Genomic DNA, 57,671 nt, shown 5'->3' on the forward strand with positions numbered 1-57,671 from the left:
CCTTCTATTCGCTTGTCTTTCAGCAACTTGGCCATCACACTGACGGCATTCAAAACAAAAATGTACTTTTTCATAACTTGTCGAATTTGTGAGTGAAGGTCGTGTCAGAATTTGGCCATTTTCACTACGTAGACTTCCTCCACCACGCTTCGACTCGGTTATTTACTTACTTTAAAATGATTTCTGTGGTGCCTTTCAGGCGCACCACGCCTCCCCCCATACCGACATTCTTCAAGCCGTCGCTCATCTGCCATTGCTGGCATTCAAACATCTGCTCCACCTTCAGCTTCATCAGGGCGCAGACCCTTGCACCTTCGTTAGTTATCTCCTTGTGCCGACAACTGGCGCAGCAGCGCTTCACTTTCACGCCATAGGCGTTACTTGCGCACGTGATTCTAATCTCCTTAGCCATATCCTTATTCTTCTTTAAGTTCTTTGATAGTCTTCTTCAAGTTTCGTATCTCTTTCTTCTGGTCATCCACCAGGGCTTTCAATCCTGTCACCTCAGCCTGAAGCTTCTTCACGGCACTACCATCCTTCAGCGAGTCCAGCATCGCCTTGATTTCCTCCCTGGTCATCTCTTCCAGTCGCTCCAGTCCTACACGAACCATAAAGCCCTCCAGCATACTCTGGGCATCGAAATACATATAGCCTTCGCCGTTGACATCCAGTGAATAACCATTAACCATTGTTCTCAACAGGATTACAAGTCGCTTTTGCTCCTGCTTGTTTTCTACTTTATTACTCATAGCTTTCATGTTTAATAATGTTTGTTACTTCGATACTTTCTGCCTTCTCATCCGGCTCGAACATCGCGGCCAGATCTATCAGCGTTCCAACGTAAATAATTCTTCGTTTCATAACTTTTAATTTTGCTTTTATTTCTGATTGACGATGCAAAGTTCAGCAAAAAATCAATGCAAAGTATGACTTTTTTTTCTATCGTCCAGCGAATCGTCCGACACTCTCAAAATTCGTCCGACAAACCGTCCGACTTCCTGCTTTGAACCCTCACAAAGGCGCTCAAAAACTGCTTAATCAGGTTCTTTCTCCTTAGCGCTTCACTCGCTTTGGGATCATCCGCAAACGTCCAGTCAGGATACTTGCCCTTCACCTTCGCTATCGTGTCATAGATAGTGGTGCGTCCAGGCAGATTGTCGAACTCAGCCTCGCGCATATAGTCAATAAAGTCCTTGGGGGTGTAAAAGAATGGCAGACCTTTCACCACGCTCTCGTTCATTGCCACCATCAGGTATGCATAGTCGCAGGGGTGTCGAAATGCCAGCATCTGTCGCATTTCGCGAATGGCCGAGGCCACGTAGCCGTCCATTGTCAGCTTCTTGTCGCCAGCTTCACATACGTTCAGCACCTCTACCATGGGGCACAGGCTCACCATGCCCATAAACTTCTCAAAAGCTGCGTCGTCGATACGCAATACAACTTGTTTCATTTCTACCAAGTGTTTGTGAGAAGAGCATGATTGCTGCAGCTTTTCACCTCAGAGGACTCTCACTCCACTCGGGTTAATAATATGTTGGTGCTCTTTGGCCGATAGCCAAAAAAGAAGCACCCGCAAGAACGGACTTTCCGTCTTACGGGTGCAAATTTACGATGTTTTCGTGGGGCGGTTCGTTTACCCTATGTAAACCCTACGATAATTTTACTTCGAATTCCAGATCTCAATCATTTTCAGTTTCATGTCCTCGAAAGGTTTCAGGTGCTTCTCCAGCTTTGTGCTGTCCGACATCGCGCGCGAAAGGTCTTTGTCATAATTCGACAAATCAACATGGAAAGTGCGGCCAGCTTCGATAAAGAACTCCTTTTTGGTCAGTTTCGAGCCATCCTTGCCAGTAAACCTGCCCTGCTCGTACATCACGTTCAGCACACGTATCAGGTCTATCTTCTGGCCCTTTGCCGTGCTCAGATAGATAGGACTCTCTGTGTAGGTCTCGTCGCATTCCTCCACCACCTTGTCAGAACCATATTCCGACTCTATCATCGGCTTCATCTCTATGCCCAGCTGCCTACATGTCAGTTCCCTCAGCATCAGCAGCGTCAGTATAGCATCCAGCGCCTTGCGTGGCGTCTGCATATAGTACAGGCGCGAGAGCACCACGTCACGCTTGCCAATGTCATTATACAACTGACCAGGCAACTGACGCAACTTCTCGTCAATATTCCTCAGTCCGCCCCAGAGCAGTCCTTCGTTCGCCAGCCACCACTGCATCCAAAGCCGCTGCATCTCCTCAGACTCCAGCCTATCCGTCCACCACTCAGAGGCTCGCTCTATCAACGCCATGCGACCACATATCGATGTACGCTGCTGCTTCAATGGTTCGTTCAGCAGCCGTACCTCCTTGTCCTGGGCTTTCTCCAGCTGTGCAATAAACTCCGTCCGTGCTTCACGTGTCTCGCGGCTCAGGTCGTGGCAACTGCCCTTCATCCAGAGGTCGAGGTAAATCTTCAGGTCTGCGATGTCAGTCTCGTCGACGTTTGTCATCAGGTGCTTTTTCAGCATGTAGTACGCCTCCTTCTCGGCCAGCACCTGCTGGTGAGGCGACAAGCGCATCATGTCGTCCTTGAGCCACATGCCCCATTCTATCGCCGACGACTGTAGCGGCAGGATTTTGGTCAGCTCCTCTGCCTCCACAGAAACTATCAGATGCCCATGCTCCTTGATTGCAACTTCTTCCACCTGTGCAAACAATATCGGGTCTTCGCTCTGTGCCAGCAGACTTTTCACATCGCCCACACACTCATCAGCCACGCGACCAATCCTCTTACCCCTCGAAAAAGCCATGACGCAATCAGGGTTAAACAGGTTGGTAGGCTCGGCAAACAGCGACACCAACGGTCTTTCGAGGTCAATCTTTTTTAGAAGTTCGCGTGTACGCACATGCATATCCTCCGTGTCCGGCAGCCCTTGTGTTTCGGCCTCCGGATTCGCAGCATAGTGCACGCCCGATATTCTAAAGTGATAAACCTTCATCTTAAAAATGGTGTTTTCAATCGATGTGCAAAGGTACGAATTATTCCCCACACCACATCCTTTTCACATGAAGATTTTTGTGTTAAAAATGGCAAATGCACAAACCCTCAATTTTGTACATAAAAGGTTCTCCTGATCATTTAATCAAAACCCACTTTAGAATATGACACCAAACGAGAATACGAAGCATTCTTTCAACGGGCCATTCTCTTTGTCCTTCGTAATTTTGGAGAGACTTGAATTATAGCGAAGTTCTAATTGGAACTTATCGTCAAAAGTGAAAGCGACACCCCCGACGAAATCAGTACACGTCGACTTATACTCATCGCCCATGCCCAGCAGGAAGTCTTCCTCTATGCCAGCCTTTAACGTCAGGCGGTCGTTGGGCAATGGATGCACATTGACTATCAGCGGGACTCCCAAGGACTTCACCCTCACCTCGCCCTCTTTGTTCTTGTTACTTACAAGAGAGTAAGCAGCCCCCGTTTGGTATTCTGATGTCTTGACACCCTGCACCATATAATTGACTCCCAACGAGACACCTATGACCTCATGGAACCGATATTCCGTCTCGATGCCTAAACCATACTGGAAATTGTATTTTGAATAAACGTCATTGTTGTTTAGGTCCTTGAGGCTATACGGGTTATAAGTCAACATTATTGAGGGAATCACACGGAATCTCCCTACTGCATCCTGCCGCTCATTTGTCTGAGCCTGTATTCCTGCCACAAACAGCAGCAGAAACAACAAATTGATAATTCTTCTCATAGACAATTATAATTAATCACGAATAATTCTCTTCTCCCATGCACGATCTCCATATCTTTTAATAGATAAATCAATGATGATAGAGTCCCCATTATCAGGGATGTCATATTCCACAATCTTTAACGAGTCACCATTTACTAAAGGCTTAATATGAAAATACAAATCTATAATAGATGTGCTGTCAACAACAAAAGTATTAGGCAGTTTTTCATTGATTTGTTTTTCTCGCCATACATTAATATTGAACGGGATTGAATCACCATGATGAAAAACCCTGAATTTGTCTTTACTAATTGTTATGTCAGATTCCACCAAAAAGTTCTGACCAAGAGAGCAATTATTTATACGTGAAGGTCTCATTTGAAAATCCAGCCACATTGGAACCTCAGAAGTTCTAGAAATTCTAATGTCTTCTTTAGCAAGACGCAATGTAGCCCATGAACATGAGTTCAATAACAGTCCAATAAAGAATAAACAAAAATATGCAATTCTATTCATATTATATTATTGTTATAATATATAGTATATGCAAAGATAATACAATAACTTCTTTGTTATATGTTGTATTATTACCTATTCGCATTATTTAACATCCGTTCATACTCAAAAGCTTCATGTTCTAGTGACACGGGGGCAGGTGAGTGACATATGATGTAAGAGGTCTGATGGCTGAAGGATGATGTTGGCTGAAGCAGAAACTCAAACAAACTTGATATCTGTGGTTAATTTACGTGTTCCTCCCTGTCGCAATTCTGGTGTATTGATACGAATATCACAATCAACAACACAAAAGGCTCCAGTGCTTGATCGAATTACATTCTCATCATGCATATCACTCAAATAAATATCTGGAGTTGCATATGTCCAATTATGAGGATTTTTCAGCTCAAATCCCATATGCTGCATATAATCAGAGATTTCCTCGTCAGACACGTGCTTTCCTGCAATAAATGACTGTTCGCAAATAATCTTGAACTCGCCATTAGCATCTCTGCCAAAACCAAGCACAGTCAAACATGTTTCAGGGAAATATGCATTATGAAGTGCAATGCGGTCAAGTGCAAAAATTGGCTTAATAAAATAGTCTAAGCCTATCGATTTAATAAGTGTTGCACCATGATCATAGACTTTTGCTTCGCCTCCTTCGGCTATTTGTTCACCTAAGACGTTGTGCAACGAATCTTCAACGCTGTCTATCCAGCATCCTACAGCTTTAGCCCACTGTTCTATGACAGTTTCCTGCTTCGCTCCTTGTTGGCATTCTCTTTGGTACTCGCTGAGAGTTTTCGCAGCATCTGAATCTGTTCTATCTTCTGCTGCCGCGAGTATGGATGCAATGACATTTGTTTCACCGCCCGCTGCGCAGCCATGCTGTTCTCGCGATGAAAATCGTTGATATACAATCCTTCCACTGATAAACTGTTCTGCATAGCTATTAAGTTTTTGCAGACCTTCAGGCGTAAAGCCCTCACTGATGATGTTACTTACAGAACCCCAAAAATCTGCGTTGTTCATTTTTCAAATCTTTAAATTAACTGTATGTTGTGATAGAACCACGCTGCAAAGGTAGAGATATTTTTTTAAATAACCAAATTAACATCTAAAAAATAAATTAGTGGGGATCACGGGGCGGTTCCATCCTCAAGCTTTCGCATACAAAGAAAGGTCTTGCATCCCAGCTCACGAGAATAATATGCAAAATGTACCAATGTACCATTGTACCATTTGCGTTTTCATTTTCAGCATATAGGGCGGAAAAGTGTGTATTCTATATTATATTATATATAATATTATAATATTATATATAATATAAAGATAAATCTACACTTCTACGGTACAAAATCGATTTTCGTAATGGTACAATGGTACATTGGTACACTACGAAATTTAATTCATATATCTTTACATTTTAACATTTAAAATATTTTTGAAATAAATTTGAAAAAGCCTTGTTTTGCATCTAAATATTTAGTACCTTTGCATTGTCAATGAAGATAAAATTTTGCGCCCCCACGAGAGAAATTTTTCTCGCCCACGGGAGAGATAAAAAAGTCCTTCGAATAGGCGCGGATAACCTTCAGATTTGATAAGGAAGATGGAAGACGAGAGATGGCTGATGTAAGATGGAAGAGGTAAGATGTTGGCGCCACAGCGAACTGAAAAATCTTGACACAACATCCCGTTAGACCAGAACCTTTAACCAAAAACCAATAAACATTCTTGGCGGAGCCAAGCGGCAAAGCCGAGCGAACCATTAAAAATTAAAGATTATGGCACTTAAAGTAAAAGCAAAAGAACAATTTCAGAACATCGGCAAGTATGCTGGTCAGTATCGTTACGTGATGATGCCTGAGCTCTACACCGCTCTGACTCAGGACAAGGTGATTAAGGAGGCGGCCCTCCGCTCAGGTGTGAGCCGAGGCGTGATGCAGGCCTGCTGGGATGCAGCTGGTGAGGTTATCAAGGCATGGGCCACCGAAGGCCACTCTGTAGCGCTGCCTGGACTGGGCACCATGCGCTTCGGACTGCGCGCCAAGAGCGTGGACGACGTGAACAAGGTGAAGGCGGGCCTCATCTCGAGTCGACGCATCATCTTCACGCCTGATGTCGACCTGAAGGACGAGCTGTCGAAGACTGCCGTGCAGATCACCTGCTACGACCGCGAAGGCAAGGAGGTGAAGCGCGTGACCTCGACTGACGAGGGTAACGTGGAGGACCCCGAGAACGAGGGCGGAACCACGAACTCAGGGAACAACGGATCTACGGAGAACGGTGGCAACAGCGGCTCCCAGAACGGCAGCACTAGTGGTGGTGACAACACCGGAGGCAACTCTGGCGGCGAAGGTGGCGACGGGTACAACTAAGGTGAAAGGTGAAAGGTGAAAGGTGAAGGGAGAATAGACCAAGGGGCCCCGAAGGGGTCGAATAACCTAGCATAGGGGCTTGTCCCTATGATTAAAGGGGCCCCAACCTTTAACCAATAACAATTAAAATTTTAATTAGCTATGAAGAAAGAAAGTTGGAAGACAGTTATTCAGATTATCGTATCGATACTGACGGCAGCGCTGACGGCGCTGGGAACGACCTCATGCATGGGAATCATGTAGAGGAAAGAGGAAAGTGGAATGTGGAAAGAGGATAGAACAATCCCCTACCCGTCCGCAACACGAGAACAGAACGAAGGCACCGACTCATAAAAAAATGGGTTGGTGCCTTGATGTTTTTAGAAACGAATTCGCTTATTTTAACAAAGAAAAGGGAATGATTCACTAATATTTTTCTTACCTTTGTGGCAATATAACAGAAACAGACAAACAAATGAAGAAAATCATCATAACAGCTGTATTGTCCATCATCAGCGCGACATCGATAGTAGCACAAGATGCATTGAAACCGACAGAAGGAAAAACGGGATGGCTATGGGAGATCAAAGGTAACGGCATAGCACAGACATGTTATCTGTTTGGTACCTGTCACGGAGGCGGACACAGTTTTTCGCATGAGGATGTGTTGGGCTTTAGCGGCGTGGATGAAGCATTGAAGAATGTGAAGACGGTATATTTCGAGACGGACCTGACGGTGTCGATGCGGTTGGCAGCCAAAGAGATGAGCATAGCACAGTATCTGGGATGCGACAGGGATACGACAAAGGAGGACATGATGCCTGAAAGCGTGACCTACGAGAGTCTCTTCGACAGCGTGGCGCAGTATCAGGAGGTGCATCAGTTCCTGAGTCAGAAGATGGGCGCTGCGGCGTATTGGAAAAAGACGCCGTACTATTGGTTCAATCATCTTTCGGGATACAACCTGGCAAAGGGGTATTATGGCATTCAAGCGGTGGAGGGGGTGCTCGCCACGGAGGCCGTTAAGCGTGGCATAGAGATTGGGCAACTGGAAAGTACGGAGCAACACCAGAAATGGCTGGCACGCCCCAAAACACAGCGACAGCGTCCTAACATCGAACTGAAGTTTCAAGCCACGATGCTTTACATGGGCATACATAATAATGATGACAAGGTTCCGGAGGCTATCAGAGAAATAGCTGAGGGATATCTGAAGAATGATACGTGCGTCATTCATGACGTGCTGGAGAGGCAGGCAAAGGACGCCACAATAGGCAAAGCAGCGTTTCCTCTTGCTGCCATGAACAATGCATGGTGTCCCGTCATCGAGCAGAACATCGCCAAGGGTCCCTGCATGGTTGCCGTAGGTGCCCGTCACCTGCTGGGCAACGACGGACTGATTGCCATGCTGCGCAGGAAGGGATATTCGGTGGAGCCGATACGATAAAGTGTTAAATAATATTTTAAATAGAGAAGAAAAGGCGGAAAAATGGTTTGTTGAAAAAATTTTTATGTAACTTTGCGGTTAAAACCGCATTAATCATAAACTATACATGTTTAGAAAAGGACTTTTAACGGCTGTGATGGCAGTGGTTTGTGCGATGACGGCACAGGCTATTGACGAGTATCAGTATCACAGAGGCACGGCTGTGCTGAAAGGAAAAGTGACGAACAGAAATGCTGGCGAATGGACGACAGTACAGGTAAGGACGTTCAACCACTTCACAGACCATGAGACGGTGGTGAACATCCCCGTGAAGGAGGACGGCAGCTACGAGGCCACCCTCACCCTGCCCCACTCGCAGGGCATCAGCGTGGACAACACGAGCTTTGTGTTTCTGGCCGTAGGCGACACGCTGGAGATGATGATAGACGCGTCGAAGCCGGACTTGGAGGGCGTGACCTTTGGCGGACACGGCAAGAGCACAAACATCAACCGCCTGTGGCCCGAGGTGGGAAAGCACTACTTCGGCAGCACCCAGCTGTATGCAGGAAAACCGGAGAAAGACCAGATACCTGAATGGAAGAAAGGACTGGTGAAGATGATGGACACCATCATTGACGACATCAAGGCCGACAGGCTGCCCGTTCCCGCTGGCACTGGCAGCTTTGAGAAGGAGGTGCTGGGCGCCACAGCACTGTCGCAGCCGCTGATGGAGGTGATGCGCCTGAACTTTGACAACATGCTGAGGTTTGACGCGACGGAATACTACGACTTCCTGGCTGACAGGGAAGAGTGGCTGCTGGACACGCCTGCCATGCTGTTTGCAATAGAATCGCCAGGACATCTGTACAGCTTCGTAACCCTCTGCATGATGGTTGACGTGAGCTGGTCGGCAAGCCGTCTGAGAATGGCCTACCGCATATCTGACTCGCAGGGGCTGAAGGATTATAACAACCAATTCGTGCTGCCACGCAACTACGACGCCACCCTGCACAGACAGATGCTGGCCGAGCGCGAGGACACGCTGATGACCATTGCCGACTACTTCGACATGACGACAAAGGCCACGCTGAAGCGTTTCGGACTGAAGAAGATGGACTTCATGCTGCAGATGGCACTCTGCCGATATGTGTACGACGAAGACCGTCTGGGAGAAAAGAGTCCTGACATCATGGCATCATACATAGCCGCCCTGATACCATACATACAGAACAGGACGGTGGCCAACGGCGTACTGGAGAACTACCGTGAGTTTGTGATCAAGAACGAGGGCAGGTTGGAAGAAGAGGCTTCGCTGTCGCCTGAGGGTGACGCCATCTTCGAACGTATCATAGCACCCTACAGGGGCAACGGCCTCTACGTGCACTTCTGGGGCATGAGCTGCGGACCGTGCAGGGTGATCATGCTGGACGAACGCGAAAAGGTGGAGGAGATGAAAGACAAGCCTGTACGCTTCCTCTATATTGCCGACGAGACGGACCGCCCCATAGAAATGGCGGAGCAGTGGATGAAGGAGAACGACATCAAGGGTGAGCACATCTTTGTGACCCACGAGGAATGGAAGCACCTGGCCACGAAGTTCCAGATCGCCGCCATACCCTTTGCCACAGCAATAGATAAGGACGGCAAGCTGACAAAGATGCAGGAGCTGGACAAACTCCTATTCAGCGAATAAAATAGAAATAGGCAGCAGCCAGGGCGGCGAGCAGCACGAGGCAGACAATAGTCTTCACCATGAAGCTCGCCACCTTTTTAATAATATAAACAGCAAGGATGACGACGAGGAGCGCCGCCAGATAGAAGACCCAGCTGTCGATATTGGCATTCATCATTTGAAGAGTTGTTTGAAGGCGGTGGGTATGGGGGTCTCGAACTCCATAGCCTCGCCAGTGATGGGATGAGAGAAGCAGAGCAGCCAGGCATGCAGGCAGAGACGGTGGAGGGGGTCGTCGCCATTGCCGTATTTCGTATCGCCACAGACGGGATGTCCCATATCGGCTGAGTGCACGCGAATCTGATTCTTACGGCCAGTCTCGAGCTTATACTCCACGAGGGAGTGCTCGGTGGTGCGGTCGAGGACATGGAAATGGGTGATGGCCAGCTTGCCGCCATTATCTACAGGCGAGGAATAGGTGACGTAGGCCTTGTTGTCCTTGAGCCAATTCTGGATGGTGCCCTCGTCCTGTTCCATCTCGCCGCTGACCACAGCCACATAGCGGCGGTCGTAGACAATCTGATGCCAGTTGTGCTCCAGGATCTGCTCGGTGTCGATATCCTTGGCATAGACCATGAGGCCGCTGGTGTCGCGGTCCAGACGGTGCACCACGTGGGCAGTACATTTCTGGCGGGTCTTCTTGAAATAGTCGTCGAGCACGCTCTTCACATTAAGCGACGAGTGTCCTGCAGCCATCGAGAGGATGCCGATGTTCTTCTCGATAACGATGAGCCAGCGGTCTTCATAGACAATCTTCACGTAGCGACTCTTGAACGAGCGCTGGTTGCGCTTGGTCTTGCTCACGGCCACCTTCATGCCAGGCTGCAGCAGGAAGTCGAACTGGCTGACGGTCTTGCCATCAACCTTAATGCCACGACCCTGCAGGGTGTCCTTGACCTTGTTGCGGCTCATGCTGAGATGGGCCAGCAGCCACTCCAGCAGCGGCGCCTGTTCCTCGACGGTGAAGTGATCGTAGTCGCCTTCACGGTTGTATCCTGTGTTCATTCTCATAGTTCACAAACGGTATAAATATAGTTCTTCTGTAATACTTCGGTGGTGGTGAAACGATAACGGTCGGCAACGCTGAGCACCTGCTTCATCTGGTCGTTGATGCCATCGCCAGTAAGTTTCAAGAGGCTCTCCTTCATGGTCCACAGACGCACAAACTCCACCTCAGGATTGGCGGCCTGCTGAATCTGCTGCAACTCGGCATCGCTCATGGCATAACGGGCCACGCTGTCGCGATAGCGCCCCACGCTCTCGACATCGATGCCGATGGGCTGGCGACTGAGCACGCAGACGGCTGCCTCCTTGCAATGGCTCAGGCTGAAATGCAACTCTGGATGACCCACGATAAAGGGCTTGCCGTGAGGGCCGTAGTCGAACACGGGATTGGCAGCGATGCCCTCCTGCTCGAGCAATGCCTGCTTCAACAGCAGGTAGGCAGCCACGCAGAGACGCTGTCCTTGTTCGAACTTATACTTCAAGGCCTGCTGGCGACGCTGGGGGCTGATGGCGTCGAGGGCCTGCTGGAGGTCGAACTTGCCTATTTCGTCGTTAATATACACCATGAGGGTGCAAAATTACTATTTTTTTTTGTAAAATGAAAAAATATTCGTACTTTTGCAGCGAAATAACTAAAGCAATGAAGAAAATATCCATCATACTCGTGGCTTTCTGGCTGATGAGCGTGCAGCAGGTGCTGGCGCAATATACCCGTATGACCAATCTGCCAACCATATATATCGAGACCTTCGACGGCTGGGGTATATGGAGCAAGGAGGACTATAAGCTGTGCAGGATGTACTACGTGGACGAGAACGACCTGGTGACAGCCTACGACTCGGTATCGATTCGCGGACGAGGCAACTCGACGTGGAACATGTCGAAGAAACCCTATAAGATAAAGTTCAACCAAAAGGAGAAGTTCCTGGGCAAGGGCTATGCGAAAGCCAAGAAATGGACGCTGCTGGCCAATGCGGGCGACAAGACGATGATGCGCAACGCCATCACATCGCTGATGGGCGAGTTTACCACGCTGAAGTTCAACCCTGCCGCCAAGTTCGTGGACCTCTATCTGAACTACGAGTATCTGGGCACCTATCAGATTAGCGACCAGGTGGACGTGAGACCTCATCGTGTAAACATCACCGAGCAGCCCTACCCCATCACCGACGATACCGACATCAGCGGCGGATACCTGCTGGAGGTGGACGGATTCAGGGACGGCAACTGCTTCACTTCGAGCACCTTCAGCGCCCCTGTACGCATTCACTATCCTGAGGACGACGAGATAGACAGCAAGCAGACGGCCTATATACGCAGCTTCATCAACAACAAATTCGAGAAGGCACTCATCAGCGCCAACTTCGACGACCCAGAGGTGGGCTACAAGGCTTACGTGGACACCACATCGCTGCTGGACTGGTATCTATGCACAGAGATAAGCGCCAATATCGACGGATTCTACAGCACCTATTTCTATAAGGAGCAGGGCAACGACCACCTGTTCTGGGGACCGCTGTGGGACTATGACATTGCCTATAACAACGACTACCGCGTGCAGAACGACATGGGCCACAGCAGTTCGGTGAACAAGCTGATGGTGGATATTGCCTACACTGGCTCGAAGGCGTGGGTCATCCGCATGTGGAAAGACGACTGGTTTAAGAAGGCGGTATACAGACGATACCAGGAACTGCTGAACCAAGGTCTGGTGGACTATATGCACGCCAAGGTGGACAGCCTGAGCGAGCTGCTGCAGCAGTCGCAGGAACTGAACTACGAGAAATGGGGCATCAACCGCAGGATGTATCACGAGGTGGTACTCTACTCTTCCTACGACCAGTATGTCAGCGACCTGAAGCAGTTTATCACAGAACATTGCCAATACCTGACAGAGGCCTTCTTCAACAGGCTGCCTGATGAACCTATACCGCCCTTTGCACCTGAGAACTTCTACTACCACATAGTGAACGCCAAGACGCAGAAGGCTGCCGACCTGGACGGCGACCTCGTGGTGCAAATGGTCAACAACAACGAAAAGGAGGGTCAGGACTGGGAGATACAAGCCATTGGCAGTCACTTCCGACTGCTGAACAGACTGACAGGCAAGGCGCTGAACGACCCCACAGAGGGTGAGGTTGGGCCTACCACCAATGTTGGCACGCAGCTGAACACCGTGGAGCCTGACGAGCACAGCGAGAGTCAGCAGTGGGACATCATTGCTCAGGGCAACGAGGGACACTTTAACCTGCTGAACGTCTATACACAGCATATCGTGAACCTGAACGGCGGCAGCAGCAACGACTATACCGCCCTGCTGAGCTATACCAACGACGAGAAGAATGCTACCAGCACCAACCGTCTGTGGTACCTCATCAAGAACGGCGAGCTGCCAGAGCCCGTTGACACCATACCCAACGATACCATCCCCAACGACACGATTCCTGTGGATACCATTCCCACAGACACAATTCCCAACGATACGATACCTGACGGCATAGAGCACTTCATGGAGCCCGCAGACTATGCGCTGGCCTACAACCCACAGACCAAGACGCTGCACTTCGGATCGGCAACACCTGAACTGCTGACATTCCCTGTGCGCATCTTCAACACCTCAGGCAGACTGGTGGGCATGTTCCGTGCTGATGAGCAATACTCGATGGAGACTTGTCCAAAGGGTGTATATATCGCCACATGGAACGTGGGAGGCAGGACGCGTAGCGTCAAATTCAAACGGTAAAACAAATAAAACTCTCGCCCATTTGTTTATATCGCAAAAAATTCGTAACTTTGCACCCGCTAAGAAAATAAGAAGAAAAATAAGGAGATGATTACAGTTACGAATCTGGCGATTCAATTTGGAAAAAAGGTTCTCTACAAGGATGTGAACCTGAAGTTTACGAGTGGAAACATTTATGGTATTATCGGTGCCAACGGTGCCGGTAAGTCTACCCTGCTCCGCGCCATCAGCGGCGAGCTGGAGCCTAACAAAGGAACAGTGGAGATGCTGCCTGGCGAGCGTATGAGCGTGCTGGAGCAGGACCACTTTAAATATGACGAATTCACGGTGATGAACACCGTGCTGATGGGTCACCAGCCCCTGTGGCAGAACATGAAGGAGCGCGAAGCCCTCTATGCCAAGGACGAGATGACTGAAGAAGACGGTGTGCGTGCTGCCGAACTGGAGATGGCCTTTGCAGAGATGAACGGCTGGGAGGCTGAGAGCGAGGCTGCACAGCTGCTGCAGAACCTGGGCATCAAGGAAGACCAGCACTACATGCAGATGTCGGACATCAGTAATAATGAAAAGGTACGCGTGATGCTGGCCAAGGCACTCTTCGGACACCCCGACAACCTGCTGCTGGACGAGCCCACCAACGACCTGGACCTCGACACCGTGCAGTGGCTGGAGGAGTATCTGAGCGGACTGGAGCAGTGCGTGCTGGTGGTGAGCCACGACCGTCACTTCCTCGACGCCGTATCAACCCAGACCGTGGATATCGACTTCGGCAAGGTGACGCTGTTCTCTGGTAACTACTCATTCTGGTACGAGTCTTCTCAGCTAGCTCTGCGTCAGGCTCAGAACCAGAAGATGAAGGCTGAGGAGAAGCGCAAGCAGCTGGAGGAATTTATCCGTCGCTTCTCGGCCAACGTAGCCAAGAGTAAGCAGACCACCTCACGTAAGAAGATGCTAGAGAAACTGAATGTTGACGAGATCACACCCTCTACACGTAAATATCCTGGCATCATCTTCCAGATGGAGCGTGAGCCTGGCACACAGATTCTTGAGGTGGAGGGTCTGAAGGCAGTAGATGCTGACGGCACCGTACTGTTCGACAATGTGAGCTTCACTATCGAGAAAGGTCAGAAGACCGTGTTCCTCTCGCATAACCCCAAGGCCATGACGGCCCTCTTCGAGATTATCAACGGCAACCGCGAGGCACAGGCTGGCACCTATAAGTGGGGCGTCACCATCACCACAGCCTACCTGCCACTGGACAATACCGAGTTCTTCCAGAGCGAGATGAACCTGGTGGACTGGCTCAGTCAGTGGGGACCAGGCAACGAGGTAACGATGAAGTCGTTCCTGGGTCGTATGCTCTTCAAGGAGGAGGATGTGCTGAAACACGTCAACGTGCTCAGTGGTGGTGAGAAGATGCGTTGTATGATTGCCCGTATGCAGCTGAAGAATGCCAACTGCCTGATTCTCGACACACCTACCAACCACTTGGATCTGGAGTCTATCCAGGCTTTCAACAACAATCTTATCCAGTTCAAGGGAAATATTTTATTTGCTTCGCACGACCATGAGTTCATCAACACCGTGGCCGATCGTATCATTGAGCTGACGCCTAAAGGTACCATCGACAAGCTGATGAGCTATGATGACTATATCTACGACGAGGCCATCAAGGAGAAGAAAGCTGAGCTGTACGCTTAAAATGAAGAATGATTACACTGTGGCACAATATTTGCATCTATCACTGCAGTACTTTAAAACCACGTAATTATGACAGAAAAAGATATCAAGATTGAAGACGAAGAGACCCTGAACGAGGAAAACGCTCAGGAGACTGACAATACGGCAGATACTGAGGATGTAAAAAATCCTGAGGAAGAAGCCAGTAGTTCGGAGGAGTCAGCAGAAGCCGACATCGACCCGCTGGAGGCTGCCAAGGCTGAGATTGAGTCGCTGAAGACGCAGATGCTCTATAAGAACGCCGAGTTCGACAACTACCGCAAGCGTACGCTGAAAGAGCGTGCCGAGCTGATTCTGAACGGTGGCGAGAAGACCATCACCGCCCTGCTGCCCGTCATCGACGATATGGAGCGTGCCATTGCCAACGGCGAGAAGACTGACGATCCGCAGGTGCTGCGCGAGGGCATGCAGCTCATCTATCAGAAGCTGATGAAGGCACTCGAAGCACAGGGTGTCAGCAAGATCGAGACTGACAATACCGACTTCGACACCAGCTTGCATGAAGCCGTAGCACTGGTGCCTGGTATGGGTGACGATAAGAAAGGCAAGGTCATTGACTGCATGGCTCCTGGCTATAAGTTGAACGACAAAGTAATTCGCTACGCCAAAGTAGCTGTAGGACAATAAAAGTGAAAGTTGAGAATTGAAAGTTGAAAGTTGACAATTAAATGGCACAACAGAAACGAGACTACTACGAGGTACTGGGACTAACTAAGACGGCCTCGGAAGATGACATCAAGAAGGCATACAGAAAGATTGCCATCAAATATCACCCTGACAGAAACCCTGGCGACAAAGAGGCTGAGGAGAAATTCAAGGAGGCCGCAGAGGCCTATAACGTGCTGCACGACCCACAGAAGCGTCAGCAGTACGACCAGTTTGGATTTGCAGGACCTACAGGCGGCGGATTCGGAGGCTTTGACGGCTTTGGTGCCCAGATGAACATGGACGACATCTTCTCGATGTTCGGCGATATCTTTGGAGGACACGGCTTTGGAGGCTTCGGAGGTGGTCGTTCATCACGTCCACAGCAACACAGAGGCAGTGACCTGAGACTGAAGGTGCGCCTCACCCTGCAAGAGATTAACACGGGTGTCACCAAGAAGTTCAAGGTGCGCAAGGATATTGCCTGCAGCCATTGTCACGGCACAGGTGCCGAGGATGGTAGCGGTCGCGAGAGTTGTCCTACGTGTCACGGCTCTGGTGTTATCACCCACACCACACAGAGCATCTTCGGCATGATGCAGACGCAGGGCGTATGTCCCACCTGTCATGGCGAAGGTCAGATTATCAAGAACAAATGTCACGAATGTGGCGGCACTGGCGTCACAAAAGGCGAGGAGGTTGTGGAAATCAACATCCCTGCTGGTGTGGCAGAAGGTATGGTAGTCAACGTACCTGGCAAAGGTAACGCAGGACATCATGGCGGCATAGCAGGAGACATTCAGGTTTATATCGAGGAGGAAGAGAACAATACCTTCGTTCGTGACGGTAACGACCTGATATACAATCTCTTGTTAGACTTCCCTACAGCAGCACTTGGAGGCGAGGTAGACATTCCCACTATCGACGGAAGGACGCTGAAGGTGAAGATTGACAGCGGCACACAACCTGGAAAGACGATGCGTCTGAGGGGCAAGGGCCTGCCCGCAGTACAGGGTTACGGCAGTGGTCATGGCGACCTGGTGGTGAACATCAGCGTGTATGTGCCCAAGACACTGTCGAGCGAAGAGAAGAAAGCCATCGAGGCCTTCAAGGACAGCGACAACTTCAAAGGCGACAAGCTGACAAAGGACAGCATCTTCCAGCGTTTTAAGAACTACTTCAGTTAATTAAGACTGAGAGGCGAGAACTTACAATAAAGGGGTTATGAATTATCAAGAGACCATAGATTATCTGTTTAGCAGGACAACCAGCTACGAGAATCAAGGGGCTACAGGCTACAAGGAAGGTCTGGACACCTCGTACAAGCTCGACGAGCATTTCGGACATCCGCATGAGAGTTTCCGCAGTATTCACGTTGCCGGCACCAACGGCAAAGGATCGGTGGCACACCTCATTGCTGCCGAACTGCAGGTAAGTGGCTATAAGGTAGGTCTCTACACCTCACCCCATCTGATTGATTTCCGCGAGCGGATACGCATCAACGGCACACCCATCGACGAAGATTATGTGGTAAAGTTCGTAGAAGAGGAAAAGGAGTTTTTCGAGCCCCTGAACCCCTCGTTCTTTGAGCTGACCACAGCGATGGCATTCAAATACTTTAAGGAGAAGAATGTGGACATCGCCGTCATTGAGGTGGGGCTGGGAGGCAGACTGGACTGCACCAACATCATCACCCCAATTGTCAGTATCATCACGAATATCTCACTCGACCACACACAGCTGCTGGGCAGCAGTCTGGAGCAGATTGCCTTCGAGAAAGGCGGTATCATCAAGAAAAATGTGCCCGTCATCATTGGTGAGGCAAAACCCGAGACAAGAGCCGTGTTCAGCGCTCTGGCCAGCGAGATGCAGGCACCTATTTATTTTGCAGAGGACGAACAGGAGATTGTTTCGTCAGAATTGAAAGGTGAGTACATCCACTATAAAGCCGCACATTTAGGAGAGTTTGACTGTGAGTTGACAGGTGAATACCAGCCTCGCAACATGAATACGGTGGTGGTGGCCATGCACCGTTTGGTGGAGATGGGCTATCTGGCAGACTGCATCGATGAGAAAAACAATCACCTGATTGCAGAGGAGATGAGCAATGCCTTCAAGAACGTGACGAAGATTACAGGACTCATGGCACGATGGCAGACGGTCAGGGAGAACCCAAGGGTTATTTGCGACACAGGACACAACCCTGGCGCATGGGAATACCTGGGTAAGCAACTGGAGAGTCTAAACTGTCAGAAACTGCGCATCATTTTCGGCATCGTCGAGGATAAAGACATCTATGGTGTGATGGCTCTGCTGCCCAAGAATGCCACCTATTTCTTCACCAAGGGTTCTACCAAAAGAGCATTCCCAGAAACGTCATTAAAGATTTTTGGTGAACAATTTGGGCTGAAAGGCGAATGTTACCCCACAGTGATCGAAGCATACCAAGCTGCGATGCAAGGTGCTACTAGTGAAGACGTTATCTTCATTGGAGGCAGCACTTACATCGTCGCAGATTTTCTCAAAACACGTATTTAGGTGTTTTTAACACCAAATTTTTACCGATTTGTTTGCACAAGTCGGTATTTTTTTGTTACTTTGCAACAAGAATACTTTAACTAAAAACATATTAGTATGGCAAACGTAACAGAAAATGCGAATCTCTGTGGTCTGAAGCGCGAAGACTTCCAGACCACTATCAATGGTAAGAAAACCGATCTTTTCATCCTGCGCAACCGTAAAGGTTACGAAGTAGCAATCTCAAACTATGGCGGTGCTATCTGCGCCATCATGGTGCCCGACAAAGACGGCAAAGTAGGCAACGTGATTCAGGGACATGCCAACATTGAGCAGCTGATGAGCGGCAACGAGCCTTACCTGTCGACACTTATCGGTCGTTGGGGCAACCGTATATGCAAGGGTCAGTTTACACTGAACGGCAAGGAGTATCAGGTGGCCATCAATAATGGTCCCAACCACCTGCACGGCGGTCTGAAGGGCTTCAACGCCAAGGTATGGGATGCCCGTCAGATGGGTCCCCGCTCGCTGGCTCTGCATCGTGTATCTTCTTATGGTGAAGAGGGTTACACTGGCGAGCTCGACGTCACTGTGGAGTTCACCTTCACTGACAACAACGAGCTGGTGCTGGAGTATCTGGCTACCACCAACAAGAAGACCATCGTGAACCTGACACATCACGCCTTCTTCTCTATTGCTGGCACCGCTGATCCCACACCTACGATTGACGACATCATCTGCGAAATCAACTCTGACTTCTATCTGCCCACCGACGACACCGCTATTCCTACTGGTGAGATCCTGAAGGTGGAAGGCACACCATTCGACTTCCGTAAGCCAAAGGCTATCGGCAAGGAGATTGATGCTGATAATGAGCAGATTAAGTTTGGTAACGGATACGACCACAACTATGTACTCAATAAGAAAGAGGAAGGCGAGCTGAGCTTCGCTGCCAAGCTGACAGACCCCAAGAGCGGACGCACACTGGAATGCTGGACCACAGAGCCTGGCATGCAGCTGTATACAGGTAACTACCTGAACGGCTACAAGGGCGCCAACGGATGCACATTCCCACGTCGTTCGGCCGTATGTCTTGAGACTCAGCACTTCCCCGACTCACCCAACCGTCCTTACTTCCCCAGCGTAGTATTGAATCCTGGTGAGCGCTACAAGCAGAAGACAATTTACAAATTCGGCATTGCCGAATAAGAAGTGAATATTGAGATTTGAGGTTTGAGATGAGTCTATAAGACCTATCGGAGCCTCAAATCTCAACTCATAATAACTAAATCATAAAACAAAGAAAAATGTCACAAAAACAAACTCCGAACTATCTGTTCCCATTGATTATTGTGTTCATCGTGTGCTTCCTCATCGGATTCATCACGACCATGAACAACTCGATGATTGCCTTCCTTTCTGAGGCTTTCAACCTGTCTGCCCAGCAAGGCCAGTATGTTAACACAGCATTCTATGGAGCCTATCTGCTGGCTATCCCATTTGCTATGTTGATGAGCAAGATTGGCTATAAAGGAACTTTGTTGCTGGGTCTTGCCGTTGCTGGCATTGGTTTCGTCATCAACTCATTTGGTATCAACTGGGCTATTGGTGCTGGAGCCAACGTTTACATCGTATTCCTGCTGTCTATGTGCATCGTAGCAATGGGTGTGGTGATGTTGCAGAATGTGGCCAATCCTTATGTAATGGTGCTTGGCAAACCTGAGTCTGGTGCTTTCCGCATGACACTGTCACAGGCTCTTAACTCAGTAGCCACCACTGTTGCACCTATTTTTATTACGACAGTCATCATTGCTGGTCAGGTTCCTACGCCTGATGCTGTTCCTGGACCGTTCTTGGGTCTTGGTATCTTCACTCTGATTATCTGCGGCATTCTAGTATTCCTGAAGTTGCCGAAGATTGACGAAGGCAAGCAGGCTGAAGAGGAAAGCGGAGAGAAGAAGGAGTACAAGTCAAGCGTCTTCAAGTATACACATGTATGGCTGGGTGCCCTCGCCATCTTTATGTATATGGGTGTAGAAATTGGTGTTCCCTCTATGCTCCCCTACCGTTTCTCACTGCTCTATCCCGACATGAATCCTGCAGAATGTGCCGCTCTGGCAACAAACTATCTGGCATTCTACTGGGGCGGCATGATGGTTGGACGTTTCATCGGTGCTGGTATCCTGACCAAGTTCGAGCCTCGTAAGTTGCTGACAGCTTGCTTGTGTCTCGGTGCAATCTGCATCGGCCTGTCGCTGATCTTTGCAACTTCGATGATTGGTATCTGGTTGATGCTGGCTGCTGGCCTGTTCCACTCTGTGATGTGGCCTCTCATCTTCAACCTCGGCCTACAGGAGCTTGGTCCTCACACCAAGGCTGCTTCTGGCGTCATCAACACAGGTGTGATTGGCGGTGCTCTGCTGATGCCTGTGATGGGTGCCATCGTTGATGCCGCTGGTGTAATCGTTGCCCTTTGCGCCATGTTCGTGTTCTACGCCTACATCATCTGGTTCTGCAACTGGGGCAGCAAGATTGGCATCAACGTCAAGTAAGACATATTACCTATTACTAATAATAACAAACAAAAAACACTATTGAATTATGATGGACATTGAATTTGTAAGAAGTCGCTTCATCAAGCATTTCGACGGAAAGACAGGAAATGTGTATGCATCTCCTGGTCGTATTAACCTGATTGGTGAGCACACCGACTATAACGGCGGATTTGTATTCCCAGGAGCAGTAGACAAAGGTATTATCGCCGAGATGCGTATCAACGATACAGAAGACACTGTGATGGCATACGCTATCGACCTGAAAGACCGCGTGGACTTCAAGTTGAGCGACCCTGATGGTCCTAAGGCTTCTTGGGCCCGCTATATCTATGGTATCTCTTTGGAGATGAAGAAGTTGGGCGTTCCCGTAAAGGGCTTTAACATTGCCTTCGCTGGCGATGTGCCCCTTGGCGCTGGTATGTCGTCAAGTGCTGCTATGGAGAGCTGTTTCGCCTGTGGTCTGAACGACCTCTTCGGCGACAACAAGGTGTCTCAGTGGGATATGGTGCTGGCTGGTCAGGCTACAGAGCACAACTACTGCGGCGTGAACTGCGGTATCATGGACCAGTTTGCTTCTGTATTCGGCAAGGCAGGCTGTCTGATGCGTCTGGACTGCCGCAGCCGCGAGTTCGAGTACTTCCCATTCAAGCCCGATGGCTACCGTCTGGTATTGCTCGACTCAGTAGTTAAGCACCAGTTGGCTGGCTCACCCTACAACGATCGTCGTAACTCTTGCGAGAACGTGGTGAAGCACATCCAGGCCAAGCACCCCGAGGGCAAGTTCGAGACCCTGCGTGACTGCACATGGGAACAACTGGAGGAAGTAAAGGCCGAGGTAGGCGAAGAGGACTACAAGCGCGCTAAGTTCGTGCTGGGCGAGAAGGACCGCGTACTAGCTGTCTGCGATGCTCTGAACGAAGGCGACTACGAGAAGGTGGGTGAGATGATGTACAAGACTCACGAGGGTCTGTCAAAGGACTACGAGGTGTCTTGCGAGGAGCTCGACTTCCTGAACGACATTGCCAAGGAGTGTGGCGTTACTGGTTCTCGTATCATGGGTGGCGGCTTCGGCGGCTGCACCATCAACCTGGTTCGCAACGATCTCTACAAGCAGTTCATCGAGACTGCCAAGCAGAAGTTCAACGCTAAGTACGGGCATGAGCCAAAGGTCTATGACGTAGTCATCGGCGACGGTTCCCGCAGACTTTGCTAATATTAAAGAGCCCCCTGAGAACTTTTTCAGGGGGCTTAAATTTTACTCTTATGTTTCAAATAGACCGTTCATACATCGACCGCATATCACTCGAATCCATTCAGGGACATATCTGGGACATTCGCACAGACCACAAAGACGACCCTACCCTGCCCAAGATTCAGAACTATAACATCAAAGAAGAAGACTTTGAAGCCTATCTGGAGAAGAAGCAGAAATTCGAAGACTTCAAAGACTCCTGGCGTCGCTATCGCTACATGATTCTGGGTCTGGCATTCGTCGTTCCTGTAGCGCTGTTCAGTCTGCTGGTAAAAGACTCCAACATGGCTGTCTACGCCTATGCCACAGGATTCCTGCTGTGTATGCTCATCTACCTTGTGTACCTTCTATTGGAAGCCATCAAAGCTAAACCGTTTCGTAATAATCCTTACGAAACATTCATCAAGGCGCTGCTTTCCTGGGAAGCAGCCCAACGCGAATAACGTATCCTGAATTCTCTTCATTCCCGCATGCGATACCTCTGGATACTGATAGCCTCGATGTTCCCGCTTTTAGGATATGGTGACGCCCTTAGTCAACGCCGCCAACTCATCATGGGCGAACTGGAGTACTATCTACAAAGACATAATGTGGTGGATGAAGGGTTTGACATGGTGGCACGTTTTGCCAAAGAAGGCGACTCTACCCTGACAGCCTATATGCCTCATGGCAACCTGGTGTTGACTAACGCCTTTGCCATATTGAAACGCAAACGTGAAGGGAAGCAGGTTCTTAAAGACCACAACGGCCGCATCATCATTGGCACATTCCGTAACGACACACTAGTCAGCGGCATCCGCATCGATCCTCAGGGTACCTACGCAGGACAGTTCAATCGTCATTTAGAAGCCTGCGGACACGGCTCCTACCAGAAAGCCGACGGAACCTATTATGAGGGACATTGGGAGGAAGACCGTCAGCACGGATTCGGCTTCTGCGTATCGACAACCAACCTGAGAGCCGGACAATGGAAACGAGGACGTTTCCTGGGCGAACGGATGCAATACACCACTGAACGTATCTATGGCATCGACATCTCACGCTATCAGCACGAGAAAGGCCGCAAGCGTTTCAATATCAACTGGAAGCAGCTGCGTATCACCCATTTGGGACGACGCATCAGCGAGCAACGCATCAATGGTGAGGTGGACTATCCCGTGTCGTTCGTCTATATCAAATCGACAGAAGGCATCTCCATCAACAACCGCTATTTCGATGCCGACTATTTGAGTTGTCACAAATTAGGCATCCCTGTTGGTGCCTATCATTTCTTTTCCACTCGACAAGACCCGTCATCGCAAGCCAGTCACTTCCTGAAGCACACCAGCTTCAGAAAAGGCGACCTGCCGCCGATGCTCGACATAGAACCCAGCGATGCCCTCATCGAACAGATGGGTGGTGCCGAGGTGCTGTTCAAGAATATCCGTATCTGGCTGAAAAGCGTAGAACGAGCCACTGGAGCCCGTCCCCTACTCTACGTCAACCAGCGCTTCGTCAACACCTATCTCGACAAAGCCCCTGACCTGAAGCGCGACTATCACTTTTGGATAGCCCGTTATGGCGAGTATAAGCCTGACATCCACCTGGACCTGTGGCAACTCAGTTCAGACGGTGTGGTGCGAGGCATGCAGGGTACTGTAGACCTGAACGTGTTCAACGGCTATCAGGGACAATGGGAAGAATTCCTACGCGAACAAACGATAAAGTAACTACCACAGATATGAGTGAAACAAAAATCATCAACGACCCCGTATTCGGATTCATCAAGATACCCCGCGGACTGCTTTACGACATTGTGCGCCATCCGCTGTTTCAGCGTCTCAACCGCATTAACCAGTTAGGATTGGCATCAGTGGTCTATCCAGGAGCCCGACACACGCGCTTCCAGCATTCGTTGGGCGCCTTCCATCTGATGAGCGAAGCCATCCTCTCTCTGCAGCAGAAGGGACAGTTTATCTTCGACTCCGAGGCCGAAGCCGTAGAGGCAGCCATCCTTATGCACGATATTGGTCACGGTCCGTTCTCTCATGTACTTGAAAACACGCTGATTTCAGGTATCTCCCACGAAGACATCTCGCTGTTGATGATGGAACAGATCAACCACGATCTAGGCGGACGTCTTAACTTAGCCATCTCCATCTTCAAGGACGAGTATCCCAAGCGTTTCCTCCATCAGCTCATATCCAGCCAGTTGGATATGGATCGTTTGGATTATCTGCGTCGTGATTCGTTCTTCACAGGCGTCACAGAAGGAAACATCGGCTCTGCACGTATCATCAAGATGCTCAATGTTGTTGACGATCGACTGGTTGTTGAACAAAAGGGAATTTACTCTTTGGAGAACTATCTGACTACCAGACGGTTAATGTATTGGCAGGTGTATCTTCACAAGACTGCTGTAGGTTATGAGAAAGTATTGGTCAACATGCTCACTAGAGCTAAGGATTTGGTGAAAAAGTGGAAAGAGGAGAGAGGAAAATGGAAAGAGGAAAATGGAGAGAGGAACGAGAATAGTCCAATCACTAATCATGTGTCGCCCGCTTTGGCCTACTTCCTTGAGAACGATGTCGACGCCCGCTGGTTCTCCGAGCACCCCGAAGCTCTGCAGATGTATGAAGAGCTCGACGACTCCGACATCTGGAGTGCTATGAAAGGCTGGAAGCACTCCAACGACAAAATACTCTCCACGCTGGCCACCGACATGCTCGACCGTAAGATATTCAAGGTAGAGGTGCACGAAGAGCCCATCACCAACGAACGTATCGATGCTTTGCAGACAGAGATAGCTCAGAAAATGGGTATCGACAAGCAGGATGCCCACTATCTGATGAGTGTCAATCCCATCCAAAAAGATATGTATTCCATCGATGATGACTCTATCGACATTTTGTACAAGGATGGTACCATAAAAGACATCTCAGAAGCCTCTGAGATACTGAATGTGGCGTTACTTTCTAAAAAAATACGAAAATATTACCTTTGTTATCAGCGTTTTCAATAAAATTTGTTATCTTTGCACCCTACAAAGCAAAACTGAATCATTTATATGGAGTTTACAGCTAAACAAATTGCCGAATTCATCAACGGCCGAGTGGAAGGAGACGAAAACGCCGCCATCCACACCTTTGCAAAAATAGAAGAGGGACAGCCTGGTGCTATCTCGTTTCTGTCAAACCCCAAATACACACACTTTCTATACGAAACGAAGTCTACCATTGTTCTGATAAATGAAGACTTGGTGTTGGAACAGAAAGTCTCAGCCACTCTCATTCGCGTAAAGAACGCCTATGAGTCTGTGGCTAAGCTGCTCCAGCTCTATGAATCCATGAAGCCCAAGAAGACTGGCATCGACCCACTGGCCTCAGTATCACCAAAGGCTACCATTGGTCAGGATGTCTATATCGGAGCCTTTGCCGTAATCGGCGATGGTGCCGTCATTGGCGATGGCACTCAGGTTTATCCCCACGTGGTTATCGGCGATGGCGTTAAGATGGGCGCCAAATGTCTCATCTATCCCAACGTCACCATCTATCAGGGCTGCCGTTTGGGAAACAATGTTACCATTCACGCTGGTTCGGTGATAGGTGCCGATGGTTTCGGATTCGCTCCTAATGTGGATGGCTACGATAAGATTCCACAGATTGGCATCGTGATTATAGAGGATAACGTGGAAATTGGTGCCAACACTTGTGTTGACCGTTCTACGATGGGTGCCACGGTGATCCACAAGGGTGTGAAACTCGACAACCTCGTTCAGGTAGCCCACAACGTGGAAGTTGGTGAAAACACGGTGATGTCTGCTCAGGTAGGCATCGCAGGTTCCACAAAGGTTGGTTCATGGTGTATGTTTGGTGGTCAGGTTGGTGTGGCAGGCCACATTACCATTGGTGACCACGTCAACCTGGGTGCCCAGTCAGGTGCACCTGGTAGCATCAAGCCTAACCAGACGCTCATCGGAACACCTCCTATGGAGCCTACGCCCTATTTCAAGTCACAAGCCATCTTCCGTCGTCTGCCTGACATGTATAAGGAGCTGAGCGCCCTGAGAAAAGAACTAGAAGAATTAAAAGCAAACAAATAATCAAGTATGAAACAAAAGACTCTGAAAGGCAGCTTCTCGCTTTGCGGCAAGGGCTTGCACACTGGATTAAGCCTCACAGTGACGTTTAATCCTGCCCCAGAGAATCATGGTTATAAGATTCAGCGCATCGACCTTGAAGGTATGCCCATCATCGACGGTGTGGCTGAAAACGTAATAGACACACAGCGCGGCACCGTGCTGGGCAAAGGCGAGGCTCGCGTCTCTACTGTAGAACATGCCCTCTCTGCCCTCTATGCCCTTGGTGTTGACAACTGTCTCATTCAGGTCAACGGTCCTGAGTTCCCCATCCTCGACGGCTCTGCCATCCAGTATGTGGAGAAGATTCAGGAGATTGGCATTGAAGAGCAGAACGCCCCCAAGGACTGGTACGTCATCCGCAAGAAGATTGAGGTGAAGGATGAGGAGACCGGCTCCTGCATCACCATCCTGCCCGACGAGCAGTTCTCGCTTACCACGATGTGCTCGTTTGAATCGAAGTTTATCAACAGCCAGTTTGCCACACTCGACGACATCACCAAGTATGCCACCGACATCGCAGCTGCCCGTACCTTCGTCTTCGTACGCGACATCGAACCCCTCATTCAGGCCAACCTCATCAAGGGCGGCGACCTGGATAATGCCATCGTTATCTACGAACGTCAGACCACTCAGGAGCGCCTCGACATGCTGGCTGACATGCTGCATGTAGAGCATCGTGACGCTACTGACCTGGGCTACATCCAGCACAAGCCCCTGCAATGGGAAAACGAGTGCACACGCCACAAGTTGCTTGACATTATCGGCGATATGGCCCTTATCGGCAAGCCCATCAAGGGTCGCATCATTGCAACCCGTCCCGGACATACTATTAATAATAAGTTCGCGCGTGAGATTCGTAAGGAGATTCGCAAACACGAGATTCAAGCACCTGCTTACGACCCCAACGAAGAGCCTGTAATGGATGTGAACCGTATCCGTGAACTGCTGCCCCACCGCTATCCCATGCAGTTGGTCGACAAGGTCATCGAGATCGGTCCCAACAGCATCGTTGGCGTGAAGAATATCACCTCTAACGAACCCTTCTTCACTGGCCATTTCCCACAAGAGCCTGTGATGCCCGGCGTTCTTCAGATTGAGGCGATGGCGCAATGTGGCGGTCTGCTGGTGCTTAACAGCGTTGAGGAGCCCGAGCGTTGGTCAACCTATTTCATGAAGATCGACGGAGTGAAGTTCCGCCAGAAGGTAGTGCCTGGTGACACCTTGATTTTTAAGGTCGACCTTCTGGGCCCTGTGCGTCATGGTATCTCCAGCATGCACGGCTATGTCTTCGTAGGCGACCACGTAGTATCTGAAGCCACATTCACTGCACAAATAGTAAAGAACAAATAATATATGAATCAAATACATCCATTAGCTGTCGTCGATCCAGAAGCCAAGTTAGGCGACAACAACATTATTGGCCCATTCTGCGTGATTAACAAAGACGTGGTCATTGGCGACAACAACAAATTCCTCAACAACGTGACCATACATGATGGTGCACGCATCGGCTCTAACAATGAGTTCTTCCCAGGTGCAAGCATTGCCACCAAGCCTCAGGACCTGAAGTTCCAGGGCGAGATTACTACCGCAGAGATTGGCGACAACAACAGCATCCGTGAGAATGTGACAATCAGTCGTGGCACAGCATCAAAGGGAAAGACTGTTGTTGGCAACGGCAACCTGCTTATGGAGAATATGCATGTAGCTCACGACTGTGTCATCGGCAACGGTTGTATCATCGGTAATTCTACCAAGTTTGCTGGAGAGGTAGTGGTTCACGACTTTGCTATCATCTCTGCCGAGGTGCTCGTTCACCAGTTCAACAACATCGGCGGATATGTCATGATTCAGGGTGGCACTCGCACCAGTCAGGATGTCCCGCCTTATGCAATGGCAGGTAAAGAGCCTATCCACTTTGCAGGCATCAACCTTATCGGTCTGCGCCGTCGCGGTTTCTCTAACGAGACTATCGAGAAGATTCACGATGCCTATCGCATCATCTATGCCCGTGGCATTCTAAAGGACGGTATCGCCGAGGCTCGCGCAAAATACCCCGACTGCAAAGAGGTAGAGTATATCTGCTCATTCTTTGAGAACTCAAAGCGTGGCGTCATTCGTTGAATAAAACGCTGATAGTCATCACAGGCCCTACGGCCGTGGGTAAAACGGAGTTGTGTCTGGACATTGCCAAAGAGCTTGGCATTCCTATTATCAATGCCGACTCCCGTCAGATTTACCGTGAGCTTAAAATAGGAACAGCCGCACCCACCGAAGCGCAACTTCGGAAGGTGCGGCATTATTTTGTAGGCACTCTCAGCCTCACGGACTACTACAGCGCATCGATGTATGAAGAGCAAGTGATGCAGCTGTTGCCCGAACTTTTCCAATCATCCGAATATGCCCTACTCACTGGCGGCTCTATGATGTATATTGACGCTGTGTGCAACGGCATCGATGATATCCCCACCGTTGACGACCACACTCGCAACACCCTGAAACAGCGGCTGGCCAACGAAGGTCTCGAAGTGCTTTGCGAGGAGCTACGCCGTCTGGACCCTGAGCATTGGGAAATAGTGGACAAAAAGAACCCACGCCGCGTGGTTCATGCGCTGGAAATTTGTCTGATGACAGGCCGCACCTACACTTCGTTTCGCACCAACGCCCACAAGGAGCGCCCATTCCGCATTATCAAGATTGGACTGAATCGCGAGCGCGACGTCATTTACGACCGCATCAACCAACGTGTGGATCAGATGATGTACGACGGTCTGCTTGACGAGGCTCGCAGTCTCTATCATCTACGCCATCTCAACGCCCTCAACACTGTGGGCTATAAAGAGATGTTTACCCATCTCGACGGCACATGGACACTCGACGAAGCCATTGAGCGCCTCAAAGGCAACACGCGCCGCTATGCTCGAAAACAGCTCACCTGGTTCAAACGTGACCCACAGATGCAATGGTTCTCGCCCGACGAAAAACAATCGATTCTTTATCAAATCACCAAACAATGAAATACATCAAACAGATTATAGGTATGACCTGGAAGGGTCTTAAGACAATCATCAGTTGGTACGTCCATCTCTTCAAAGGCCGTCCCTGGTATGTTAAGATTCTCTCTGGCGTCGTCTCGCTTATCGTGGCGATACTGCTCTATCTCGGTGCCGTCGATATCAACTTCTTCGGTCTCTTCGGCAAGTCGCCCAGCATGAGCACTATCCTCAATACGCGCCCTGCTCAGGCTTCTGAGATTTATAGTGCAGATAGCATCATGATTGGAAAGTTCTTCAGCGAGAACCGCACACCTGTAAAGTACGAGGATGTGAACCCCATTTTCTGGACAGCTCTCATCGACACCGAGGACGAGCGTTTCTACCATCACTATGGTGTGGACTTCCAAGCCTTTGGTGCTGCGTTGAAAGACTATGTGGTGCATGGAGATGCCCGTGGTGCTTCGACTATCACGCAGCAGCTGGCCAAGAACCTCTTTCGTGTGCGTACCGAATATTCTACAGGACTGTTGGGAAACATCCCTGGCATCAAGATGCTCATTATGAAGACCAAGGAATGGATTACCGCCACCAAGCTCGAGATGAACTTCAGCAAGGAGGAAATCCTTACTATGTATGCCAACACGGTGGACTTCGGCTCCAACTCGTTCGGTATCAAAACAGCCTGCAAGACCTATTTCGGCACTACACCCCAACAGCTCACCACCGATCAGGCCGCTATCCTCGTGGGAATGCTTAAAGCCACCACTTATTACAACCCACGCCTCAACCCTGAAAACAGCCTCAACCGCCGCAATGTGGTATTGGGCAATCTGCTTAGCCATAACCACATTTCTCAGGCTGAATACGACTCGCTCTCGGTACTGCCCATCACCCTCGACTATAGCGTAGAAAACGCCTACGATGGCCAAGCCACCTATTTCCGCGAGGCCCTGAAAGACTATCTCAGCGACTGGTGCCACGAAAATGGTTACGATCTCTATACTGACGGTCTGAAGATTTACACAACACTTGACACTCGCATGCAGAAATATGCCGAGCAGGCCGCGTGGGAAAATATGGAGCAGCTACAGAAGAAATTCAACACCCATTGGGGCAACATGAATCCATGGCGCGACGAGCATTATCAGGAGATTCCAAACTTCATCGAGAATATTGCCAAGCGACAGTCTGTCTATAAGTATCTGGATAAGAAGTTCGAAGGTAACCAAGACTCCATCAACTATTATCTCAACCTGCCCCACCCTGTCAAGCTGTTCAGCTACGACGGCATCTACGAGACAGAGATGTCAACCCTTGACTCCATCCGTTATATGGAACACTTCATGCATTGCGGTCTGGTGGCCATCGAGCCTAAGACGGGTTATGTGAAAGCCTGGGTGGGCGACCTCGACTTCGACACTTGGAAATACGACAAAGTGACCGCCATGCGCCAGCCAGGCTCCACCTTCAAACTCTTTGTCTATACCGAAGCCATGAACCAAGGTCTCACACCATGCGACCGCCGCATGGATGCCTTCTTCAGCATGAAGGTGTGGGACGAGGAGAAGCAGAAAGAGGTGCTGTGGGCACCATCTAACGCCAACGGCTATTTCTACGACAGTAACGTCACACTCAAGTCAGCGTTTGCCCAGAGTCTTAACTCAGTGGCTGTGCGCATTGGACAGGAAGTGGGAATCGACCGCATTATCAGGACTGCCCATAAAATGGGCATCAAGAGTCCGCTTAACGATGCCCCCTCATTGGCTCTCGGTGCCAGCGATGTTAACCTGTTGGAACTTGTCAACTCCTATGCCACCGTCGTCAACGATGGCCACAGCCACGAGGCTATTCTCGTGACCCGCATCCTCGACCGCGACGGCAACGAGATATATAACGCTCCGACAGAACAACAGGAAGAAGCCATCCCCTATCGCTCTGCCATACTCATGCAGCAGATGCTCATGGCTGGTATGCGCGAACCAGGCGGCACCAGCATGAATATGTGGCGCTATGTGCGCAACTTTGCCGACACCGACTTCGGTGGCAAGACTGGCACATCGAACAATCATTCTGACGCTTGGTTCGTGGGAGTCAGTCCCAACCTAGTATGTGGCGCCTGGGTGGGCGGTGAGTATCGCGCCATCCATTTCCGTACTGGCGAGCTAGGCCAAGGAAGCCGCACCGCCCTTCCTATTTGCGGACAATTTTTCGAGTCGGTATTGAGCGACAAGCAATTCCTTCACTATCGTGGCAAATTTGCCAACCCGAAGGATGCCTCCGTCTCTGTTACCGATTATCAATGTACTGGTTTCTATTATAACCCCAATGACAGTCTCAGCATTAACAATGCCGACAGCATTGATGGTGGTAGCAACGAGTCGACTGTAGTAGATAGTACGACGCCTACAGACGAGTCAACAGCATCAGAAGAATAGGATCGTTGGTAAAGGTAAAAAACTCAAAAAACGTGCATATTTTCCGATTATTTGTGTAGAGTAGACATAAATCAAGAAATTGTGTACCCACACAGCATTTTTTTCAAAAAAAACATTAAGAAAAGTTTGCATAGTTCAAAAAGAATGCCTACCTTTGCCAACGTTATCCTGAAAACAATCTTTTTACCTTAAAAGAACTAATACCTATTGAAGATAGAAGCGATTGGCTGTGAAGCCCGTCGCTTTTGCTTTTATATGGTTTTATGACGGTCTCAAAAAGTTTTATTTCAATTATGATGGGAATTTAAATAATTTTTATTATTTTTGCAGCAGAAACCTAATATAACAATTATTTAAAACCTAGAGACATGAAACAATTCCTACTTTTCAGACTACCAACAGTCTTTCTTATGATGTTGTTCACATGGCCCAGCCTTCTGGCTCAAAAGGCCGAAACGCCCGCTCTCACCATTACCGTCAACGGAAAGGTGGTGGAACGCAAGGTGGCATCTATGACTCTTGTCAATTACTACAACGATGGTTTTCGCTATTCATCCTCCGCTCCTCGTGTGGCTTTGACATATGAAACCGACTCAGCCAGTTCCGAAGAGCCTATCGACTATATTCATCCCTATGTCTGCCGTGTGTTCTTTGGCGATGCCATCACCAACGTCAACGACCTTCGCATCTACGAGATTGTTGAGACTGACGGCAATGATCTTCAGCTACGCGGACTAAAGGAGGGCGATCTCGTTATGGTTTACAATACCTCCGGCCGTAAGTGTATCTCCACCCGTGCCGGCGCCGATGGTGTAGTGACAGATATCAGCAGTCTGCCTAAAGGAGTGTATATCATCAAGGCCGGTCAGACTGTTTTCAAGTATTATAATCGTAAATAAATAGGAGGACCACACAATGAAACGTATACTGACCATTTTCGCAACAATAGCCCTTACGGCAAGCCTTTCGGCACAGCAGTATAAGATGCGCATCACCGACAGACAAGGCCAACAGTTAACTCACGAAAACTACGTTGAGTTTCTTGAAAACAACATGGTGTCGATACCCCTCTACACATGGAACGACTCTATCAACAATTACATTTACGACCCTAACATAGTTCCTGCTAGCGAGCTGCGCCTCATTGATTTCCGTACTATGGGTAACCGCACGTGGGAACCAAATTATGCTCCGAGCATTATCAACAACAGTAACCGTCCTGACGATTTCGGCTACGGCAGCGTAATGCACATGCGCGACCTAATGACTGAGGATATGACATGCATATCAAGCAGCTACAACTGGTACAGAACCGCGCTTGAGGCAGACATGCAACCCGTTTATATCACACCCCACATTGTCTGGTTCTACTATATCGATGCCATCATGCAATGTAACGATATTATCCGCATCATTGGAGACAACCCTGCCACCGATCAGGACAAGGCTGTGCTATGTGAGGCCCTCATTACACGCGCCATGCTCTATCTCGACTTTGCCCGTATGTACGAATTCTTACCTAACGAAATGTCCAGCGGCATAACCGAGATGGGCACCGATGTCACAGCGCTCACAGTACCTATCATAGACGAGAATACCACAGCCGTCAATGGCGCCTACTATGTGCCACGAGCCACCAAGGAGCAAGTGGCCGACTTCATCAACAAGGACCTAGGCCGAGCTGACGCTATTGTGAGCATCATCAACACTGACTCGCATGAGGTGCCCCACGCCGATGTCATCTGCGGCTTGCAGGCCCGTAAGGCGATGTGGACAGGTGATTACTTCATTGCCTATAGCTATGCAAAATCAGCCATCAGTCTTTCCGACAGCCGTCCAATGACTGCCGATGAGATGCTATCGCCCAAACACGGCTTCAACGACATCAGTCGTTGGATGTGGGGTGTTCAGCAAACCAGCGAGAAGAACTGTCCTTCCAATCTTGCCAACTTTATCTCGTGGATGTCGCCTGAGTATGAGGGCTATGCAGAATTAGTACCGTCCATGATAGGCCGCAGCCTCTATGATCGCATCAGCGATAGTGACCCTCGTAAGTTACTCTTTATAGCCCCCTATAACTCGTCGCTCAGTGGAAAGACGCCGCTCAACTATAATATTTACTACGACCCCTACACTAGCGTCAAGTTCCGTCCAGCCAACGGCGAATATGAATGGTACAACGGCGCCTGTTTCACCGCCTATCCGCTGATGCGCGTCGAGGAGATGTATTTCATTCAAGCCGAGGCCTTAGCCTATAGCGACCCCGCCTCCGCACTAGAACTGCTCAACACCTTCATGCGCCAATATCGCGACTCTACCTATAGTTTCAATTCTACCAACCGTGATGAGCTTATCAACGAGATTATCCTTCAGAAACGCATTGAGTTTTGGGGCGAAGGTCAGACGTTTTTCGACGTCAAGCGCCTTAACATGAGCGTCACACGCGATTATGAAGGCACCAATTTCTATGCGAAAAGCGCTTATAACACCACAGGTCGTCCCTGGTGGATGAATATCACCATCCCCGACGGTGCATCTACATCAAACCTGGCACTCTATGGCTACGGCAACCCTCAGAACAACGAGGAGGAATTACGTATATGGGAAACACTGCGTTTCCTGCGGCCCGCCTTTCTCAACGACTTCACCGCCCTACCCATCGACTCTGTAAGCCAGGTGCTGCTGCATCTATCGGTGCCAGAAGAACTGCGTTCCCTTACCGGTTCGATAGATCTGTCGCTATCAGCTAACTTCCCTTTGGGGCAGACCGTTAAGTTGAACAGTGTCTCTACTTCTGACGAAGAAATCACAGACTTGAAGATTTCATCCAGTAGTCTGTACTCAAGCATTAAGTCCATTGCTTCAGTCAACAACATGCCCACCACTGGCCACACCAACTGCTATCTGCGTGTACGCGTCGGCAATGCCCTGTCGTCCATCCTTGTACTCCCCGTGCTCATGCCCGAAACCTTCAACTACAATAAAAACCACCATTTCTCTTACTTGCCTAGGATAACGGCTACTACTGTAGGCACTATCGACTGTGAAGCAGTAGCTGCCGACGACTCCGTCAAGGTGGTCAACATTAGCCTACAGGGCAAAGGTGATTATTATTACACCTATGGTGACATTGTTGGCGCCCTCTATTTCAACGACTCGCGCTGTAACTTTACCATCAATCCCAATGGCACCACCGACAACACGTTCAACGACTTCAATTACCGCACCTATGACATATACGATTTCATACTTGGACGCATAGCCCCAAGTCATACCTTCACCGATGGCAATGTCTCTATCAACGTGCAACGCAATGATCTCATAGGCTATGCCGTCAGCAATACCATCGATGTGAGTCTGCTGTTCAACCGCCAGCAAATTGCCGAGAATCAGTACTCATGGCGCAATTACACCAAAGACGTGTTCTTCTCAGAATTCAAACTCGAGCTCAACGTACCTGAGGTCACCATCGAGAAAGCCGAAACCGATGAAGTTCAGCTGTATCGCATCGTGGAACCTTATCAGCGCAACCACAACATCATGTTCACCGTCAAAGATAGTACCACCATCGAAGTGGCCCGTCAAATGGCCTTACACGACAACACCAGCGGCAGCGTCTATGTCAGCGGCAGTGGCCACATTACGGCCGATGGCATCTATAAGTTTGCACTTCAGTTCGTCGATTCTGTAGGCAACATCATCGCCACCTGCAATGAGCAAATTGGAGAAGTCATCACGTGGCAGACTATTGGTACAGGCACTATCCAGGAGAACTTCTGGTACGAAGAAACTGGCGCTGTCGAGATACAGATATGCGAGCAGAATCCCGAGTGTTTCCGCATCCTCAAGCCCTTCGACAACCTCAATGCCGCTATCGACTACACCACCGACGGCAGTCAGTCGCCATATATGGAAGTTACTATCCTGAAGCCTGGCCAGACTTTCAAAGGCGTCTACATCACTCAACCCGACCTCGTCTATTTCACCCCTTCCAATACGGGCTATTTCCACACCAGTTACATGCAATATGTCAGACTAATCCACGCCACCGATTATTTTGCCAATCCCACTCTGGAACACTTTCTCCATAGCCATGTATTGAGCTATCAGCCAGACGGTCATACGCCTTCCCAGATTCAGCTCGCACCTATTTATCAACTGGAAGGCATCGGAGTCTGGAATCAGTCAAATAGTGACGACATTCTCATCATCACCTTCCCAGACATTCAATAGTGTGTTGAATTACAGGAATAGAAAGTAAAAGGTGCACACGTGAATTTCCCATGTGCACCTTATATTATAATTGAATTCGAGCCGGATTATTTCAACTTTTCAATGAGCTCAGCGAGTGTGAGGAGCTGCTGCTCGCCAGTCTCCATGTTCTTAAGGGTGATCTTTCCTGCAGCTATCTCACTCTCGCCAGCGAGGACAACGAAAGGTATCTGCTTGGCGTTGGCGTAAGACATCTGCTTCTTCATCTTGGCGCTATCAGGATAGAGCTCAGCACGGATGCCAGCCTGTCGCACCTGGGCGACGATGGGCAGGCAGTAAGCAGTCTCCTGCTGACCGAAGTTGATGAAAAGCACCTGCGAGGTGGTAAGCGAGTCCTTGGGATAGAGGTCGAGGGCGTTGAGAACGTCATAGATACGATCTACACCGAAGGAGATGCCGACGCCTGAGAGTCCAGGCATACCAAAGATACCAGTAAGGTTATCGTAGCGTCCGCCACCCGATATTGAGCCCATTGGTGTGTCAAGGGCCTTGACCTCGAAGATGGCACCAGTATAATAGCTGAGGCCTCGGGCCAGGGTGAGGTCGAGTTGGAGCTCGTTGTGCAGGGTTGAACATACTGCGGCAGTACCGCAGTCTGCAGAACAGAGAGTTGAGAGAATGAAGCGGGTTTCCTCTACGCCTTTGAGGCCCGTCTCGCTATCCTTCAAGACTTCTGCGATAGTGTTGAGTTTATCCTCGTTAGTACCTTGGAGTGCGATAATGGGCTGCAACTTCTGGATTTGCTCCTCGGTGAGTCCATCCTCGCGCAACTCAGCGTTGACGTTGTCGATGCCTATTTTGTCGAGTTTGTCGATAGCAACGGTGATATCCACAATCTTATCGGCAGCACCGATGACCTCGGCGATACCTGTGAGAATCTTGCGGTTGTTAATCTTGATTTGCACGCGAACGCCAAAACGGGTGAATACCGTGTCGACAATCTGCATGAGCTCCACCTCGTTGATGAGTGAGTCAGAACCCACCACATCACCGTCGAACTGATAGAACTCACGGTAACGGCCTTTCTGTGGACGGTCAGCGCGCCACACGGGCTGCACCTGATAGCGTTTGAAGGGCAACTGCAGCTCCTCACGATGCATCACCACATAGCGGGCGAAGGGCACGGTGAGGTCGTAGCGTAGACCTTTCTCGCAAATTTTTGAGGCCAGACGCAGGGTATTGCGCTCGGTGAGTTCAGCATCCTCAATCTTATTGAGATAGTCGCCTGAGTTCAGAATCTTAAAGAGCAACTTGTCGCCCTCCTCGCCATACTTGCCCATGAGGGTCTGCAAGGTCTCCTGAGCGGGTGTCTCAATCTGCTGGAAGCCGTAGAGCTCGTAGACGCTGCGGATGGTGTTGAAGATATAGTTGCGCTTGGCCATCTCCAGGGGGCCGAAGTCGCGTGTTCCTTTGGGAATACTTGGCTTTTGTGCCATTTTTCTATTTTTACTTTTTTACCTTTTTACTTTCTCTCAATAGTTTGTTCGCGGTCTGGACCGATAGAAATGATTTTGATGGGCGTTTCGAGCTCCTTCTCCAGGAAGGCGATATAGTCCTTGAACTGCTTGGGGAACTGGTCCTCAGAGGTGAACTTGGTCATATCGGTCTGCCAACCAGGCAGTTCCACATAGACGGGCTCGATACCCTTCTCGATATCGTAAGGGAAGTCGCGCGTCTCTACCCCATTCACCTTGTAGGCCGTGCAGGCTTTGATGGTGGGGAAATCATCGAGCACATCACTCTTCATCATGATGAGCTGAGTGACGCCATTTACCATGATTGAATAGCGCAGAGCAACGAGATCGATCCAGCCGCAGCGACGCTCACGACCTGTGACGGCACCATACTCGTGACCCAGGTCGCGAATCTTCTTGCCTGTCTCGTCGAACAGCTCGGTGGGGAAAGGACCAGCACCAACGCGAGTGCAGTAGGCCTTCATGATGCCATAGACTTCACCAATCTTGTTGGGACCGATACCCAGACCTGTGCAGGCGCCAGCGCAGATGGTGTTCGAAGAGGTGACGAAGGGATATGAGCCAAAATCGACGTCGAGCATTGTGCCCTGGGCACCCTCGCACAGCACGCTCTTACCTTCGCGCAGCAGTCCGTTGATCTCGTGCTCGCTATCGACGATGGGGAACTGACGCAGATACTCCACGCCCTCGAGCCATTTCTTCTCGACCTCGGTGATGTCGTAGTCAAAGTTCAGAGACTTCAGGATAGCCTCATGGCGGGCCTTGGCAGCAGCATATTTCTCCTCAAAGTTCTCGAGGATATCGCCCACGCGCAGACCTGTGCGGCTAACCTTGTCGGTATAGGTAGGACCAATGCCTTTACCTGTGGTGCCAACCTTGTTCTTACCCTTCTGGGCCTCATAGGCAGCATCGAGCACACGGTGGGTGGGCATGATGAGATGTGCCTTCTTTGAGATATGAAGACGCTGGCGCAAAGGATGTCCGCTGGCTTCAAGAGCCTTTGCCTCGTCCATAAACAAGTCGGGAGCCAGCACCACACCATTGCCAATGATATTGACCTTGCCGCCCTGGAAGATACCAGAGGGTATGGAGCGGAGCACATACTTCTCACCATTGAACTCCAGCGTATGACCTGCATTGGGACCACCCTGGAAACGGGCTACTACATCATAGCGCGGGGTCAGCACGTCGACCACCTTGCCCTTACCTTCATCGCCCCACTGCAATCCCAGCAGGACGTCAACCTTACTCTTACTCATTGTTTTTTATCTTTTAGTTTTCTACTTTTTCGTGTGATAGCCGCCTGACAGACGGAACAAATGCCATAAATATAGAGCGAGAAACCATCCTTGCGAAAACGCTTAAGGTGGACAGAGCTGATAACCTCGGCAATCTCGGGGATAGTGACCTCGGTAACGCGATTGCACACCGTACATATCTGATGGCAATGGCCTTTACTGGCATAGCACGACTCGTATTTGGTGGTACCCTGAAAGCGATGGCGCACCACGAGGCGCAGCTCAAGAAAGAGGTTCAGTGTGTTGTATAGTGTGGCTCGTGAAACTGGAAATTTATACTCATCGGCCATCTTCTCGCCCAGCTCGTCGAGGGTGAAGTGCCCTTCGATGCTGTAGACCGCCCTTAGAATAGCATAGCGCTCGGGGGTCTTGCGATGATTGTTCATCTCCAAGTAGTTATCCAGTATGTGCTCTGCCGCCAGACGCACATCGTCCTTTTTCTCGTTCTTTTTCATAAACCGAGGGCAAAGTTACAACAATAAAATGAGATATGGAAAATTAAAAAATTAAAAAAATGAAAATTAAGAATTAAGCAAATAATTATGCATGATGATGCCTTATTTCCTGTATTTCTTAATCAGACTGTAGGCGTTGTAAAGTCCCAATTCTCCTGCTTTGCTCAAATCTTGCGTACCTTCAGCATTCTGTTTGAGAAACAGATAACAGAGTCCACGATTGAAATAAGCCTCAGCCAGTTGCGGCTCCAGGGCAATGGCGGCGTTGTAGTCGTCGATGGCACGTTTATAGTCGCCACGCAACGCCATGAGGGTACCGCGATTGCAGAGCAGCAAGGGGTGATGCGGGCTGAGTTCCAATGCGTGGTTCAGGTCGGCCTGCACGCTGGCGTTCTTCAGTTCCACATTAGTACCCTGCGACGCCTCAAACTGATTGATGCGCAGCTGGCAGGCAGCACGCTGCCACAGGGCGAGCACTGAGGTAGAGTCTTCCAGAAGATAAGTAGAGAGGTCGTCGATGGCCGAGTCGTAATCCTGAATAGCTGAATAAGCAATAGCACGAAACAACAGGGCACGCACGGCCTGACTCGTGGTCTGCGGATGGCTGATGACAGCGCTGAGCGAGTCGATATAGTTAAAGTAGTCGCTAGTGCGGTCGTCACCCAGAATCACGTGGGCATTATTGACATAGATGGTGCGTGCCTGGTGCATGTCGTTAAGACGGTCAACCATCGTATCGGTGACGCGAGGACGCTTCACTTCGCCCTCTTCCTGTTCGTAAGACAACACGAACATAGGTTGGAACTCCATCTCCACCTTATGATCCTGCACCCTACCGCGATAGTCGTTGGCGTATTCGCGCTCAGGCTCCTGACAGTCTTCCATCACCAGCTGGTTGTATTTCTCCACATCCTCATCGCTGCGCTTGCGAATCTGGTTGGGATTAAGGCGCGGTTGGGTGCCGTAGAGATGTTTGTAAAGGCGAGCCTTATAGACGGTAAACTCATCGGCCTCGGCCTGTTTCACCATACCCAGCTTACGATAACAGGCTGCACGGAACTCGAGTCCCGTCCAGAAGTTAGGATATTCCTCAATCACCTTAGAATAGTCACGAATGGCCCCTTGCAGGTCGCCAGTCTTGTCAAGCAGCACAGCACGATTGAACAGCGCCAGCATGTTGTCGGGCTCCAGCCTCAGCACAAAGTCGAAGTCGGTGATGGCGCGATTATCGTCGCCCACCTGAGCACGCAGCAGACCTCGGTTGTAATGTCCCAGGAAGTTATTCGGCTCTAAGTCAAGCGCCATATCGTAGTCGGCCATAGCGCCACGAAGATTGTTCTGATTGAAACGAGCCAAAGCGCGATTGATGTGACAACCAGCATTCTTTGGCATAAGATGGATAGCGTGGTTCAACTGCACCTCAGCACTATCCCACTCTTCTCGCGACAGACTGATGATACTGCTGGCGGCCCACGTCTGACCGTCGTAGGGGTCTATCTCCAGACTCTTCTGCAGGGCATCAACGGCCTTCACGGTGTCCTCCATCTGCATGTAGATGTCGGCCCTCATGTTATAGGCCCTCGCAAACTGGCTCCAGCGTCGCTGAATGGTGTCGAGCTCGGCCAATGCCACATCGAAGTCTTTGTTCTGGATGCGACAAAGCACACGGTTGTTCCAGAATCCGCGATTCTCAGGGTCGTATTTCAGCGCACGGGTATAGTCGTCGATGGCCTCAACGAACTTATCCTGCTGAATACGGGCAAGACCACGCAGCTCGTAGAGGCTGATGACGTAAGGATTGCGACGCAAGGCTTCTGAGCAGTCGCTCTCGGCACCTGCATAATCGTCCAAGTAATACTTGGCTACGCCGCGAAAGAACCACGGTTCATAGAGATAGGGTTTGATGGAGATAGCCTGATTGAAATACTGAATAGACAGGACGTAGTCCTCGTAATAGAGGGCAGAACGTCCAATGGTCATCAGGCGGTCGGTGTTGTATTGGGCAAAGGAAGGAAGAAAGGCAAAAAGGTAAAAAAGTAAAAGGAGCACCCCCCTCCTACCCTTCGTTACCCTATGTCCTGAAACATTCATCTTTTTGCCTTTTCCCTTTTTCTATTATCTTCTCACCGGCTTGGTACGATAGCCGCAACGATAGCGACCCAGCGTGAGCGACTTCAACTTGCCTTTGATAAGCTGGCGACGCAGAGGCGAGATGCGGTCGATAAACATCTTACCGTCGAGATGGTCGAACTCGTGCTGCATCACACGAGCCAAATAACCCTCAATCCATTCGTCGTGGGCCTCGAAGTTCTCGTCCATCCATTGCACTCTGATGCGTGTAGGACGCGTCACCTTCTCGTGAATGGCAGGCAGCGACAGGCAGCCTTCCTCTGAGGTAGAGGTATTCGTGTCGTCGTATTCCACGATATGGGCATTGATATACACCTTACGGAACTCCTTGTACTCAGGCATATCGTCTGACAGCGGGTCAAGGTCGATGACCACCAGGCGGATGTCGCGACCAATCTGAGGCGCTGCCAGTCCTATGCCTTCCGACTGGAACAGCGTCTCCCACATATCAGCAATGAGTGTCTTCAGCTCAGGATACTCAGGAGTGATGTCCTCGGCCACCTTGCGTAGCACGGGCTGTCCATATATATAAATAGGTAGAATCACTTTTAATTAGAAATTAGTAATTATGATTACTTTTTAGAACGGAGGTAGTCCTCGAGGATGATTGTGGCGGAGATTTCGTCCACCAGCGCCTTGTCCTGACGGGCCTTCCTTTTCAGGCCGGCGTCCAACATGGTCTGATGAGCCAGAACTGACGTGAAGCGCTCGTCGTAATACTCAATAGGTATCTGAGGAACAGCCTTACGCCAACGGTTGACAAACTGCTGAACACGCGCCAGATTCTCACTCGGCTCGCCATTAGGCTGACGAGGCTCACCAATCACGATGCGCTCTACAGGCTCGCGTGCTATGTAGGACTGCAGCCAATCGAAAAGCTCAGAAGTAGCGACAGTCGCCAATCCACCCGCAATAAGCTGTAGGGGATCGGTGACTGCCAAACCTGTTCGTTTTCGACCGTAGTCAATGGATAGTATCCTTGCCAACGCCGTGTGCTTATCGGGTGTAGAACAGCAACCAAGCGTCCTGATAGGTGGCACGCAGCTGGTCGCGGCTCTGAGCGGCTTCGGCCTTGGTGTCGAAGGTTGAAGCAATGACACGATACATGTTGCGCTCCTCGTTCTTCACGATCTGTGCAGCATAGCCGGCATTCTTCAGACGCTGCTGAAGGCCCTCGGCATTAGCGATGACAGAGAACGAGCCAACAACTACGCTGTAGTTCTTCAGACCAGTACCATTGACTACTGATACACGCTCCTGACGAACAGCAATGTTGTCAGAATTATCAATAACCTGAGTCTGATTAGCTGGCGTAGTAACCACAGGCGTCACAACGGGAGTCTCAGTCACCTGCTGAACAGGAGCTTCAACCTGCTGGGCTGCCTGAGCCTGAGCCTTCTCATAAGCCTTCTTGTAGGCACTCTCACTTGATTTACAACCTGTAAACGACATTGCGAGGCAAAGGCCTGCGCACAAAACGATGTACTTTTTCATAAATTGAAATTAATAAATGCTGTTTAAATTTTCGGCGAAATTACAAAATATCAGCGAAAAAGTAAAGAAACTGTCACATAAACTTTGTTAAATAGGCCAAATATCACCATTTTAACAAAAAAAATGCATCGTTTTTCTTTGTTTTCGACAATTATTCGTATATTTGCTGACTGAAACAATAACATTTATCATTCACTAAAATCAATACGACTATGAAAGGTTTAGGTTATGTAGGCGCATTCCTGGGCGGAGCCCTCGCTGGTGCAGCCATTGGTATCCTCATTGCCCCTGACAAGGGTAGCAACACACGAGAGAAGATCTCAAACACAGTAGAAGACTTCCTGAAGAAGCACAACATCAAGCTGAAGCGTAAGGATGTGGGCGATCTGGTAGAAGACCTGGAGGCTGCTGCTGACTAATCAAGATAAAGAAACATGTTGTCCAGCGACAAAAACGTGGAAACCATCTCGCAACTGATTGAGATGGTGAAGCATAATATTGAGTTACGCAAGGAATATACGAAACTCGATGTTGTGGAAAAGGTGGTACGACTGCTGAGTGCCTCGGCATTGGCTCTGCTGCTTACCGTCATCATTGCGGCCATACTGCTGTTTGCTTCAGCAGGAGCTGCAGCCTGGCTGTCGCAGTATATCGGCCTCACCCAGTCGCTGTTTGCCGTCGCAGGGGCATACCTCTTACTGTTGCTCTTGGTCTACGGCTCACGTAAGTCGTGGATTGAGCGTCCGTTGGTAAAATATCTGTCAAGACTATTGCTGAACTAAGACCTATGGCAAAGAAGAAAAGAGTAAGACCCTACCATTCGTTGGAGGAGATACAGATGCGCAAGGAGCAGCTCAGCGAAGTCATTGAGTTGGAAGACGAAGAGATCAAGAGGCTGTGGACGCAACTGATGGAGAAAGACGAGGAGGCATCGCCTGCCGAGCAGATAGGCAAGTATATTAAATATGGTATGATGGCCTACGACGGCTTCATGACCCTCAGGAAACTGAAGCGCAACTACGGCAGCTTCCTCAACATTTTCAAGAAATAAAAAGAGAGGATGTGTCTTTATTTTGACACACCCTCTTTTTTTTATCCTTTGTAAAAACTACAGAATATCCTTTAAGATTTCGTCATACGAGCCGTCGTAGGCTTTTGCGGGCAAAAGTTTCAGGGTCATGGAAGCCTCTCCATTTGGTGTGGAAAGCACGATATCGCCATCGGTGATGACACCATGCCATGTACGGCCCTGCATGTCGAAGGTAATCTCTGTGCGGTTATTGTCCACAGCCTTGGTAGTATACTCATGAGAGTCGTAGCGGCCCTCGTAATACCAGTCGCCATTATCTAATTTACTTGTCCAGAAAGTTGGCCCATAGTCTGCAGGAAACCATCTGTAATGCGAGAAGAAAATCCTGTGGTCTTTATTGCTGCCTTTGAAGGTCCATTTCTCATAGATTGAGGCATATAAGCCTTCCCATTTCGCCTCACCAAAACTTTCGCCAGAGCAATGAATCTGATAAGTATGCTGCGCCCATTGAATATCGCTGGGGGTCTTGGCTCCACCTAAGGGATCCTCCTCATCATCGCCACAGCCACTCATTACCAACGCAGAAAAAAGTAGTCCTGATAACAGACAAAATAATTTCAAGTTCTTCATATAATCTTTGTTTTAAGTTTGTTCACAAATGCGCATCATTACGATGACCCTGCAAATGTACAAACAAAAAACAACATATGCAAGAGAAAAGAAAAATTTTTCTGTTTTTGTCGTAAGTAACGGAGATAGATTTTCCTACGACTCGTAAAAATCCATGGTCACATGGTCACACCTGTGACCGTGACCACTTTATCCCTGACAAAAGTTGAATCAAGGTGTAAAGTTATCCACTTACCCATTAGAACAGGATGATTTGTCTATAGTAGAAGCAATGTCAAAATGTTGTGTTTTTTCCAATGTTTAATGGTTAATGATTAATGTATCGCTGTGCACTCAATTATTACTGCCTAACTGGAGAGTATTATCTCTCCCGTTGGGAAAAATTATTTCTCTAGTTAGGCAGTAATTTTTCTTTCTATTGACAATGAAATGGTTCGAAAACAAAGTAAAAAAGCGATAAATGATTTTGTAAAATGTTTTCGCAAATCACATAAAAAAAATTCCTTCTCTATTATAGGAACACGTAACACAGCGATTCGTAGAGATGCGTTGCCAACAGATAGAGCACGAAGAGAGGCGCACATTGGGCGAGGCCCCAGGAGAAGGCGTTGAACACATCGATGGGTTTGGTGAAGGTGCGGAAAAGGAAGCCGAAAGTGGCTGAAGCCAGCACAATAATCAGGGTGAGCAGTAACACCAGCGAACGGCTGAAGGGTGAAGGCCACAGGCGACCTGTTGACGACAGCAGCAGGCCGCTGGGCAGGAAGGCCAGCAACAGCAGTCCACACAGCAGAAGGACAAGCACCAGCAACGATGCTCGGATGGCGAAATGGCGACGATAGTTCGAGGCGCGATAGTCCACCAAGCCGCTCTTCCACAGCGTGCCGAAGGCACCTGACAGCAGCAGCAGCCAGATGAGCTGCGGCTTCAGCAGTACAGCCACATACTGGCCAAAATACCAACGAAGGCCCTCGCTGGACAGCAACGAGCGCACGCCATCGGTCTGCGTGGCTTCCAACAACCACGACAGCAACACGAGCACGCACTCGGCAGCCAGTAGCAACAGGGCTATTCGGGGTATGAATTTATTCATGCAAGACATTAGTCTTCATCGGGTTCAAGATTATCGATATCCAAGATATGAAGCTCCAAGGCACGCACCACCAAGCGGGTGGCGTTGACGCTGCGGCCATCGGGGAACAGCTTCTGTACCAGCTCGTTCTGGCGTTTCTCCAAGCTCTTCACACCAAAGGGCATGCCACGCAACTGGGTAATCTGATCCTTCGTATAGCCTAAGGCCAGATGGCGCAGGAAACGCTCGTCGTACTCGTCAATCTCGTAGTTAACCAACGCCTCCTGACGAGCCAAATCGGAACCTACGCTATGCTTGAAGCGGTCGACAATCTTCTTCAGGATGGGCTCGTTGAACACCAGCTGCTTGCCGTTCATCACAGCCATCACATCGTTGCGCGTCAGCAGCTCACCCGTCTTCAAGATGATGCCGTCGGCACCAGCGTCGAGCACATCGACCCACAGTTTCTCGTTCAATATCTCGCCTGTGAAGATGAGGATGCGAACGCTGGGGTGCATCTCTTTGGTCTGACGGCACAGCTCCACACCAACCATCGTGGAACCGCCAAGACCCAGGTCGAGCAACACCAAGTCGGGTAGCTGCTGTTTCAGGAGTCGCCAATAGGCGGTTTCGGAATCGGCCGTTCCAATGACTTCGGCCTCTGGAATATCTGTTTTGATAATGCCTAAGGTGCCCTTCAGTTCCAAGGGCACATCCTCTACAATAATTACTTTGAAGTTTTGCATACTCTGGGTAGTGTAATGATGATGTTTATGATGTTATTGGTGTCACGCTCTGCACGGATGCCGCAAGCGTGACGGTTTGTAGCCTCACCATGCTGGCGGACAATCTCGCGGCAGATGAGGAATGGAATATTATCTACATGAACAGGCATGAAGAGCTGATGAAGCGGCACATCGGCAACCTGGAACGATGGCAGCAGCACGCGGGCCGTCATATAATGGTCGTCCAACGGCTGCCATTCTACCTGGAGGGTCTTCTCGCCCGACTTCTTGCGTAGGATGTCGAAGAGATAGTCCACATAGACGGCATCGCCCAGCACCTGATGGTCGAGCATCTGGATATGCATCTTGCCATAGTCCAGCTGACGGATGGCCTGCTCGCTCAGTAAGCCATAGAGCTCGCGGTAGTAGTCTACGACCTCTGTGAGCGAGTCATTGTCGCCAGCCGTTATCAGCTGACGGATGCGACTGGGATAGTACATCGTCTCGTGCTTCAGCGTAGAGAGCGTATTGTCGAGCACGGCATTGCAGACGTGCAGCCTACCCTCCTCCATCTTCAGTCGTTGCAGCTCGTCGCCCATCATCTCGAGCTGAGCCTGCTGCTGTTGCCAAATCTTCACTCGTTTGTTGTAAAGCAGCACGTACTGCCACACCACCACCACGATGATGGCGATAAACAGGAGGACGAGCAGGATGATAGCCACCTCTTTGTTAGACTGCGACTGCTGCATGGTGCGGCAGTAGGTGTCGAGCGTGGTATCGGCTGACATCTCCTTGAACAACTGCGTGTAGATGCGGTTGTTGTAATGATACAACTGCCACTGGTGAAGCGCCAAGGCGGCCACAGCACTCTCGTTGCGCACATTCAACAGGATGGTATAGTTGATATCGACGCTGTCGTGATACCACAGGATCTCTGGTGGTGTGGCAGAAAGGTCACCAAGAGGGGTCAGCGTGTCGACAGATGCTAGACGAACACTACGATAAAAGCCGTTGAGACAACAGAGACAGGAGTCGGCATAGTCGAGCGTGCGCTGATACATACCCTCGATATTGGAATAATAGGCCGAGTCGGCATAGACGCCAGCCTGAGTGAGGAGCTGCGACGGCGTTTGGGCCTGAAGGGTTCCGACAAGCGACAAGAGCGCAACAATCAGCGTCATCACACGCTTGGGCAGGCGGAAATAGAAACGACTCCCCTCGCCCACCTTACTCTCGGCGGCTATCAGACATACAGAGAATATCTGACTGATCTTACGGTATTTCTCAATGATGCCCTTACAGTTGAGCAAGCCAAAGCCGTGCGACGTCGATGAGTTGTCCATGATGAGCTTACGGTCGAACACATGTTCCAGTTGTTCCTCAGTCATGCCGATGCCCGTATCCTTCACAGAGATCTCCACATAGTTATCAGTCGATAACACGTCGACACTCACACGACCACCTGCTGGCGTGAACTTACGGGCATTATCGGCCAACGTGTTCAACATAAACAGCGTCAGCACCTTGTCGGCCTTCACGTTGACATCGGTGGGAGGAATATCCAGTTCTATCTCCTTCAGACTGAAGCTGCGACGGCCTCGTGCCAGGATATCGAAGAGCTCCTGCAAGGGGAAGGTCTCGATATGCATGCTCAGCTCGCCCTTGCGCAACTGAATCCAATGGGTCAGGATGTCGTTCTGGGCATTGATGTCATCTGTCAGCTCGCAGACATATTTCACACGTTCCTCCTTTTCAGCAGCATCGCAGTCGTTGAGCAGCTTGATTTCATGAATCATGCGGTCTATCAGCGGCATGATGGCATTCACCAGCGAAATCTTGGCCTGCTGCTCCACATTGAGACGTTTCTCCTGCTCCATATGAAGACGAATCAGGGCAATCTGCTCTTCCAGCTCTTCACGCCGTTCGTCCAAACGTTCATCATGTTCATTGCGCAGAGTACGCTTGCGATGGATATAGAACAGCCACACTATCACCGCAAAGAGGATAAGGGCCACCACCACAGCCACCAACAGACTGTTGAGCTGGGTGAGCGACTGCTCCAGCTGCGCAGCACGAGCCTCCAGTCGCTGGTCCTGACGGGTTCGCTCTTGCAGGTCCAGGTAGATATTACGGTTATAGTCGCTTTGTGGCTTCTGGTCGATAGCAGCATAGACCACGCTGAGTTGCTCGCGGATACTGGCCACCAAATCGGGAGCCTGGAAGATGAGCGTATCGCCCAAGGCCTTTTCCAAGTTATCCAAGGCTCCCTCGTAATCGCTCAGCGACAGGCAGCACGTAGCCAACGTACGGAAGGCACCAGCCGTCTGATAGGTGTCGCCATAGGTCTGGAAGATGTCAAGCGCACCATCAGCCATCCACAGCGGCAGCAGCTCGGGTTCTACATTCTCAGGATTGATGAATTTCATGGCAGGCTGATTGTCGAAGGTCAGCTGCTCACGATATTCTGCTACACTCAGATGCTCTGCCAACGCCTCCAACGAGTTGGCCACAAAATAAGGATAGCCCTCCTGCTGTGCCAACAGGAAGCAACGCATCAGATGGTCGAACTCTATCTGGTTGATTTCTGCCTGCGTGCCCTGGGTAATGATGCCACCAGCACCTATATTATAAAGGTAGTTGAGCCACTGGGCGGTGTCGTTCTCGACATCTGACGTAATAGACTCGATGGCATCGATAGACTGACGCTCAAGACCCACATAATAATAATAGGTGGAGGTAACAATAGCCAGTTCGCTCTCAGCATAGACCAAACGCGACAGTTGACGATCTGACAGCAGATTGCGCTCTTCGTTAATGCGGTTGAGGGCCCGCTGGGCATGTTCGCGACAATCGTAGAACTCACGATTGAGCGACTGGCGCTGGCACAGACGCATCTGCTGGATATAAGCCACCAGCAACTCCAACTGGTTGTCAGTAATCTGGAATATGCTATCAAGATGATCACGGGCATCGTCATAGTGCATCGTAGCAATATCGACAAAGGCCAAATTATTCAGCGCCTCTGCCTGACCATCACGATAGCCCTGTTCTTTGGCCAAAGCAAAAGCCTGGCGCGCATAGCTAACAGTAGAATCCAGATTGCGGTAATGGGCGTTGTAAGACTGCGCATTCAGACGGTCCACTTCAGGAGACGTTCCGTCTGCACACGAAAAGAACAAAAGCAACAGGAGGCTAAGCCATGAAAACGTAAAACCATTTTTCATACCTTAACCTCCTGATGTTATTTAAGGAATCATTGTTATTCAGGCACGAGCTTTGGCAATGTAACCAAGTGCTTCGCGGCACTTATCCGTTACATACTGCCAATCGCCTGCCTTCACTTTGTCTGATGGGAACAGCTTCGAGCCCATACCCACACAGAAGACACCCGACTTGAACCATTTGGTCAGGTTCTCCTCTTCTGGAGCAACGCCGCCTGTCACCATGATCTTTGACCAAGGCATAGGAGCCTTCAGGCCTTTCACCATGTTAGGACCAACCACATCGCCAGGGAAAACCTTCGTCAGGTCGCAACCCAGCTCCTGAGCCTTACCAATCTCAGAAACCGTCATGCAGCCAGGGCAATAAGGCACCAGACGACGATTGCAGACAGGAGCAATCTCAGGATTGAACAGCGGACCAACCACGAAGTTGGCACCCAACTGCAGATAAAGGGCTGCTGTGGGAGCATCGACAACAGAGCCAATGCCCAGAGCCAACTCAGGACACTCTTTGTCGGCCCACTTCACCAGCTCGCCGAAGACCTCCTGAGCGAAGTCGCCACGATTCGTAAACTCAAACGCACGGACACCGCCCTCGTAGCAGGCCTTCACCACGTTCTTGCAAGTTTCCAAATCCTTATGATAGAAGACGGGCACCATACCAGTATCACCAATCTTCTTCATGACAGCTATCTTATCAAACTTTGCCATTTTTTCTTTTTCGTTATTACGTTATAACGTTATTACGATATTTAGATTTTAGCGCTGAACACGACCATTGGCACTACCACCAGCCAGAGCCTCTACCTCATCGGCAGACACCAGGTTGAAGTCGCCATTGATAGTGTGCTTCAGAGCAGAAGCAGCCACAGCAAACTCAAGGGCCTCGCCCTGAGTCTTCTTCGTCAGCAGACCATGAATCAGACCACCTGAGAACGAGTCGCCACCACCAACGCGGTCGATGATGGGATTGATCTCGTAGCGCTTGCTCTGGTAGAACTCCTTACCATCGTAGATAAGGGCCTTCCAACCGTTATAGGTAGCGCTGTAACTCTCGCGGAGCGTAGAGACAACATACTTGAAGCCGAACTCCTGCATCATCTGCTTGAAGATGCCCTCATAGCCAGCAGCATCGGTCTGACCGCCTTCTACGTCAGCATCGGGCTTGAAGCCGAGACAGAGCTCTGCGTCTTCCTCGTTGCCGATACAAACATCCACATATTTCATCAAAGGACGCATAATAGAGATAGCCTTCTCGCTGGTCCACAGCTTCTTGCGGAAGTTCAGGTCAACACTAATCGTGACACCATGACGCTTGGCAGCCTCACAAGCCAACTTGGTCAGCTCGGCAGCCTTGTCAGAAATAGCGGGTGTGATGCCACTCCAATGGAACCACTGGGCACCCTCCATAATAGCATCGAAATCGAAATCAGAGGGATTAGCCTCAGCGATGCTGGAGTGAGCACGGTCGTAAATAACTTTTGAAGGACGCATTGATGCACCCGTCTCTGCATAATAGAGACCTATACGGTCGCCGCCACGAGCCACAAAACGGGTATCAACACCATAACGGCGCAGCGCGTTCACGGCAATCTGGCCTATCTCATGCTTGGGCAATTTGCTTACGAAATAAGCCTCATGACCATAATTAGCCAAGCTGATAGCTACATTAGCCTCGCCGCCACCAGGAATGATGCGGAATGATTCACTCTGAATAAAACGGTCGTTGCCCTGAGGCGACAGGCGAAGCATAATCTCGCCCAAAGTTACAATTTTTGCCATTGTCTTTTGTTAATTTTTTGATAGATTTTCTGTTTCTTTCGTTTGCAGCCACAAAAATACATATTATTTCTGATATAACGAAACAATTTGAAGTTTTTAACCGTTCATCGACATCAGGAACTCTTCGTTGTTGCGACTCTGCACAAGGCGATCGCGAACAGTATTCATGGCTTCTATCGGGTTCATCTCGGCAATAAACTTGCGGATAATCCACATGCGGTTGAGCGTGGTCTGGTCTTGCAGCAGGTCGTCGCGACGAGTAGAAGACTGGACAAGGTTCAATGCAGGGAACACACGCTTGTTGCTGAGCATACGGTCGAGCTGTATCTCAGAATTACCCGTACCCTTGAACTCCTCGAAAATCACCTCGTCCATCTTTGAACCAGTATCAACAAGGGCTGTAGCAATAATGGTCAGCGAACCACCATTCTCAATATTACGGGCAGCACCAAAGAAGCGCTTGGGCTTCTGCAGAGCGTTGGCATCAACACCACCAGTAAGCACCTTACCGCTGGCAGGCGACACCGTATTATAAGCACGGGCCAGACGTGTGATAGAATCGAGGAAGATAACCACATCGTGACCACATTCTACCATACGCTTTGCTTTCTCGAGCACAATACCTGCAATCTTCACATGACGGTCGGCAGGCTCATCGAACGTAGAGGCAATCACCTCAGCATTAACAGTACGGCTCATATCTGTTACCTCCTCAGGACGCTCATCGATGAGCAGCATCATGATATATGCCTCAGGATGGTTGGCAGCAATAGCATTGGCAATATCCTTCATCAGGATGGTCTTACCTGTCTTGGGCTGTGCCACAATCAGCGCACGCTGTCCCTTACCTATTGGCGAGAACAAATCCACGATACGGGTCGAGGGATTGGTGGTGGCGGGGTCGCCACAGAGATTGAACTTCTCGTCAGGGAACAAGGGCGTCAAGTGCTCGAACGACACACGGTCTCTCACCTCCGACGGCTCACGTCCATTAATGGACTTCACAGTCGACATGGCGAAATATTTCTCATTGTCATGCGGAGGACGTACAGTACACTCTACGACATCACCCGTTTTCAGGCTGTATTTCTTAATCTGCTGGGGCGATACATAGATATCATCAGGCGATGACAGATAGTTGTAGTCGCTGGAGCGCAGGAAACCATAGCCATCCTGCAAGAGCTCAAGGACACCATTGCCATCAATGAGATCTTCAAAATCAAAACGGGCAATGGGTGCTGAGGGTTGCTGTCCTGCAGGCTGGAACACCTGTTCTGACTGTTGTACGACAGGACGGTCGAACATATCCAATGTAGGAATGGCGGCCTGATCCTCAATAGGCAGGTCCACCACAGTAATAAAGTCTGTTCCGTCGCCAGGATCACCTTCCCATATATCCTCGTCTTCCATCAGACTCTGCATATCGGGAGTCATCTCCTGATGACGTGACATCTTTTCCTGCAACTGCTCGAGCATCTCGACGGCAGGCTCTTCATCAGAAGAGAAATCGGCGCTGGCCTCAGGAACAATGTCTGACAAATCTTCCTTTACCTTCTCTTCCTGTGCTGCAGCAGCCTCCTGTGCCTGCTTTGCAGCCTCTGCGGCAGCAATGGCAGCCAGCTCAGCCTTCGACTTACGACCTCTGCGCTTGGGCTTCGGCTCTTCTGCAGGTGCAGCCTCTACGGCTGGTGCCTGACTCTCAGCCTGTGGCTCAGATAAGTCGGCAAACAACGAGGGTGCCTCTGGCGCTTTGTTCTTCTGGTTCTTCACATCAAGGTTCTCACCCTCCTTTCCTCTGACAGAATATACCTTGTCAGTATCTTTCTTGGCAATACGGGTGCGTTTGCGCTTGGTGGCCGAAGCGCCAGAAGCGCTCTCTATAGCGGCCTTGTCAAGAATCTCATAGATAACGTTCTCCATCGTGTCATCCTGAGATACTTTCACTCCCAACTGCCCTGCCACCTCCATCAATTCGGGGATTGGCATTTGCTCTAATTGTTCTTTGGTGTACATATCTAACAATAATATGTTATACGACAAATTGATAAAATTGAATGTGATTTTTGTAATAAAGCGCTTCACGGATAGAAACGCTGTTTCTGAAATCGAGTGCAAAGATACTCATTTTTTTCATAACGACAAAAAAAATGAGTATCTTTTTTATTTTCTTTACCCTTTATTTGTATTGGCGAAGGGTGCCAATCAGCTCATTATTCTCGTTGCGAGTACCAATGGTGATTCGCAAACAGTTATGACAGAGCTGCACACGGGTACGGTTCCTGACAATAACGCCCTGCTTCACCAGATAGTCATAAATGCCTTGAGCATCACTAACCTTGGCCAAGAAGAAGTTGGCATCTGTAGGATATACCTTCTCACAGATAGACAACTGACTGAAAGCCTCAAGCATGCGTGAACGTTCCTGAAGAATCATCTGCACCCAACGGTCAACCTCAAAGGGGTCGCTCAATACCTTGATGGCCTGCTGCTGAGTGAGATAGTTGACATTATAGGGATACTTCACCTTATTGAAAATGTCAATAATCTCTGGAGAGGCGAAAGCCATACCCAGTCGGATGGCTGCCGAGGCCCACGCCTTACTCAGCGTGTTGAGCACCACCAGGTTAGGATAGCGAGGCAGCTCATAGCGCAAAGGACGCAGTCGCGAGAAGTCGCTATAGGCTTCGTCAACAACCACAATACCTTCGAAAGCATTCAGCAGTTTTACTATTTCGTCGCGATTGATATCATTACCAGTAGGGTTGTTAGGACTGCAGACCCAAATCACCTTTGTATGGGCATCGCAGGCAGCCAGTAGTTTGTCTGCTGCAATCTGATAGTTCTCGTCGAGTAACACAGGACGATATTCCACATCATTGATATCAGCGCACACCTTATACATGCCATAGGTGGGCTCAATGGCCACCACATTGTCTTCCTTCGGCTCACAGAAGCAACGGTACATCAGGTCGATAGCCTCGTCGCTGCCATTACCAAGAAAGGTATAGTCAACAGGAATGCCCTTTACCTGCTCAATCTTCTTCTTCAGCTCCAGTTGCAAAGGGTCTGGATAACGGTTCAGAGGACTACCATAAGGATTCTCGTTGGCATCGAGGAAAACCCTGGCCGTTGTTCCTGAGAACTCATTACGGGCACAGCTATAGGGTGCCAGATTCCAGATATTCTTGCGGGTTAGTTTTTCAAGACTAATCATAATTCTCAAATCTCAATTATCAATTCTCTATTGCACGTAAGCGTACAGTCATCGCATTCTTGTGAGCATCCAGCTGTTCAGCCTCAGCCATCAGCTCTACGGCACGACCTATCTGTCGGATGCCTTCTTCCGACAGATGTTGGAAGGTGACCTTACGACAGTAGCTGTCAAGGTTCACGCCACTATAGGCTGTAGCATAGCCGTGAGTGGGTAATGTATGATTCGTGCCGCTGGCATAGTCGCCAGCACTCTCACAGGCATATTTGCCCAGGAACACGCTTCCGGCATTCACCACCTGCTCAGCCATCTCAGCATAGTTGGCTGTTTGAATAATAAGATGTTCGGGCGCGTACATATTAGAAAGAGCCATCATCTCATCAGAAGAGCTGACCAGCACACAGCGGCTGTTCTCAAGAGCCTTCTCGGCAATCTCCTTACGAGGCAGCAGATTCAACTGACGCTCCACCTCATTCTGCACCTCTTGGAGCAGCTTTTCCGAAGTGGTAACCAGCAGCACCTGCGAGTCAATACCATGCTCGGCCTGCGACAGCAGGTCGGCAGCCACAAAGGCAGCATCGGCAGTATCATCGGCCAGCACACAAACCTCGCTAGGACCAGCAGGCATATCAATGGCCACATCGCCCAGCGACACCTGCTGTTTGGCAGCCATCACATACTGATTGCCTGGACCGAAGATCTTGAACACCTTGGGTACAGATTCTGTACCATAGGCCATCGCTCCGATAGCCTGCACACCACCAGCCTTGAAGATACGACTGACGCCAGCAATACGGGCTGCCACCAAGATGGCGGGGTTCACTTTACCTTCGCGGTTTGGAGGCGTGCAAAGCACAATCTCCTGACATCCAGCAATCTTAGCAGGCGTAGCCAACATCAAGACGGTAGAGAACAACGGTGCTGTGCCTCCAGGAATATAAAGACCAACCTTCTCGATAGCCACACTTTTCTGCCAGCATTCCACACCAGCACGTGTCTCAATCTTCTGACCTTCAAACTTCTGTGCAGCATGGAACTTGAAGATATTCTCATGAGCCAGCTTGATGGCAGCCTTCAAGTCGGCACTTACCAATGTCTCAGCCTCGTCAATCTCGGCTTCAGTAACAGCCAGAGAGGCAAGCGCTACATGGTCAAAACGCTGCTCGTATTCCTTGACAGCTTCGTCACCACGTGCCTTTACATCGCTCAATACGCTACTGACGGTGTTCATCAACTGCGTGATGTCAAGATGTGGACGCTGACAAATCTCGGCCCATTGCTCCTGTTTGGGATAATTGATAATCTTCATCTATGCGGTAGCAAATTTTTCACTATTCACTTTTCACTTCTCAAAGAATCATCTTCTCAATGGGAGTCACCAGGATGCCTTGTGCGCCCAGCTCTTTCAGCTGACCGATAATCTCCCAGAAACGTTTCTCGTCGAGTACAGTATGTACAGAGCACCATTCCTCATCAGCCAGAGGGATGATGGTGGGACTCTTCAGACCAGGCAGCACGTTGATAATCTCCTGCAGACGGGCCTTGGGCGCATTCATGCGGACATATTTCTTATCTTCAGCCTCACGAACGGCAGCAAAGCGGAACAGCATCTGGTTGAGCAAGTCTTTCTTCTCCTGACTCATACCTGCATGTCCAATCAACAAGGCCTCGCTCTGCATCACCACCTCTACCTCACGCAGGTTGTTGCTCACCAGCGTAGATCCGCTGCTGACGATATCGAAAATGGCATCGGCCAAACCAATACCTGGGCTAATCTCCACACTACCTGTAATGACATGAATCTCTGCATTGATGTGATTCTTGCTGAGGAACTTTTCCAGGATAACAGGATAAGAGGTGGCGATGGTCTTGCCATTGAACCACTCCAGACCCTTATAATCGATATCCTTGGGGATGGCCAGCGACAGACGACAACGACTGAATCCCAGTCGCGATACAATATCGGCCTCGGCACCGCGCTCCACAAATTCGTTCTCACCTACCACACCGATATCGGCCACACCCGTAGCCACACACTGTGGAATATCATCATCACGCAGATAAAGGACTTCCAATGGGAAATTACTTGCCTCTACCAAGAGGGTACGCTTACTGGCACTCACCTTGATATCAGCCTCACTCAGCAACTGCATGGTGTCTTCAAACAGACGTCCTTTTGATTGTACTGCAATACGTAACATATCTTAAATTATTTACCTTTTTACCCTATATCTTACTTATTCGGATGCAAAATTACAGTTTTTTTCTTTAATTTGCAATAAAATGCTTACTTTTGCATCAAAATTCTGAGTTTTTTGAAACAGACAAGTATATTTATGCTCTTTTTCCTGCTCTTTGCGTCTTGCTCGCAACGACAGGAGACCATTACCCTACCCTGGACGGTTTCTACCTCCGAGGGGAGCAATTCACAGTTCGACCTCTCTGAGATACAACAGGCTGGCGAGCTGATTGGCGTGACCCTCATAGGTCCTGACACTTATTATGGCTACCAAGGTCGCCATCTGGGTGCACATTATCTTTTAGGAGAACAGTTTGCCAGCGAGCTTGGCGTGAAGCTGCGCATGGAGACCTGTCGTGACACCAGCGAACTGAGAGAACGCCTGACTGCAGGCGATGCCGACATTATCATCATGGCACTCGACACCACAAACAATAAGACGCCAGGATGGGTCGTTGGTCCAGAAAAGCCTTTGTTGGAAGAGGCTCTGAACAATTGGTATAAGCCCGATATGCTGGCACAAGCCCGATTGCAAGAAAAACAACTGCTCTCACGACCTCGTGTCCAGCGACGGGTCTATGCACCCATGCTTTCCCATCAAGTCATCTCACGTTATGACGGCCTTTTCCGTTTATATGGAAGAAGAATAGGTTGGGACTGGCGACTATTGGCAGCCCAATGCTATCAGGAGTCAACATTCGATCCTGAAGCGCAATCTTGGGCTGGCGCCAAGGGTCTCATGCAGATTATGCCTGCAACAGCCGACCATCTGGGACTGCCTCGCGATGAGATAACCAATCCTGAGAAGAACATCGAGGCAGCCACTCGTCTGCTGAAGGAGCTGGAGGGCGAGCTGTCGTTTGTGCAC

At 49.7% G+C, this 57,671-nt stretch carries 53 protein-coding genes (1 of these 53 running past the window's edge); 26 read left to right on the top strand and 27 right to left on the bottom strand.

The features are described 5' to 3' along the window. Positions 1-166 precede the first annotated feature (166 nt). The 7 genes from Q0R57_RS06325 to Q0R57_RS06355 form a co-directional block, all read right to left on the bottom strand. Positions 167-412 (bottom strand): hypothetical protein, encoded by a 246-nt coding sequence (locus Q0R57_RS06325; protein ID WP_294744840.1) that lies wholly within the window; start codon positions 410-412, stop codon positions 167-169. Positions 413-416: 4 nt separating this feature from the next. Further along, complete coding sequence (locus tag Q0R57_RS06330) at positions 417-749, bottom strand: hypothetical protein (RefSeq protein WP_294744843.1); 333 nt, start codon at positions 747-749, stop codon at positions 417-419. Positions 750-967: 218 nt separating this feature from the next. Further along, positions 968-1,450, bottom strand: a complete 483-nt coding sequence (locus Q0R57_RS06335; protein WP_294744845.1) for a hypothetical protein — start codon at positions 1,448-1,450, stop codon at positions 968-970. A 210-nt stretch (positions 1,451-1,660) separates the two neighbouring features. Next, positions 1,661-2,989, bottom strand: coding sequence for a hypothetical protein (locus Q0R57_RS06340; protein ID WP_294744847.1), 1,329 nt, complete (start codon positions 2,987-2,989; stop codon positions 1,661-1,663). Between the two features lie 156 nt (positions 2,990-3,145). Beyond that, the gene (locus Q0R57_RS06345) at positions 3,146-3,760 is read right to left on the bottom strand and encodes an outer membrane beta-barrel protein (RefSeq protein ID WP_294744849.1); all 615 of its coding nucleotides are present in this window, start codon (positions 3,758-3,760) and stop codon (positions 3,146-3,148) included. 12 nt (positions 3,761-3,772) lie between these two features. Further along, the gene (locus tag Q0R57_RS06350) at positions 3,773-4,258 is read right to left on the bottom strand and encodes a hypothetical protein (protein ID WP_294744852.1); all 486 of its coding nucleotides are present in this window, start codon (positions 4,256-4,258) and stop codon (positions 3,773-3,775) included. Positions 4,259-4,459: 201 nt separating this feature from the next. After that, entirely contained in the window at positions 4,460-5,275 is an 816-nt protein-coding gene (locus tag Q0R57_RS06355; protein WP_294744855.1) for a hypothetical protein, read from the bottom strand. 755 nt (positions 5,276-6,030) lie between these two features. On the opposite strand from Q0R57_RS06355, the gene Q0R57_RS06360 reads away from it, so the two are divergent. From Q0R57_RS06360 to Q0R57_RS06375, 4 genes are all read left to right on the top strand, one after another. Beyond that, positions 6,031-6,624, top strand: a complete 594-nt coding sequence (locus tag Q0R57_RS06360) for a DNA-binding protein (protein WP_294744859.1) — start codon at positions 6,031-6,033, stop codon at positions 6,622-6,624. A gap of 141 nt (positions 6,625-6,765) precedes the next feature. Next, positions 6,766-6,867 (top strand): smalltalk protein, encoded by a 102-nt coding sequence (locus Q0R57_RS06365; protein WP_294743153.1) that lies wholly within the window; start codon positions 6,766-6,768, stop codon positions 6,865-6,867. A gap of 211 nt (positions 6,868-7,078) precedes the next feature. Beyond that, positions 7,079-8,050: a TraB/GumN family protein gene (locus Q0R57_RS06370; protein WP_294744862.1), complete on the top strand. Its 972-nt coding sequence runs from the start codon at positions 7,079-7,081 to the stop codon at positions 8,048-8,050. Between the two features lie 106 nt (positions 8,051-8,156). Then, entirely contained in the window at positions 8,157-9,722 is a 1,566-nt protein-coding gene (locus tag Q0R57_RS06375; protein WP_294744866.1) for a redoxin family protein, read from the top strand. Here Q0R57_RS06375 and Q0R57_RS06380 read toward each other — a convergent pair. The 3 genes from Q0R57_RS06380 to Q0R57_RS06390 are packed head-to-tail and all read right to left on the bottom strand — an operon-like array spanning position 9,712 to position 11,332. After that, entirely contained in the window at positions 9,712-9,879 is a 168-nt protein-coding gene (locus Q0R57_RS06380) for a hypothetical protein (protein WP_294744869.1), read from the bottom strand. The two genes, Q0R57_RS06375 and Q0R57_RS06380, sit on opposite strands and share 11 nt — an antisense overlap. After that, positions 9,876-10,766 carry an RluA family pseudouridine synthase gene (locus tag Q0R57_RS06385; protein ID WP_294745108.1) on the bottom strand — a complete coding sequence of 297 codons (891 nt, stop codon included), beginning with the start codon at positions 10,764-10,766 and terminating at the stop codon, positions 9,876-9,878. The genes Q0R57_RS06380 and Q0R57_RS06385 overlap by 4 nt, the downstream gene beginning before the upstream one ends. 2 nt (positions 10,767-10,768) lie before the next feature. Next, on the bottom strand, positions 10,769-11,332 hold the full coding sequence (locus Q0R57_RS06390) for a 4'-phosphopantetheinyl transferase superfamily protein (protein ID WP_294744871.1): 564 nt from the start codon (positions 11,330-11,332) through the stop codon (positions 10,769-10,771). A gap of 74 nt (positions 11,333-11,406) precedes the next feature. On the opposite strand from Q0R57_RS06390, the gene Q0R57_RS06395 reads away from it, so the two are divergent. The 18 genes from Q0R57_RS06395 to Q0R57_RS06480 all read left to right on the top strand — a co-directional run bounded on the left by Q0R57_RS06395 (position 11,407) and on the right by Q0R57_RS06480 (position 36,002). Beyond that, on the top strand, positions 11,407-13,509 hold the full coding sequence (locus Q0R57_RS06395; protein ID WP_294744874.1) for a CotH kinase family protein: 2,103 nt from the start codon (positions 11,407-11,409) through the stop codon (positions 13,507-13,509). 87 nt (positions 13,510-13,596) lie between these two features. Next, on the top strand, positions 13,597-15,210 hold the full coding sequence (locus Q0R57_RS06400) for an ATP-binding cassette domain-containing protein (protein WP_294744879.1): 1,614 nt from the start codon (positions 13,597-13,599) through the stop codon (positions 15,208-15,210). 69 nt (positions 15,211-15,279) lie between these two features. After that, entirely contained in the window at positions 15,280-15,876 is a 597-nt protein-coding gene (locus Q0R57_RS06405) for a nucleotide exchange factor GrpE (protein ID WP_294744883.1), read from the top strand. A 41-nt stretch (positions 15,877-15,917) separates the two neighbouring features. Next, the gene (gene dnaJ / locus Q0R57_RS06410) at positions 15,918-17,081 is read left to right on the top strand and encodes a molecular chaperone DnaJ (RefSeq protein WP_294744887.1); all 1,164 of its coding nucleotides are present in this window, start codon (positions 15,918-15,920) and stop codon (positions 17,079-17,081) included. A 37-nt stretch (positions 17,082-17,118) separates the two neighbouring features. Continuing rightward, a complete protein-coding gene (locus Q0R57_RS06415) occupies positions 17,119-18,432 on the top strand; it encodes a folylpolyglutamate synthase/dihydrofolate synthase family protein (protein ID WP_294744891.1) in 1,314 nt (437 codons plus the stop codon). Between the two features lie 96 nt (positions 18,433-18,528). Continuing rightward, positions 18,529-19,620, top strand: coding sequence for an aldose epimerase family protein (locus Q0R57_RS06420; RefSeq protein WP_294744894.1), 1,092 nt, complete (start codon positions 18,529-18,531; stop codon positions 19,618-19,620). Positions 19,621-19,718: 98 nt separating this feature from the next. Beyond that, a complete protein-coding gene (locus Q0R57_RS06425; protein ID WP_294744896.1) occupies positions 19,719-20,963 on the top strand; it encodes an MFS transporter in 1,245 nt (414 codons plus the stop codon). A gap of 52 nt (positions 20,964-21,015) precedes the next feature. Further along, on the top strand, positions 21,016-22,179 hold the full coding sequence (galK, locus tag Q0R57_RS06430) for a galactokinase (RefSeq protein WP_294745111.1): 1,164 nt from the start codon (positions 21,016-21,018) through the stop codon (positions 22,177-22,179). Between the two features lie 50 nt (positions 22,180-22,229). After that, positions 22,230-22,661, top strand: coding sequence for a hypothetical protein (locus Q0R57_RS06435; RefSeq protein ID WP_294744900.1), 432 nt, complete (start codon positions 22,230-22,232; stop codon positions 22,659-22,661). Positions 22,662-22,688: 27 nt separating this feature from the next. Continuing rightward, on the top strand, positions 22,689-23,927 hold the full coding sequence (locus Q0R57_RS06440) for a GH25 family lysozyme (protein WP_294744903.1): 1,239 nt from the start codon (positions 22,689-22,691) through the stop codon (positions 23,925-23,927). An 11-nt stretch (positions 23,928-23,938) separates the two neighbouring features. Further along, a complete protein-coding gene (locus Q0R57_RS06445; RefSeq protein WP_294744904.1) occupies positions 23,939-25,219 on the top strand; it encodes an HD domain-containing protein in 1,281 nt (426 codons plus the stop codon). A gap of 45 nt (positions 25,220-25,264) precedes the next feature. After that, positions 25,265-26,299, top strand: a complete 1,035-nt coding sequence (gene lpxD, locus Q0R57_RS06450; RefSeq protein WP_294744907.1) for a UDP-3-O-(3-hydroxymyristoyl)glucosamine N-acyltransferase — start codon at positions 25,265-25,267, stop codon at positions 26,297-26,299. Positions 26,300-26,305: 6 nt separating this feature from the next. After that, positions 26,306-27,688 carry a bifunctional UDP-3-O-[3-hydroxymyristoyl] N-acetylglucosamine deacetylase/3-hydroxyacyl-ACP dehydratase gene (locus tag Q0R57_RS06455; protein WP_294744910.1) on the top strand — a complete coding sequence of 461 codons (1,383 nt, stop codon included), beginning with the start codon at positions 26,306-26,308 and terminating at the stop codon, positions 27,686-27,688. Positions 27,689-27,691: 3 nt separating this feature from the next. Then, on the top strand, positions 27,692-28,462 hold the full coding sequence (gene lpxA / locus Q0R57_RS06460) for an acyl-ACP--UDP-N-acetylglucosamine O-acyltransferase (protein WP_294744914.1): 771 nt from the start codon (positions 27,692-27,694) through the stop codon (positions 28,460-28,462). Next, complete coding sequence (gene miaA, locus Q0R57_RS06465) at positions 28,459-29,355, top strand: tRNA (adenosine(37)-N6)-dimethylallyltransferase MiaA (protein WP_294744917.1); 897 nt, start codon at positions 28,459-28,461, stop codon at positions 29,353-29,355. The genes lpxA and miaA overlap by 4 nt, the downstream gene beginning before the upstream one ends. Then, positions 29,352-31,769, top strand: coding sequence for a transglycosylase domain-containing protein (locus Q0R57_RS06470; protein WP_294744920.1), 2,418 nt, complete (start codon positions 29,352-29,354; stop codon positions 31,767-31,769). The genes miaA and Q0R57_RS06470 overlap by 4 nt, the downstream gene beginning before the upstream one ends. Positions 31,770-32,137: 368 nt before the next feature. Next, positions 32,138-32,668: a T9SS type A sorting domain-containing protein gene (locus Q0R57_RS06475; RefSeq protein WP_294744923.1), complete on the top strand. Its 531-nt coding sequence runs from the start codon at positions 32,138-32,140 to the stop codon at positions 32,666-32,668. Positions 32,669-32,684: 16 nt separating this feature from the next. Further along, positions 32,685-36,002 (top strand): RagB/SusD family nutrient uptake outer membrane protein, encoded by a 3,318-nt coding sequence (locus tag Q0R57_RS06480; RefSeq protein WP_294744926.1) that lies wholly within the window; start codon positions 32,685-32,687, stop codon positions 36,000-36,002. Between the two features lie 86 nt (positions 36,003-36,088). Here the strand turns inward: Q0R57_RS06480 and hisS are convergent, their stop codons facing one another. The 7 genes from hisS to Q0R57_RS06515 all read right to left on the bottom strand — a co-directional run bounded on the left by hisS (position 36,089) and on the right by Q0R57_RS06515 (position 42,893). Continuing rightward, positions 36,089-37,477, bottom strand: coding sequence for a histidine--tRNA ligase (gene hisS, locus Q0R57_RS06485; RefSeq protein WP_294744929.1), 1,389 nt, complete (start codon positions 37,475-37,477; stop codon positions 36,089-36,091). Positions 37,478-37,503: 26 nt separating this feature from the next. Further along, the gene (locus Q0R57_RS06490; RefSeq protein WP_294744935.1) at positions 37,504-38,775 is read right to left on the bottom strand and encodes an adenylosuccinate synthase; all 1,272 of its coding nucleotides are present in this window, start codon (positions 38,773-38,775) and stop codon (positions 37,504-37,506) included. Beyond that, positions 38,772-39,269, bottom strand: a complete 498-nt coding sequence (locus tag Q0R57_RS06495; RefSeq protein WP_294744939.1) for a transcriptional repressor — start codon at positions 39,267-39,269, stop codon at positions 38,772-38,774. Before Q0R57_RS06495 ends, Q0R57_RS06490 begins: the two co-directional genes overlap by 4 nt. A 102-nt stretch (positions 39,270-39,371) precedes the next feature. Continuing rightward, positions 39,372-41,249 carry a tetratricopeptide repeat protein gene (locus Q0R57_RS06500; protein WP_294744942.1) on the bottom strand — a complete coding sequence of 626 codons (1,878 nt, stop codon included), beginning with the start codon at positions 41,247-41,249 and terminating at the stop codon, positions 39,372-39,374. Between the two features lie 135 nt (positions 41,250-41,384). Further along, the gene (def, locus tag Q0R57_RS06505; protein WP_294744944.1) at positions 41,385-41,945 is read right to left on the bottom strand and encodes a peptide deformylase; all 561 of its coding nucleotides are present in this window, start codon (positions 41,943-41,945) and stop codon (positions 41,385-41,387) included. Positions 41,946-41,971: 26 nt separating this feature from the next. Then, positions 41,972-42,385 carry a Holliday junction resolvase RuvX gene (gene ruvX / locus Q0R57_RS06510; RefSeq protein ID WP_294744947.1) on the bottom strand — a complete coding sequence of 138 codons (414 nt, stop codon included), beginning with the start codon at positions 42,383-42,385 and terminating at the stop codon, positions 41,972-41,974. Positions 42,386-42,395: 10 nt separating this feature from the next. After that, positions 42,396-42,893, bottom strand: a complete 498-nt coding sequence (locus Q0R57_RS06515) for an SPOR domain-containing protein (RefSeq protein ID WP_294744951.1) — start codon at positions 42,891-42,893, stop codon at positions 42,396-42,398. A 212-nt stretch (positions 42,894-43,105) separates the two neighbouring features. Between Q0R57_RS06515 and Q0R57_RS06520 the strand changes: the two genes are divergently transcribed. The 3 genes from Q0R57_RS06520 to Q0R57_RS06530 are packed head-to-tail and all read left to right on the top strand — an operon-like array spanning position 43,106 to position 43,944. Then, positions 43,106-43,312 (top strand): YtxH domain-containing protein, encoded by a 207-nt coding sequence (locus Q0R57_RS06520; RefSeq protein ID WP_294744955.1) that lies wholly within the window; start codon positions 43,106-43,108, stop codon positions 43,310-43,312. A gap of 36 nt (positions 43,313-43,348) precedes the next feature. Next, the gene (locus Q0R57_RS06525) at positions 43,349-43,675 is read left to right on the top strand and encodes a phage holin family protein (RefSeq protein ID WP_294744958.1); all 327 of its coding nucleotides are present in this window, start codon (positions 43,349-43,351) and stop codon (positions 43,673-43,675) included. A gap of 5 nt (positions 43,676-43,680) precedes the next feature. Continuing rightward, positions 43,681-43,944 carry a hypothetical protein gene (locus tag Q0R57_RS06530; RefSeq protein ID WP_294744961.1) on the top strand — a complete coding sequence of 88 codons (264 nt, stop codon included), beginning with the start codon at positions 43,681-43,683 and terminating at the stop codon, positions 43,942-43,944. Positions 43,945-44,001: 57 nt separating this feature from the next. Here the strand turns inward: Q0R57_RS06530 and Q0R57_RS06535 are convergent, their stop codons facing one another. The 10 genes from Q0R57_RS06535 to hisG form a co-directional block, all read right to left on the bottom strand. Further along, positions 44,002-44,553 (bottom strand): hypothetical protein, encoded by a 552-nt coding sequence (locus Q0R57_RS06535; protein ID WP_294744963.1) that lies wholly within the window; start codon positions 44,551-44,553, stop codon positions 44,002-44,004. 511 nt (positions 44,554-45,064) lie between these two features. Continuing rightward, the gene (locus Q0R57_RS06540) at positions 45,065-45,646 is read right to left on the bottom strand and encodes an AbgT family transporter (RefSeq protein ID WP_294744967.1); all 582 of its coding nucleotides are present in this window, start codon (positions 45,644-45,646) and stop codon (positions 45,065-45,067) included. 8 nt (positions 45,647-45,654) lie between these two features. Continuing rightward, on the bottom strand, positions 45,655-46,371 hold the full coding sequence (locus Q0R57_RS06545) for a DUF5932 domain-containing protein (RefSeq protein WP_294744970.1): 717 nt from the start codon (positions 46,369-46,371) through the stop codon (positions 45,655-45,657). Continuing rightward, the gene (locus Q0R57_RS06550) at positions 46,353-49,574 is read right to left on the bottom strand and encodes a DUF5112 domain-containing protein (protein ID WP_294744973.1); all 3,222 of its coding nucleotides are present in this window, start codon (positions 49,572-49,574) and stop codon (positions 46,353-46,355) included. Before Q0R57_RS06550 ends, Q0R57_RS06545 begins: the two co-directional genes overlap by 19 nt. Before the next feature lie 39 nt (positions 49,575-49,613). Then, positions 49,614-50,282 carry a bifunctional 4-hydroxy-2-oxoglutarate aldolase/2-dehydro-3-deoxy-phosphogluconate aldolase gene (locus tag Q0R57_RS06555; RefSeq protein ID WP_294744976.1) on the bottom strand — a complete coding sequence of 223 codons (669 nt, stop codon included), beginning with the start codon at positions 50,280-50,282 and terminating at the stop codon, positions 49,614-49,616. 48 nt (positions 50,283-50,330) lie between these two features. Further along, on the bottom strand, positions 50,331-51,353 hold the full coding sequence (locus Q0R57_RS06560; protein ID WP_294744979.1) for a sugar kinase: 1,023 nt from the start codon (positions 51,351-51,353) through the stop codon (positions 50,331-50,333). A gap of 96 nt (positions 51,354-51,449) precedes the next feature. Next, complete coding sequence (rho, locus tag Q0R57_RS06565; protein ID WP_294744982.1) at positions 51,450-53,366, bottom strand: transcription termination factor Rho; 1,917 nt, start codon at positions 53,364-53,366, stop codon at positions 51,450-51,452. A gap of 163 nt (positions 53,367-53,529) precedes the next feature. Then, positions 53,530-54,567, bottom strand: coding sequence for a histidinol-phosphate transaminase (gene hisC / locus Q0R57_RS06570; protein WP_294744985.1), 1,038 nt, complete (start codon positions 54,565-54,567; stop codon positions 53,530-53,532). Between the two features lie 19 nt (positions 54,568-54,586). After that, a complete protein-coding gene (gene hisD, locus Q0R57_RS06575) occupies positions 54,587-55,873 on the bottom strand; it encodes a histidinol dehydrogenase (protein WP_294744988.1) in 1,287 nt (428 codons plus the stop codon). Between the two features lie 40 nt (positions 55,874-55,913). Continuing rightward, a complete protein-coding gene (gene hisG / locus Q0R57_RS06580) occupies positions 55,914-56,765 on the bottom strand; it encodes an ATP phosphoribosyltransferase (protein WP_294744991.1) in 852 nt (283 codons plus the stop codon). Between the two features lie 114 nt (positions 56,766-56,879). Between hisG and Q0R57_RS06585 the strand changes: the two genes are divergently transcribed. Next, positions 56,880-57,671, top strand: partial view of a transglycosylase SLT domain-containing protein gene (locus Q0R57_RS06585; RefSeq protein ID WP_294744994.1) — the 5' portion only. The gene runs 264 nt beyond the window's last position; only the first 792 of its 1,056 coding nucleotides appear in the window; the start codon lies at positions 56,880-56,882; its stop codon lies off the right edge, out of view.

Source organism: uncultured Prevotella sp. (assembly GCF_946407605.1).
Taxonomy (GTDB): Bacteria; Bacteroidota; Bacteroidia; order Bacteroidales; family Bacteroidaceae; genus Prevotella.

What these genes read in the sequence shown, in the direction of transcription:
- Q0R57_RS06350 (WP_294744852.1), bottom strand. Translation starts at nt 4,258, where the DNA reads ATGAATAGAATTGCATATTTTTGTTTATTCTTTATTGGACTGTTATTG.
- Q0R57_RS06375 (WP_294744866.1), top strand. Translation starts at nt 8,157, where the DNA reads ATGTTTAGAAAAGGACTTTTAACGGCTGTGATGGCAGTGGTTTGTGCG.
- Q0R57_RS06455 (WP_294744910.1), top strand. Translation starts at nt 26,306, where the DNA reads ATGAAACAAAAGACTCTGAAAGGCAGCTTCTCGCTTTGCGGCAAGGGC.
- Q0R57_RS06560 (WP_294744979.1), bottom strand. Translation starts at nt 51,353, where the DNA reads ATGGCAAAAATTGTAACTTTGGGCGAGATTATGCTTCGCCTGTCGCCT.
- Q0R57_RS06415 (WP_294744891.1), top strand. Translation starts at nt 17,119, where the DNA reads ATGAATTATCAAGAGACCATAGATTATCTGTTTAGCAGGACAACCAGC.
- Q0R57_RS06405 (WP_294744883.1), top strand. Translation starts at nt 15,280, where the DNA reads ATGACAGAAAAAGATATCAAGATTGAAGACGAAGAGACCCTGAACGAG.
- Q0R57_RS06470 (WP_294744920.1), top strand. Translation starts at nt 29,352, where the DNA reads ATGAAATACATCAAACAGATTATAGGTATGACCTGGAAGGGTCTTAAG.
- Q0R57_RS06340 (WP_294744847.1), bottom strand. Translation starts at nt 2,989, where the DNA reads ATGAAGGTTTATCACTTTAGAATATCGGGCGTGCACTATGCTGCGAAT.
- Q0R57_RS06550 (WP_294744973.1), bottom strand. Translation starts at nt 49,574, where the DNA reads ATGAAAAATGGTTTTACGTTTTCATGGCTTAGCCTCCTGTTGCTTTTG.
- Q0R57_RS06335 (WP_294744845.1), bottom strand. Translation starts at nt 1,450, where the DNA reads ATGAAACAAGTTGTATTGCGTATCGACGACGCAGCTTTTGAGAAGTTT.
- Q0R57_RS06515 (WP_294744951.1), bottom strand. Translation starts at nt 42,893, where the DNA reads ATGAAAAAGTACATCGTTTTGTGCGCAGGCCTTTGCCTCGCAATGTCG.
- dnaJ (WP_294744887.1), top strand. Translation starts at nt 15,918, where the DNA reads ATGGCACAACAGAAACGAGACTACTACGAGGTACTGGGACTAACTAAG.
- hisS (WP_294744929.1), bottom strand. Translation starts at nt 37,477, where the DNA reads ATGGCACAAAAGCCAAGTATTCCCAAAGGAACACGCGACTTCGGCCCC.
- Q0R57_RS06495 (WP_294744939.1), bottom strand. Translation starts at nt 39,269, where the DNA reads ATGAAAAAGAACGAGAAAAAGGACGATGTGCGTCTGGCGGCAGAGCAC.
- Q0R57_RS06530 (WP_294744961.1), top strand. Translation starts at nt 43,681, where the DNA reads ATGGCAAAGAAGAAAAGAGTAAGACCCTACCATTCGTTGGAGGAGATA.
- Q0R57_RS06385 (WP_294745108.1), bottom strand. Translation starts at nt 10,766, where the DNA reads ATGAACACAGGATACAACCGTGAAGGCGACTACGATCACTTCACCGTC.
- Q0R57_RS06400 (WP_294744879.1), top strand. Translation starts at nt 13,597, where the DNA reads ATGATTACAGTTACGAATCTGGCGATTCAATTTGGAAAAAAGGTTCTC.
- hisD (WP_294744988.1), bottom strand. Translation starts at nt 55,873, where the DNA reads ATGAAGATTATCAATTATCCCAAACAGGAGCAATGGGCCGAGATTTGT.
- Q0R57_RS06535 (WP_294744963.1), bottom strand. Translation starts at nt 44,553, where the DNA reads ATGAAGAACTTGAAATTATTTTGTCTGTTATCAGGACTACTTTTTTCT.
- Q0R57_RS06365 (WP_294743153.1), top strand. Translation starts at nt 6,766, where the DNA reads ATGAAGAAAGAAAGTTGGAAGACAGTTATTCAGATTATCGTATCGATA.
- Q0R57_RS06395 (WP_294744874.1), top strand. Translation starts at nt 11,407, where the DNA reads ATGAAGAAAATATCCATCATACTCGTGGCTTTCTGGCTGATGAGCGTG.
- Q0R57_RS06555 (WP_294744976.1), bottom strand. Translation starts at nt 50,282, where the DNA reads ATGGCAAAGTTTGATAAGATAGCTGTCATGAAGAAGATTGGTGATACT.
- Q0R57_RS06540 (WP_294744967.1), bottom strand. Translation starts at nt 45,646, where the DNA reads ATGAATAAATTCATACCCCGAATAGCCCTGTTGCTACTGGCTGCCGAG.
- Q0R57_RS06355 (WP_294744855.1), bottom strand. Translation starts at nt 5,275, where the DNA reads ATGAACAACGCAGATTTTTGGGGTTCTGTAAGTAACATCATCAGTGAG.
- hisC (WP_294744985.1), bottom strand. Translation starts at nt 54,567, where the DNA reads ATGATTAGTCTTGAAAAACTAACCCGCAAGAATATCTGGAATCTGGCA.
- Q0R57_RS06380 (WP_294744869.1), bottom strand. Translation starts at nt 9,879, where the DNA reads ATGATGAATGCCAATATCGACAGCTGGGTCTTCTATCTGGCGGCGCTC.
- Q0R57_RS06480 (WP_294744926.1), top strand. Translation starts at nt 32,685, where the DNA reads ATGAAACGTATACTGACCATTTTCGCAACAATAGCCCTTACGGCAAGC.
- Q0R57_RS06445 (WP_294744904.1), top strand. Translation starts at nt 23,939, where the DNA reads ATGAGTGAAACAAAAATCATCAACGACCCCGTATTCGGATTCATCAAG.
- Q0R57_RS06475 (WP_294744923.1), top strand. Translation starts at nt 32,138, where the DNA reads ATGAAACAATTCCTACTTTTCAGACTACCAACAGTCTTTCTTATGATG.
- Q0R57_RS06435 (WP_294744900.1), top strand. Translation starts at nt 22,230, where the DNA reads ATGTTTCAAATAGACCGTTCATACATCGACCGCATATCACTCGAATCC.
- Q0R57_RS06490 (WP_294744935.1), bottom strand. Translation starts at nt 38,775, where the DNA reads ATGAGTAAGAGTAAGGTTGACGTCCTGCTGGGATTGCAGTGGGGCGAT.
- Q0R57_RS06390 (WP_294744871.1), bottom strand. Translation starts at nt 11,332, where the DNA reads ATGGTGTATATTAACGACGAAATAGGCAAGTTCGACCTCCAGCAGGCC.
- Q0R57_RS06345 (WP_294744849.1), bottom strand. Translation starts at nt 3,760, where the DNA reads ATGAGAAGAATTATCAATTTGTTGTTTCTGCTGCTGTTTGTGGCAGGA.
- Q0R57_RS06500 (WP_294744942.1), bottom strand. Translation starts at nt 41,249, where the DNA reads ATGACCATTGGACGTTCTGCCCTCTATTACGAGGACTACGTCCTGTCT.
- rho (WP_294744982.1), bottom strand. Translation starts at nt 53,366, where the DNA reads ATGTACACCAAAGAACAATTAGAGCAAATGCCAATCCCCGAATTGATG.
- Q0R57_RS06545 (WP_294744970.1), bottom strand. Translation starts at nt 46,371, where the DNA reads ATGCAAAACTTCAAAGTAATTATTGTAGAGGATGTGCCCTTGGAACTG.
- Q0R57_RS06520 (WP_294744955.1), top strand. Translation starts at nt 43,106, where the DNA reads ATGAAAGGTTTAGGTTATGTAGGCGCATTCCTGGGCGGAGCCCTCGCT.
- lpxD (WP_294744907.1), top strand. Translation starts at nt 25,265, where the DNA reads ATGGAGTTTACAGCTAAACAAATTGCCGAATTCATCAACGGCCGAGTG.
- Q0R57_RS06425 (WP_294744896.1), top strand. Translation starts at nt 19,719, where the DNA reads ATGTCACAAAAACAAACTCCGAACTATCTGTTCCCATTGATTATTGTG.
- Q0R57_RS06420 (WP_294744894.1), top strand. Translation starts at nt 18,529, where the DNA reads ATGGCAAACGTAACAGAAAATGCGAATCTCTGTGGTCTGAAGCGCGAA.
- Q0R57_RS06370 (WP_294744862.1), top strand. Translation starts at nt 7,079, where the DNA reads ATGAAGAAAATCATCATAACAGCTGTATTGTCCATCATCAGCGCGACA.
- hisG (WP_294744991.1), bottom strand. Translation starts at nt 56,765, where the DNA reads ATGTTACGTATTGCAGTACAATCAAAAGGACGTCTGTTTGAAGACACC.
- Q0R57_RS06330 (WP_294744843.1), bottom strand. Translation starts at nt 749, where the DNA reads ATGAGTAATAAAGTAGAAAACAAGCAGGAGCAAAAGCGACTTGTAATC.
- Q0R57_RS06440 (WP_294744903.1), top strand. Translation starts at nt 22,689, where the DNA reads ATGCGATACCTCTGGATACTGATAGCCTCGATGTTCCCGCTTTTAGGA.
- Q0R57_RS06325 (WP_294744840.1), bottom strand. Translation starts at nt 412, where the DNA reads ATGGCTAAGGAGATTAGAATCACGTGCGCAAGTAACGCCTATGGCGTG.
- lpxA (WP_294744914.1), top strand. Translation starts at nt 27,692, where the DNA reads ATGAATCAAATACATCCATTAGCTGTCGTCGATCCAGAAGCCAAGTTA.
- Q0R57_RS06360 (WP_294744859.1), top strand. Translation starts at nt 6,031, where the DNA reads ATGGCACTTAAAGTAAAAGCAAAAGAACAATTTCAGAACATCGGCAAG.
- galK (WP_294745111.1), top strand. Translation starts at nt 21,016, where the DNA reads ATGGACATTGAATTTGTAAGAAGTCGCTTCATCAAGCATTTCGACGGA.